The sequence below is a fragment of the Paenibacillus sp. FW104-T2 genome (genome assembly GCF_058789975.1).
Window position 1 is genome coordinate 1 of record NZ_JBYTCE010000019.1, and the last position, 57671, is coordinate 57671.

Sequence of the window (57671 nt, forward strand, 5' to 3'; positions counted from 1 at the left end):
TTATGAGTCATTAGCTCAGTTGGTAGAGCACCTGACTTTTAATCAGGGTGTCGAAGGTTCGAGCCCTTCATGACTCATCTTGTTAAAAAGAGCGATTAATCATTAATTTGATTAATCGCTCTTTTTGTATATTTGAAAATTAAACAGCTGATTACAGATCCAAGGCTTCGAAGGCGATGTATTGTAAGATATGATAAAATAATAGAAAAAAGCAAAGTGGTGGCGTTCATTATATGAAGCTCATACTTGGTCTTAAACAACAGATTGAATCCATTATCGGCACTAGCTTGGACGAATACGAGATTACGGTAGAAGAATGGAATCAATCTGCAATGCAGTTAATCGGTTGGGAACAGAATCAAAGTGGTTTACTTGAGATGGAAACTTCCGAGGAAGGACAACCTAATCAGGAGTTTGCTTCTGACGCGATAGCCAGTGTGAAAAGTTTAAATACAGAGGAACGTATCTACTTCAAAGTTAAGTTTAAGGAGAATGAAGGAACTTTAGTATGTTGGGGTTGTTCTGCTAGCTCCATAACCATGGAAACAAGACGCTTAATTGAATTGCTGATTACTAACAGTTCAGACAGAATAGCTGAAGAGCTGCCTGAGAATAATCGGGAACAGGAACTTGCTGAATTGGGGAAATGGCTTCGTCAGAAGATAGAACACCCGGCGGAGCAGGAATCCATTCCGGAGCACTTTTCATTTCGAGATGAGCTGCATTCTGAAAAGATCCCGTTTCTACTGCAATGTGAGACACCAGACGCCCATCGTATTCGTTCAAAGGAATTGAACAAGTTGCTGGGGAGTTATTTTGGTGAGGACATTATGCTGATTCCTCTGGGAGAGCAGGACTGGCTCTTTCTGAGTGATGAGCAGATTGTAACAGGTGAAGCGGAAGAGGATACTCTCGAAGCAAAAAAGGATCTACTAAATGCTTTTTGTTTGGGGTTATATGAGTTGGTGGCGAGTGAATGGGCAGGAGTGTTTCATTTATCTGCGTCCATGCCGTGTATTCCAGTGCAGGAGTTATCGACAATTACTGCTCGGCTTGAAGAGAGTATTCATTTGGGAAGAGCATTTCACGTGGCTGAGCATATTCACTTACCATGGGAACTGCATCTTGAGCGATTGGTGGCGAGTATTCCTGAACAGCAGCGTCTTCGTTTTATCAAGGAGACAGGTAAGGATACGGCGATTTTTGAGGATAGTGAGACACTTGCGACACTGGAGACCTATTTTAGTCTGGACTGCAATGTCAGTGAGACAGCAAAGCGCCTTTTCATCCACCGCAATACGCTCATATACCGTCTGGACAAGATCAAACAGGAAATTGGTTACGATGTAAGAAGCTTTGAAAGTGCTGTTCTGGTGCGGCTTTTGCTGCTTATGTACAAAGTGACGAAAAAGCTCTGATATTTTTGTGCAGTTTGCGAATAGTCAAACATCACATGGATGGGTTAATATAAAACTACAAAATGTATTCGATTACAAAATGATCTCTGAGGAGGCAACAATCATGGCTGGTGTACGTTTAGAGCATATTTTCAAAAAATACCCGGGTTCTGATAAAGCAACAGTAGTTGATATTAACCTGGACATCAAAGATAAAGAATTCTTGGTACTGGTTGGACCGTCCGGTTGTGGTAAATCAACAACACTGCGTATGATCGCAGGCCTTGAGGAAATTTCTGAAGGTAAACTCTATATCGGTGACCGTGTCGTTAATGATGTTGCTCCTAAAGACCGCGATATCGCGATGGTATTCCAATCCTATGCCTTGTATCCGCATATGAGCGTATATCAAAACATGGCGTTTGGTTTGAAACTGCGTAAAGTGAAAAAAGATGAGATCGACAAACGTGTTCGTGAAGCAGCTAAAATCCTGGATATCGAGCATTTGCTTGAGCGTAAACCTAAGGCATTGTCCGGTGGTCAACGTCAGCGTGTCGCTCTGGGACGTGCGATTGTCCGTGATCCACAAGTCTTCTTGATGGATGAGCCTCTTTCCAACTTGGATGCGAAACTTCGTGGTCAAATGCGTGCGGAAATCACAAAGCTTGCTAAACGTTTGGAAACAACAGTTATCTACGTAACGCATGACCAGATCGAAGCCATGACCATGGGTGATCGGATCGTCGTTATGAAAGATGGTATCATTCAACAAGCAGCTTCTCCTGAAGAGCTGTACAACCACCCGGCTAACCTGTTCGTAGCAGGTTTCATCGGTTCCCCGACAATGAACTTTATCTCGGGTAAACTGGCTGAGCAAGGTGCTAACCTGCACTTCGTAGCTCCAGGCGTGGACGTTGAAATCCCGCAAGGTAAAGCACAAGTGCTGAAATCAAGAGGATACATTGGCAAGGAAGTTATTCTGGGTGTTCGTCCAGAAGACATCCACGAAGAGCCAGTATTCCTGGAAGCATCCCCGAACTCTGTATTCTCTACACACGTAGACGTAACAGAGAACCTGGGTCACGAAATGCTCCTCTACTTGAGCGGTGTGGGTAACGATACGACTATCGCACGTGTAGATGGACGTTCCAATACTCGTGATGGTTCCACAGTTAAAATGGCAATTGACATGAACAAGGTTCATATCTTTGACAAAGAGACTGAAGTGAACGTTCTCCTTCAAGACTAATCATACTGGGATTCCTCGGATCCGATGGAACATCAGTTAACGCAATCATACATTGTATTCAGAGCCCCTTCCGTTGTTGCTGGAAGGGGCTTTTTTGATTAATGGGCGGCTATGGTCCGCGATTGCATTCAACACTGAATTCATTTAAGATTATTTGAAGGCTGGTTTTGTTTTGTAAAGTCTGTAACCTGAAACAAACAAAATGAATGCGCTAATAATGGAATGGAAAAGACGCAAAAATGCTGATGTACATAGAGAGGCAGCGAATGCTGAAAGGAAGAGACAAATGGCGAAAAAAGTGAAAGTATCTGAATTGGTACAGCAGTTCCAGCTTGAGGTCGTTTCCGGATCTCAAGGTTTGAAGAGAGTAATTACTGTAGATGACTTGAACCGTCCTGGCCTCGAAATGGCCGGTTATTTTGAATACCATCCACAAGAACGGGTACAGCTGCTTGGGAGAACAGAGCTGGCCTTTTTTGCAATGTTACCTGAAGCAGAACGTCGTGACCGGATGCAGCGCTTATGCACAGAGGAAACGCCGTGTATCTTGGTGACTCGTGGACTGGAAGTACCACAGGAACTTATCGAGATCAGTGAGGAGCAGAATCTGGCGGTGCTTCGCAGCAACATGGCAACGACAATTCTGTCCAGCCGTATTACCGGATTCCTGGAGCGCAAGCTTGCGCCAACAGCAACAATTCATGGCGTACTGTGTGATGTGAACGGAGTTGGTATGCTGATTACTGGCAGCAGTGGTATTGGTAAGAGTGAAACGGCACTTGAATTGGTGAAGCGCGGACACCGCCTGATTGCCGATGATGCCGTTGAAATCCGTCAAACTTCAGATTTCCAGCTGCACGGAACCGCACCAGAGCTTATCCGTCACCTGCTTGAGATTCGTGGAGTCGGGATCATCAACGTAATGACACTATTTGGTGCAGGGGCTGTTCGTAACAATAAACGAATTACCCTGGTAGTGCGTCTTGAGGCTTGGCAGCAGGACAAGCAATATGATCGCCTCGGTCTGGATGAGGAAACAACACGAATCATCGATACGGATGTACCGCTGGTAACCATTCCTGTTCGCCCGGGACGAAACTTGGCTGTTATTATTGAAGTAGCGGCGATGAACTATCGTCTCAAGCAAATGGGACTTAACGCCGCACTGCAATTTACGAACAAGCTGACAGCAACGATTTCGGAAGACATGGAAGACATGGACTAGGATTGTAGAAATATCTATTAGAAATGTAGGAACATGAGTTATACGTTTTTAAAATAAAGACCAAAACTGGCCTGCTCTACTTCTTAGGGAATATGGAGCAGGTCCCATTTGGTCATGCATACAGATGAGTGAATTTATAGGAGTGTGAATGAATGGATACATTATTACTGTTGAACCCCATTGCGTTCTCCATTGGAGCGTTAAAGGTTCACTGGTATGGGCTTATTCTCGGTACCGCAGCACTCGTAGGTCTGCTGCTGGTTATCCGGGAGGGCAAGCGGTACAACATACCGCAGGAAGTATTTATGGATATGGTCCTGCTGGGTGTACCTTCTGCCATTATCGGAGCTCGTATATACTACGTAGCATTCCGATGGGATGATTATAAGGATAATTTCTGGGATGTCTTTAAGATATGGAATGGTGGTATCGCCATATATGGTGCGCTGATTGGCGCAATCATTTGTGCCGTCATTTTCTTCCGACGCAAAGGGTATAATTTTTGGCGCATGGCTGACATTTGCGCACCTGGACTCATTGTTGGTCAGATGATTGGACGCTGGGGGAACTTTGTAAACCAGGAAGCCTACGGCGGACCTGTGGAAGAGTCCTTTTTACGGGACAAGCTGCATTTGCCAGACTTTATCGTCAATCAGATGAATGTGGAAGGTGTATTCCACCATCCTGCATTTTTGTATGAGTCGTTATGGAGCCTTGTTGGCTTGGTTCTGTTGTTAGTTCTTCGTAGGCAAAAGTTTCTGCGTGCTGGTGAGTTGTTCATGTCCTACTTTATCTGGTACTCCATCGGTCGTTTCTTCATTGAAGCTCTGCGTACAGACAGTCTGGGCTTCCAGGCACCACAATGGCTTGCTTCGCTCGTCAACGGTCTATGGTCTCCAATGACTGCACTGGGCTTCGAACAGGGTTATCTGGATCCAGCCTACGGGAACGTAAGAATCTCGCAATTGCTCGCCATTGGCATCATTATTGCAGCTATCATATTTATCGTAGTGAGAAGAGTAACAGGAAAAGCCGATGCACGTTATAGTGATCCCATTGTATCTTCCAAGGTATCATCTGAACCAACGGATGATATGCCGCAAGCAGGCCCGGTTGCCAGCAAAGAGAGTAAAGCAAGCCCAAGCCCCGCTAAAGAGGAGACGAAGCAAGCTGAGGATAAAAAGGAGTAATGCAGCATGATTGAAACGGTATTATTTGATCTCGACGGAACGATTATTGATACAAATGAGCTGATTATCAGCTCATTCCTGCATGTCATGGAAGGATGGGAGCATTCTGCTCCGTGGACGCGTGAACAGATTATCCCGCACATGGGAGGCACACTGGAGCAGCAGATGCGTACCTTCTCCGGACAGGAAGAAGTTGCCGAGTATGTCAAAGGGTACCGTGCATATAACGATATCCATCATGAAGCGATGGTAAAACCTTTTCCGCATGTGAATGAGGTTGTTGAGGCTCTGCACCAAGCGGGTATTGTAATGGGAGTAGTGACGACCAAGATTCGCCCATCTACGCTTAAAGTGCTGGAACGTTTTGACCTGATGAAATATATGAAATCCATTGTAACGGTGACCGATGTAACCCATCCGAAACCTCATGCTGAACCTGTACTTAAAGCAATGGAGGAGCTGGGTGCAGACCCGGCTACAACGCTGATGGTTGGGGATAGCCCGGTCGATATCCAATCCGCCCAAAATGCAGGTGCACTTGCGGCAGGCGTTGCCTGGTCTCTTAAGGGAGAGGCAGCCCTGAGTGAATATGGCCCGGATTATATATTACATGACATGAAGGACTTGCTTGCGCTGACCCGTATTGAAACGGGACGTTCATGAGGAAAGTCACCCGCTATCCAGTAGAGGGCCACAATGCACTCTGGCATATCTACAAGACGGTAAGTCCGTGGAAGGGTGTTCGCAACTTTATATGGATTCAGTTGTCACGGTATTGTCCGATTCTTTCGGTGAAGAACTGGATCTATCGCCACATGCTCGGTATGAAGGTGGGTAAACATACGGCGTTTGGACTAATGGTTATGGTGGATGTATTCTTCCCCGAGAAGATCACAGTCGGCGAAAATTCAGTCATCGGTTATAACACAACAATTCTCGCACATGAGTACCTTATTAAAGAGTACAGATTGGGAGAAGTCATTATCGGTGAAAATGTGCTGATCGGTGCCAACACAACGATTCTCCCAGGGGTAACTATCGGGGATGGAGCAGTGGTTGCTGCAGGAGCGGTCGTTCATAAGGATGTAGCCCCAGGAGCTTTTGTCGGTGGGAATCCACTTCGTGAACTATCGCGCAAGGTCGATACCAGTGAATTGGAGCTTCACGTGAAAATGGATGAGCGTATCCATTAGGGTAGGGTATCAAAAGGTATAGCAGTGGACACCACCCATCTAAGTTATGAGGAGTCGTCCAAAATTACATGATATACAGAGGCACAAGGCAATTGTGCTTCGATGGGATAAGCTGCTGATGGCAGCTTTTTTCGTATACAGAAGTTGCTGAGAGGAATTGTTTGAATAGAAATAAATGTTAAAGGCAGAGCCGGTAAGCTAGAGGACGGTATTGTTGACGATGAGGAGTCATTCATGTTATCATATCCCATATCCTTTAGTTTGTTAGCACTTTACCATATGAAAGCATTATGGAGTAGTAAGAACGTATCATCAATCAAGAACAGATCCAGAATGCATCAAGAAGGCTGCCCGGCAGCATCTGAACACAGTCCCCTTATTTAAGGGTAATAGAAGATGGAATCGGGATTTACGATACATAAATCCTATTTAAGATAAAGCTAAAGCCCATAAACCAAACTACTGACTCGGGGTGAATGATACCAATGTCCAAACCAAAAGGCTTCGAAAAACCGACAGGTTTTCGTGACTATACACCACTTGTGGTAAACAAGCTGAGAACGATTGAACGGAACGTATTGGAATGCATGGAACGCTGGGGTTACCGCCAGATTATAACGCCAACGATTGAATATTACGATACGGTGGGAGTGGCGAGTTCGACCTCGGATCGAAAATTGTTCAAACTGCTGAATAGCCGGGGAACTACACTTGTACTAAGATCGGATCTGACAGCACCCATTGCGCGAGTAGTATCTTCTCTATTAAAAGATGAACAGCTCCCGCTGCGTCTGTCCTATCATGCGAATGTGTTTCGTTCCATTGAAGAAGAAGCCGGACGTGAGGCTGAATTCTTTCAGACAGGTGTAGAGCTGGTTGGGGATGACTCACCAGAGGCGGATGCCGAAGTGGTTGCACTTGCGATTGCCTCGCTGCAGGCAGCGGGTGTGTCTTCTTTTAAAATAGCGATGGGACATATGGGATTTCTAAACGGTTTGCTGGAAGAAGTGATTCCCGGACAGACGGCACAGCAGGCCGCACTCAAAGAAGGGTTGCTCGGACGCGACTATGTTGGATATCGTCAGTCAATCGAGGAGCTTAATCTGGAACCCAAACCGAAGGAACAATTGGAAGCCATTCTGCGGCTGCGTGGCGGGAAAGAAGTATGTGCACATGCAGCAGAGCTTAGCTCCAGTGCTGAAGCAGCGCAATCGATTGCTCATTTGTGTGCTGTGTTTGAAGTACTGGAAGCCTACGGTGTATCAGAACATGTACTGATTGACCTGACAATGATCGGAGACTTCTCCTACTATACAGGTATGACCTTCGAAGGGTATGCGGCAGAACTGGGATCACCGGTGTGCAGCGGGGGACGATATGACAATCTGCTGCAGCAGTTTGGCCGCTCGCTTCCAGCAACGGGATTTGCACTGAAAACGAACCGGATCATCGATGGTGTGCACGGCATTACGATGGAAGAGAACAAACCTGTGCTTATCCAGTATGACAAGGCGCGCCGAGCTGAAGCACTGGCGGAAGCCGCCCGTTTACGGAGCGCCGGACAAAACGTGGTGACTAGCCTTTTATCGGATCAAGAAGTAACCGAACCAGCAGCAGAAGTGGTTGCATCATCCGGTGGTAGCTCAGTACGTTCGGCAAGGGACGTCTACGATCAGGTTATCACCTATCAAGCTGAACAAGGAGGACGCTGAGATGTCGGATATTTTGAAGGTAGCCATGCCCAAGGGTCGGATCTATAAAAAAGCTTCCAAGCTTTTCCGTGAAGCGGGCCTCGATATTCCTGTTGATGTGGACGATACACGCAAATTGGTCATTGAAGTACCCGAAGCAGGAATGGAGTTCATCATGGCGAAGCCTGTAGATGTGCCAACATATGTGGAATACGGTGTAGCGGATATCGGAATTGTCGGTAAGGACGTACTGCTTGAGGAAAATCGGGATGTCTACGAACTGTTGAATCTGGGGATTGCCCAGTGCCGCATGTCGGTTATCGGTCTGCCGGATTGGACACCGGGTATTCAGCAGCGTGTGGCGACGAAATACCCAAGGATTGCCTCTCAATATTTCCGCGAACAGGGTCAGCAGGTTGAAGTCATCAAGTTGAACGGCTCCATTGAACTTGCACCTCTGATCGGGTTAGCTGACCGGATTGTGGATCTGGTGGAGACGGGACAGACACTGCGTGAGAATGGATTGGTTGAGATGACAGGCATTCTGGATATCACGAGCCGCCTTATCGCGAACCGGGTGAGTTATCGGATGAAAAATGGACGGATTCAGGCATTGTGCGATGCATTGCAGCAGGTCATTCCAACGCCTAATGAATTTACCGCAGGAAGCCTTCAGGGATAAAAGATCGGGCAAAAAGGATTAGAGGAATCAATTAATACTTGTGAATGACAGGATATACAGGGCCAGGGAGGTAGAAGGCATGAAAATTGTACCCGCACGGGAATTTGATCTGAAGCGTGAAGTGGATTACGGTACACCTGAGCAAAATGAAACAGTCCGGCGCATTGTCAGTGACATCCGCCGGGAAGGAGATGCGGCCCTGCTGCGCTATACGGAGGAGCTGGACCGTACGAAACTGACTGCTGCGGGACTGCGCGTGCCGCAGGAAGAGCTTCAGGCAGCCTACGCTGCTGTAGAACCTTCCTTCGTGACGGCGATTCGGCAAGCCGCCGCCAACATTCGAGCGTTTCACGTGAAACAGAAACGTAATTCGTGGATGGATTGGCAGCCGGACGGCAGTCTGCTGGGCCAGGTCATCCGGCCGCTGAAGCGGGTCGGAGTGTATGTACCTGGCGGCAAAGCAGCATATCCTTCGTCGGTGCTGATGAATGTCATTCCGGCACAGGTTGCAGGTGTGCCGGAGATTGTTATGGTGACGCCGCCGGCAACCAACGGCGGAGAGGGCATTGACCCGTACATTCTCGTAGCTGCCGCGGAAGCAGGCGTGAACGAGATGTACCGGGTTGGCGGCGCGCAGGCCATCGCCGCCCTGGCTTACGGCACGGAGAGCATTGCCCCGGTCGACAAGATCTGTGGACCGGGTAATATCTACGTGGCGCTCGCGAAGCGCGAGGTCTACGGCGCGGTCGATATCGACAGCATCGCCGGGCCGAGTGAGATTGTGGTGCTCGCCGATGATACGGCGAACCCGGTGTATGTCGCCGCAGACTTGCTGTCGCAGGCGGAACATGACGAGATGGCATCGGCCATTCTCGTCACGACCTCGGCCGTGCTGGCGGAAGCCGTGCAGGCCGAAGTGCAGCGCCAGCTTGAGGCGCTGCCCCGGAAGGCAATCGCCGCTGCTTCCGTGGAGCAGTATGGCGCGATTATTGTGGTCGATTCCATGGATGAAGGAATCGACGTGGTAAACCGGCTTGCACCAGAGCATCTGGAGATTCTGGTGCAGGAGCCGATGGCTTATGCCGGCCGGATCGAAAATGCAGGCGCGATCTTCCTCGGCCCGTACAGCTCGGAGCCGGTAGGAGATTATTTTGCCGGACCGAATCATATCATTCCGACAAACGGAACTGCACGGTTCAGTTCTCCAGTAGATGTGGATGACTTTATTAAGAAATCAAGTTTGATATACTACAGCAAGGAAGCGCTGCTTCAAAACGGAGCGGCTATCATAGAACTGGCCCGCCATGAAGGGCTTGAAGGGCACGCCCGCGCAATCGCTGTACGGTTAGAACAGGAAGGGAAGGCGGAATCGGACAATGGATAAGCAAAATAACGGAGTAGAGCTTGAAACTAAAGGTGCTGTGCGCCAGGCAGAGGTTGACCGCAAGACGAATGAAACCAATATTCAATTGGCATTTGCCGTAGATGGTACAGGGCAATCGACGATTGAGACGGACGTCCCTTTCCTCAACCATATGCTCGATCTCTTCACGAAGCACGGACAATTCGATCTGAATGTACAGGCGCGTGGTGACATTGATATTGATGATCACCACACCGTTGAGGATATCGGAATCTGTCTGGGGCAGACCCTTCGCGAGGCGCTCGGAGACAAGCGGGGCATCAAGCGTTATGCGAGTGTATTTGTACCGATGGATGAGGCACTTGCTCAGGTTGTCATTGATGTAAGCAACAGACCTCACTTCGAGTATCGTGCGGAGTATCCATCCCAGCAAGTGGGCAGCTTCTCGACCGAACTGGTACATGAATTTCTGTGGAAGCTGGCGCTGGAGGCGCGGATTACGCTGCACGTCATTGTTCACTACGGCCAGAACACACATCACATGATTGAAGCAATATTTAAGGCATTGGGACGCGCACTGGATGAAGCAACGATGATCGATCCACGTGTAACGGGTGTTCCTTCCACGAAGGGAGTGCTGTAGACGATGGCGATTGCAATTGTCGATTACGGTATGGGGAACCTGCACAGCGTCGGCAAAGCGGTCGAACGTCTTGGCTATGAAGCGCTGGTGACAGGTGACAGGGAAACGATTTTACAGGCAGACGGGGTTATCCTTCCTGGCGTTGGTGCATTTGGTGATGCCATGGAGCACCTGCGGGAGAGTGGATTGGACGCTGTTGTGAAAGAAGCGGCAGCTGGAACAAAACCGCTGCTTGGGATCTGTCTGGGCATGCAGCTGCTATTCAGTTCCAGTGAGGAACATGGGGAGCACACCGGATTGGACATCCTGCCAGGGAAAGTGGTGCGTTTTGCAGCAGGAGAGCTGAAGGTACCCCATATGGGCTGGAATCGCCTGGAGTTCCTTCATCCGGAAAATCCTCTCTTTGAAGGTCTTGAGGCCGGACATGTTTATTTTGTTCATTCCTATCATGCACGTACCGAAGTAGAAAGTGATCTGCTGGCAGTAACGGATTACGGACACCCGGTGACAGCCATTGTGGGAAGAGGAAGCAACTTCGGCATGCAGTTTCACCCGGAGAAGAGCGGTGAACTGGGCATGAAGCTGCTCGGAAACTTCCTGAAGTTGACAGGCAAGCCGAATCAGGAATAAATCGGATTCCCGAGCAGAAGACCCGTTTAGATTAAAGCTATGCTATGCAGGATAGGCAGCCCCTATCCTACTTTTAATAAGCAGTCATACCCATATAGATGGATAAACAAATAAAGAACAAATCAGGAGGCCTTGTATGTCATCTTTTATCATATATCCGGCAATTGATATCCGGGACGGCAAATGTGTAAGACTGGTGCAGGGGGATTACAATCAGGAGACGGTATATAATGATGACCCTGTACAGGTTGCCCTCTCCTGGGAGAAGCAAGGTGGTACATACGTTCATCTGGTCGATCTGGATGGTGCAAAAGCGGGTCACCCCATAAATGACGAACTTATTGGTCGCATTGCATCCGCAGTGAACGTGCCTGTTCAGGTAGGCGGCGGGCTGCGTACCGTAGCTGATGTAGAACGCTTGCTGGGTCTTGGTGTGAGCCGGCTCATTATCGGAACAGCAGCTATTGAAGACCGTGCATTCACCGAAGAAGTGTTAGGACGTTATGGAGATAAAGTGGCGATCGGTATCGACGCCCGAAACGGTTATGTGGCTACTCGCGGCTGGCTGGAAACATCTGAGGTGCAAGCTGAAGTACTGGCGAAGGAACTGGCGGCATTCGGTGCCGAGACGTTTATCTTCACCGACATTTCCCGTGATGGAATGATGCAGGGGCCAAATGTGGAAGCCATTGTATCTCTCGCCAAGGCGAGCGGACGTAATGTCATCGCTTCCGGAGGTGTCAGTGTGATGGATGATCTGCTTCGCCTGAGCCGTCATGCGGATGATGGAATCGGAGGAGCAATCGTTGGTAAGGCGCTGTATACCGGCAGTATCGATCTGTCCGAAGCGGTGCGCGCAGTCAACAAGTAAAGGAACTGGATAGAGAGGAAGAGGAGTATGCTGGCAAAAAGAATTATCCCCTGTCTGGATGTTAAGGACGGCCGGGTTGTCAAAGGCGTTAACTTCGTGAATCTCCGCGATGCGGGTGATCCGGTCGAGCTGGCGGCACTGTATGACCGTGAAGGTGCAGACGAACTGGTATTTCTCGATATTTCCGCTTCCGTCGAAGGTCGTGAAACGATGGAAGAAGTGGTAAGGCAGACCGCTGGCGAAATCGCCATCCCCTTTACTGTTGGTGGTGGCATCTCCAAAGTTGAAGACATGAAGCGCATCCTGCGTGCGGGTGCAGACAAAATCGCAGTCAACACAGCTGCTGTACTGAATCCCCAGCTGATTGCCGACGGTGCTCGCCGCTTCGGTTCCCAATGTATTGTAGTGGCCGTAGACGCCAAGTACAATGAAGCCTGGGGAGAGTGGGAGGTCTACACTCACGGGGGACGGAAACCTTCAGGAATCAAGGCGCTCGAATGGGTGAAACAGGCTGAGGAACTGGGAGCCGGCGAAATTCTGCTAACCAGCATGGATGCGGATGGAACCAAAGATGGATTCGACCTGAAGCTGACTGCTGCTGTATCCGAATCAGTACGAATTCCTGTCATTGCTTCAGGTGGTGCGGGTAAGGAATCTCATTTCTACGACGTGTTTACTGCAGGCAAAGCAGATGCAGGACTTGCTGCAACGATATTTCATTATAAAGAGATCGCTGTACCGGCGTTAAAACAACATTTGAGAGAACAAGGGGTGGAGATCCGTGAGTAATGTAAGTAACGAGATCAGGGAGCGCTTATCCCTGGAGCAGGTTGTAGAGCATATCCGCTGGAGTGATGGTCTGGTCCCTGCGATCGTGCAGGATGCCGAGACACGCCAAGTATTAATGATGGCATATATGAACCGGGAATCATTGAAGTTGTCGCTGGAATCGGGAGAAACCTGGTTCTGGTCACGTTCACGCCAAGAGCTGTGGCACAAAGGCGCTACGTCCGGGAATGTACAGACGATTACCTCACTGAAGTACGATTGTGATGGGGATACGCTGCTGGTAGAGGTTAAACCAAACGGCCCTGCTTGCCATACCGGTGAAGTGACCTGTTTCCATAATGAAATTGTGGGACTGCCTCAGAAATCGACAGAACAATCCGGAAATGAGACAAACGCAGACTCTTCGGAATCAAGAGCCGAAGGCCGCTTTGACGTACTTGCTGAACTTGAATCCGTCATTGCTAAACGTGAAGTGGAACGTCCGGTAGGTGCATATACCACGTATCTGTTTGATAAGGGCGTTGATAAAATATTGAAAAAAATCGGTGAAGAAGCGTCCGAAACGATCATCGCCGCCAAAAATAAAGATAATGACGAGCTTCGACTTGAGGTCAGTGACCTGATGTATCACCTGCTCGTTCTATTGCAAGAGCGCAAACTGCCGCTGGACGACATTATGGCTGAGCTGAGCCGCCGTCATGAACGGCCACGCCGCGATTAGGGGGTGCTCTAATGCGCATTGATTATCACACTCACCATGAGCGCTGCGGTCATGCTGTCGGCAAGCTTGAGGCTTATGTACAGCGAGGCGTGGAGATTGGACTGTCCCAGATTGGACTGTCTGATCACATGCCTTTGCTGCATGTAGATCCAGCGAGTTATTATCCCGAAATGGCAATGCCCATGGAGGAGCTGCCTCGCTATGTGGAAGAATGCTTCTCGCTGAAAGAGCGGTACCGCGGACAGATCGAGGTGCGTGTTGGCCTTGAAGGGGATTACATCGAAGGATGGGAGTCCGAAATCCGGTCAATCATTGAACGTTATCCTTGGGATTACATCATCGGTTCGGTTCATTTCCTTGGGGAATGGGATATTACCGACTTCCGTCAGACCCATCACTGGGAAGGCAAAGATATTTTAGAAGTATACCGTCAGTATTATGATGCGGTAAGTAAAGCAGCTGCTACAGGTATGTACGATATTATGGGGCACACTGACGTTATTAAGCGTTTTGGCTTCAATCCTTCACCGGAGCAGACGGAAGAGCGTATTGCACTGGAGAATGCTGCTCTGCAAGCCATTGCGCAGAGTGGCTGTGCTATGGAGCTTAATGCGTCGGGATTGTCGAAGCCTTGTGCTGAGATGTTCCCTAGTCGCCGGATGTTAACAGAAGCCATTAAGCTGGGTATCCCGCTCACCCTTGGTTCTGATGCCCACGACCCACTTAAACTGGGTGAACATTTGCCTGAAGCCGAGCAGCTTCTACATGAGCTGGGTTGTACGGAGGTGGCTGTTTTTGAAGGCCGCCGCCGCTCTTTCGTTCCTTTAAATGTATAAGGCAGTGGGGTATAATGAGGTTGGGAAATAACCTTGTTCAATAAGGGATTATATAGGGAATCTAACCCTCGGGAGGGGCATTATGCAACATTCGTTACGTATTTTTTCCGGTTCATCGAACCCCAAGCTGGCAGAACAGGTATGTGACAAGCTGGGTGTACAGTTGGGCAAAATTAAGCTGTCCCGGTTCAAGAGCGGAGAAATATACGTTCATTACGAAGAAACCATCCGTAACTGTGATGTGTTTCTGGTCCAGTCACTGTCTCATCCGATTAACGAGCTGTTCGTTGAACTGCTCGTGATGATTGATGCAGCCAAACGGGCTTCTGCCCGCACAGTGAACATTATCGTTCCCTATTACGGATATGCCCGTCAGGAGCGCAAGTCTGCACCACGTGAGCCGATCTCGGCTAAGATGGTGGCAGATGTCCTGACGACAGCCGGTGCAAACCGGGTAGTGACGATTGATTTGCATGCAGCAGCGATCCAGGGCTTCTTCAACATTCCTGTCGATCATATGACATCGCTTGATCTGATAAGCGAGTACCTGCTCAGCAAAGGCATTGAAAATCCGGTGGTCGTATCCCCGGATGCAGGACGGGCATCCATGGCGGAGAAGCTGGCCAATCGGTTGGACTCACCTTTTGCCATTATGATCAAAAAGCGGCCGAGCCACAATGAATCCATCATTACACATGTGATTGGAGATGTGGAAGGACGCACGCCCATCATTATTGAGGATCTAATTGATACAGGGACGACGATTTTGAATGTGGTGGAAGGGTTGAAGGAACGCGGGTCCAAAAATGTGTATGTGTGTGCGACACACGGTCTATTCTCGGGTAATGCGCTAACCAAGCTTAATCATCCATCCATAGCCGAAGTGGTTGTCACAGATTCCATTGCGCTGCCTGATGACCATCCGGAGTGCTTCAAAGTGCTGCCTGTTGCGCCAATGCTGGCAAGAGCCGTTCGCATTATTGTGGATGGAGGCTCCATGGCGACATTGTTTAAAGATTCGGGAATCTGAAGTGTTCATGGAAATTTGCTGATCCGTGTTTGAGTAGTTAACTGCTCAGCACGGTTTTTTGTTTTTTATCTAAATTATATATGAACTGATTGATGCTATAATTCCCTGCTTGGCTGCTCTGAAGCTTGTGCTATAATAACATCAAATTGCATCTATCGAACTTATTTGGAGTTACCCAATTACGCCACAACCAGAGCAAGAATGAATGAAAATGTGATAAATAGGAGAACCACAGCTGATGTACATAGCTTAGTGGAGTGAGGAGTGGGGTCTATTGTCCCGTACTTGGTATTATCGGTTACTCTTTTCGTATTTCCCTATTTTTTTTCTTACCGTGACCATACTCATTTTTATTGCTTTTGTGTTCATTAACGATATCTCCAGAGAAGAAACGAGAAAAGCGGACGGTATATCCGCCAGTTATCTGGTAGATAACCTCGATCGTACTATTCGTGATATTGAACTGTCGGTGACGGAGGCCGTACAGAGTGAGCTGGCGTATAAGCTCTACTTCAACAATCCAGGTCAGGCAAGCAAGGAAACCGTCTATACCATTGCGCAGAGTTTGCGTGAACTGACGAATTCCTCTTCATGGATTCAATCGATTTATTTATATGACAAAAATAATGATAGCGCTTTAACTTCAAGCGGAGCACGAGAAATAGAAGGTTTTGCAGATCAATACTGGATTGAACAGATCATGTCTGGTTCCCTTGCTCCCGGGTGGCAGCCCGTCCGCGTATATGATGTGGAGTCGGTTCAGCGTACCCCAATCCGGGTGCTCACGGTTAATAAAGACATGCCGTTACCCTTTGGTACCGATGGTGTATTGGTCATTAACATCAAGATGAGCAGTATTGAACAGAGCATTGACAGCATGGTGAATGGACAACTTTCCTTCATGACGGTTACGGATCAGAAGGGTCAGGTTGTATATAATGCCCACTCAGACAGTGAAGGCGCTCATGGGAGACAACCGTTAAATACCCTTCACCTCGAAAGGCTTGGTTGGACGCTCCATAGTGGTATTAAGGCAGGCAATCTCTTTGGCTGGGTATCGGTCATTTCTTATGTATGGGTGTTTATTGCAGCCCTGACTGTTGTCTGTGCCATCATTTATATTGTCTATATCACTCGCCGCAATTATAAGCCTATTCAGATAATCATGAACCGAATTGAGGCCCATCAAATCAGAGCATCGGAGCAATCAGGGTCAAGTGTGGACGAAATGAAGCTGATTGACGGCGTGCTGGAAAATCTGATTAATCACATGATGGATTATGACGAGAAAAGCAGGGAAAATGCGCTGCTGCAGCGGAGCAAGCTATTCAACGATCTATTGCAAGGTGACAATCTGGATCGTGTCACGGAACGATTAAAGGAGCTATCACCGTTAACGGATACGGATCAGTCATCACACTTCACGGTTGTACTGGGAGAAATCAATCGATATGAGAAGGGGTTCCAGGAACGATATACGCGAGGTGAGCAGAACACGCTAAAATTCGCTCTGATGAACGTCTTGCAGGAGCTCACTCGTAACACAGGAATGCAATGCTGGATGGAGTGGGTGAGTGCGGACCGGATTGCGATCCTGTTCCAGTCCCTGGAACCAAGTGAAGATATGACTGACCGAATCTGTGCAGTTGCAGAAGAGTTCAGGACTTGGGTGGAACAGAATCTCCGTATCTCGCTTAGCTTCGGAATCGGGCCGATTGCCAGGGGCGTAGGAGCGATCCACGACTCATATACAGCAGCAGAAGCCGTAATGCAGCGCAAGCTCCTGATGAATGGAGATGTGGTTCTGGCCGGGGCTGGTGAAACCTCTCAGCAGCTGCTGGAAACCTACACCTACTTGCAGATGATCGCCGATTTTGTGAAGCGATTCCGAATGTCGAGCGGCCAGTGGCGTGACCTGCTTGAGGAGATTTTTACTGCCTTTGAGCATAACATGCTGCCCGATGAAGATATTCTCTCTCTTCTAGAGGCCATGCTGCAGATGCTTCGCCGCGAAGTGGCCATGATGTCAGAGGAGCTGCAGGAGAAATTATCCGAAGAGAACTTGAATCAGTGGTTAAAATCGATGAAGGAAGCGAAGACGCTTGAGGATGTTAAATCCATGCTGTTTGATGATCTGACCGAACTGTTCCGAACTTATGTATCGGTGACCGAAACCAAGAGTTACAGAGCACTGGTCAATGAGATGAAAACATACATCGAAGAGCAGTTTGCGAATCCGGATCTTTCGCTGAAGCATCTGAGTGATCGATTCCAGGTTTCGGGCAAGCATGCAAGTTATTTATTCAAAACAGAGTTTAACATGAAGTTTGTGGATTTCCTGACCGAGCTGCGGATGAAGGAAGTCGAACGACTTCTGGTCCATACCGATCTTTCGTTGCAGGACATTGCTCTGAAAGTTGGGTATGCCAACGGAATTACCCTTGGACGTGTGTTCAAACGGGTAACAGGGATTACACCAGGTGATTATCGCCGTTCGAAGCGTGAGCATCCCGCGGGCGAAGGGAAAGAGTTCAGCGGCTGACTACAGCAGAACATGTACAGGGCGGAATTCGTGCAGGCGCTCTCCGTCAGGAGAGCATCATGTATGAATTCGCCCTATTGCTGTTGGAACATAACGATTCTACAGACAGAGGGGGCAGGTTATCGTGTGACGGACTCACATGATTCCGGTTTATTGTCTCATGCGAATATAGGCAGTGTATGAAAATGGTTTATCGTGTTTTGAAAGCAGGTCGGTTGGGCGGTAACAACACTGTCAGCATGGATGGAATACATGGGGCAAGGAACCAATGAAAATGGTCAGTGTACGAAAATCGTCGCTGGGATAAACCATTCTCCTTATGTAAGCGTTTACGAAACGAGTTTGTTGCCAATGTCAGGAATGATGTGGAATACTCTGGGCAGGATTTAACCATTCACACAAGGGCAAAGGAGATGACACAAATGACAGGAAAAGCAACCAAAGGGAGTCTAAAGAAATGGGTAGGACTTGCGCTTACGATGGTAATGGGTGTTTCCTTGCTAGCTGGCTGTTCATCCGCATCAGAACAAGGCGGAGCAGATGGCAATGCGTCAGGTAATGGCGAGCGTGTCACCTTGAAAGTGGAAGTGTTTGATCGCGGTAACAGTCCTTCACCTTACACCATTACGAACAACTACTTATCAAAGCTGGTGCAGGAAAAATTCGGTGACCCGAATAACATTGATGTTCAATTCGTACCAATTCAGCGTTCGGAAGAAGTGACAAAGCTGAATGTTCTCATGGCCAGCAATACCGATGTTCCCGATATTGTTTTTGTATATGACTCAAGTGTGTTCTACCGCTATGCCCAGCAGGGCGGGTTGACCGATGTCGGTGAACTGCTGGATCAGTATGGACCGAACCTGAAGAAGTTCCTGGGCGAGGATACATTAAAGTTTGGACAGCTGGAAGGCCAGCAGTTCGCTATACCGGGTAAACGTGCGATTACAGGACGATACAGCTCGTACATTCGTAAGGACTGGCTGGATAAACTGGGATTACCATTGCCTACAACCACCGATGAGCTGTATACCACTTTGAAGGCATTTAAAGAGAAGGACCCTGGCCAGCTTGGCAGCAAAAACATTCCAATGGGAATGGCGCTGGCTCCAGCTCAATTTGAAACATTGATTTACTCCTTTATCAAGCCGGTTAGTGGTGATCTGACATACGCTCAGCGTTTTGAGCTGCCACTGCATGAGGGTTTCAAGGATGCCATGAAGTTCATGAACAAGCTGTACAACGAGGGCTTAATCAGCAAAGACTTCAGTCTGGATGAAGATAAAACCCAACTGGCCAAGGACGTGCAGAACGGTAACATCGGCTACTGGTCTGAAGATGTGGATGCCATCTTCTACGCGGATGGAACACTGGACAATCTGCGCAAAAATGTAGAGGGAAGCAACCTGGTTCCAGTCGATGCTTATACCAATGCGAATGTAGACAACAAACATATTAAATCTCGTTACGGCTCCAACGGTATGTACATTATGATTCCTAAAAGCAGCAAACGCGCTGTGGAAGCCATTAAATATTTGGACTGGATGGCTTCAGACAATAACCTGTCGGATATCCTCAATGGGGTTGAAGGTGAGAACTATGAACTGGTTGATGGACTTCCCGTTGTCAAAGAGGATGCTACGCAGGAAGCCAAGGATCGTCTTTTCAATGCAGGGGATATGGCCATCATTTCGAACGGCAAAAATGTAGGTGACCAGGCCATGAATGAAAAAGCTTGGGTCTTGGGATTCCCGCAGAACAATCAAGAGATGTTGAAGCAGTCCATTGATATTGCCAATACGGACACGGTAGGACCTATTATCTTCGACAAGCCAATTGAAGCAGAAATGAAGTACGGCACGGCACTCAAAGATAAGCTCAATGTCATTATCGTGAAAACAGCAATGGCGAAACCGGAAGAATTCGAAGCGGTATACGAACGGGAAATGAATGATTACATGTCACTCGGCGGCGAAGCACTGAAGAAAGAACTTGAACAGGCTGTTCAGGAGCTTGCTGCCAAATAAGAAAAATGATCCTCGCAAGTGGTACAGAGCTTACTGGAGAGAGCGGATAAACTTTGAAGTGACCTGTGCCGTCACCTGAGGCGGCACAGTTTATCTTCACGGATTGGAGGAGACAGACATGACCCCCTACTTGAAGAGGTATTGGCAATTATACGCGTTGATTTCCCTGCCCCTTATTTACTTCGTAATTTTCCGTTATGGACCAATGTATGGCGTACAGATCGCATTTAAGGATTTTAACCTGTTTCAGGGTATTGGCGGCAGCGAGTGGATTGGCTTTGATGCCTTCCGCGAGGTATTTGGGATGCGGGACTTCTACACCACGCTGCGAAATACCTTTATGCTCAACTTTTTGGATCTGATTGTATCTTTCCCTGCTCCAATTATCCTGGCAATTATGCTCTATGAAATTCGGTTTAAATGGTTCAAAAAGCTGTCGCAGACCATCCTGTATATCCCTCACTTCATTTCATGGGTGATTATCGGGGGGATTGTATACCAGCTGTTTGGCAACCAATCAGGTATGGTAAACGGTGTGCTTGAGAGTATGGGGCTGAACCCCATCCCATTTCTAACGGAGAAGAATCCGTGGCTTGTAACCTACCTGTTTACTGGTGTCTGGCAGAGTGCCGGGTGGGGAACCATCCTGTATCTGGCTGCACTGACGGGTGTGAACAAGGAGTTGTTTGAAGCGGCTGAGATCGATGGAGCAACACGTCTCAAAAAGATATGGCATATTACACTGCCGAGCATCAAGCCGACCATTGTAACCCTGCTTATTCTGAATCTGGGGCACATGGTCACGATTGGATTCGATCGTCCTTACATTATCGGGAACACAGCGGTGCGTGAATATTCAGATGTTCTAAGCACCTTCGTATACCGGATGGGTTTGGAATCCGGGCAGTATACACTGGCAACGGTAGTCGGACTGTTCCAGGCCGTCGTGGGTCTTATTTTCGTGCTGGGCTCCAACTACATTTCGAAAAAGGTAACTGGTGAAGGGATTTTGTAGAGGAAAAGAACGTACGCGAGGCCTGTTATTTTCTAGACCATCAGTAGAGGAGTTGTGCGCATATGAGTGACCGCACCTCAAATCGGATTTTTGATATCGTTAATATCTCCTTTGTAACCCTGTTTGTCGTGTTCTGTCTGGCTCCTTTTCTGCACACGATTGCCATATCGTTTAGCTCCAACCGAGCGATAACATCAGGAGAAGTGAGGCTGTTTCCGAAGGAGTTTAATTGGGATGCATACGTCAAGGTGTTCTCTGACCATTCCATGCTCTATTCACTTGGTTACACTGCGCTTCTAACGATTGCGACAACGGTTTTATGCATGCTGTTTACTATCGCTGCAGCATACCCGTTGACCAAGAAAAAAATGAAGGGCCGCAAGCTCTTCATGTACGTCATCATCATTACGATGTTCTTCAGTGGCGGGATCATTCCGGAATACTTGCTGATTCGTGATCTGCATTTGCTAAATTCGGTCTGGGCATTAATACTGCCGGGCTTGGTCAGTCCGTTTAACCTGATTATCCTGATCTCCTTCTTCAATGGCATCCCGGAAAGTCTGGAGGAGTCGGCTGAGATCGATGGAAGCTCACATCTTCATACGTTGTTGAAAATCATTCTTCCGCTCTCGCTGCCAGTGATGGCCACCTTGTCTCTCTTCTATGCGGTGGGACGCTGGAACGGATTCCAGGATTCCCTGATGTACATTAACGATCCACAGCTGTATCCGCTGCAGCTTAAGCTGTTCCAAATGGTACAGAACAACATGGTGAGTGAACTGACACAGATGGAGGGTGCAAACCGCGCACCGCTTACGCCAGAAAGTCTGAAGGCTGCCACCGTTATATTTGCTACCGTTCCCATCCTGCTGGTCTATCCTTGGCTGCAGAAATATTTCGTTAGTGGTGCCATGCTTGGAGCTGTAAAAGGTTGATTGAAGCCATATCCATCATATGTGGGAAAGGTTGCAACAGAAAGGAAGAGTGAGCTTGTATGCAGCAAAATGACAAGGGTGAGTATTCGTTCTCCACATGCTGGAACATTAAGCGTCATCAGGTAGGTGAGTCCATGATCCAGGAAATTCGCGAGCTTGGTTTCCGCCGTGTTGAACTTAACTACAACGTGACGAAGGAAATGCTGACATCTATTGAGCCTATGATTGAGCGCGGGGAGATTGGTGTTTCCAGTGTGCATAACACATTTCCCCATGTGCCGGACCCGGATTACGGTACAGACTCGGTACTGCTCGGATTCCAGGACGAAACGAAACGTCAAAAGGCCATTCAGCTGCTTGTCGGTTCCGCAGAATATGCCCATCGTTACGGTGCTGAGGCTGTTGTTGTACACCCGGGAGAGGTACCTATCCCGGAGAGTGTCAGCAAGGAGCTTGCACAGCTGTATCACGACGAGGGGAAGGATTCAGCTAAGTATCGCAGCAAATGGGAGGAATTTGTTGAACGGCGGCAGGCACTGAGCACAGGTTACGTCCAACAGATCATTCGCAGCCTGGATGAAGTCTGCAATCAGGCAGCAGCCAAAGGCCTCCATGTCCGGTTCGGCATCGAAACCCGCTCCAGACCACAGCAGATTCCTACGCTGGCAGAAGCCAAGACAATTATTGAGGCTCTACAAGGGGCTCCGGTTGGCATCTGGTATGATACCGGGCATGCCATCATGATGGATCGCCTGGGGCTCTACGACAGCGTTGGTGAGATGCAAGGGCTGATGGATGATATCGTAGGCGTTCATATTCATGAGACGCTTGGCCTTTCGGATCACTGGTGCCCTTATGTGCACAGTCAAGATATGCATTTCTATGATGCATACCTCCCCATGATCCGCCGGGCAAGGGTCAAGGTCTATGAACTGAAATCAGCTTGTACACCGGATGAAATTCACGAGAGTCACGAACTGCTTATGAAGAAGATGGATACGGCAAGGGAGGGACGATGATGTTGGAAACAGACCGCGCGCTGGATGATTGCACTGCGGCTGTTTCTTTGGCAATCCAGCCCAGCCACGCGCAACTACTCAGTTTGGAGGGAATGGCACATGTACAAGCAACTGGTGGATAGCAATGACAAGGCGGTGGAGAGAGGCTTGTCCCGGCAGGTGCTTGATCCAAATAGCCGATACTACGGTGGAACAATCGATCCCTACACAGGTATCGCCTGGGTTAATCATACGACCGGAACCCCTACGGATATGTGTTACTGGGGGGCAGCGCTTGCTAACCCTGATTCAATCTATTATCGGAATGAAGAGCTGTTACATCGCCTTCTACTGGCAACGGAGTTTGTGCTCCGTAACCAGCATGAAGATGGCTCCATATCTCCGGGATGGACCAACTATCATTCACCGCCAGACACGGCATTTGTCGTTGTGGGGTATGCTCAGTTGTACCAGCTGCTTCAACAGCAGGAATGGGAGAAGCTCCAGCCTGTGCTGGAAAACATGCGGTTGTTTTTGGAACGAACTGTACCTGTCATGCTTACAGGAGGTTGCCATACGCCGAACCATCGCTGGGTGCTATGCGCGGCTCTTGGTTTCCTGCATCAGCTGTTTGACCTGGAAGAGACAGTGAAGCGTGCAGAGCAGTGGCTGGCGGAAGGAATGGATATAACTCCAGATGGGGAATGGACAGAACGCAGCAACGGAATCTATAACGCAGTTAGCGATATTATGCTGATCCATGCGGCTCGCTTGTTGAATCGTCCTGAGCTGCTTGAGCCCGTCAGACTTAATCTGCGCATGATGGTGTATCTGGTACATCCGACAGGTGAGATTGTTACGGATTACTCGGGTCGTCAGGATCTGGGCAGTTTGCATGACTTGTCCCCTTATTACCTGCCATATGCCATTCTTGCCCGGATTGACCATGATCCGCTCTTGGCCAACATGGCGAAATGGGCAGGCGATTCACTAACAGACCCTGGCGTCTGTTCGGTCAATTCGCTCATTCGGTTATTGCTGGAACCGGAGCTGCAGAAGATATATGAGGTGGAAGATGAACTGCCTAAGCAGTATGAGATCATGTTGAATGAACACTTTTCGCGTGAGGGTTATTTACAACAAATGGTGTCAGCAGGACATTATGGGCATATTTCTCATAGCCGGATGCATACGGACTTTGGTGCGCCTGTTGCTCGTATAAGGGATCATGCTACAAGCATAACCATAATGACGGAAGTGCCGTCCTTTTTCGCTCTTCGTCATGGCTCGGTGCGTCTGCTGGCCGTGCAGCTGGCCTCCTACTTCAATCCCGGCTATTTGCCAATGCAGAAGATGGACCGATTGCCCACAGGATATCGTCTGAGGGGTGAGCAGAAGAAAGGCTATTATGCTCCTATTCCTGCAAATCAGCTGCCCGAAACTGTGAAAACTTCCACTAGCCCATGGTATGTGTTACCTCATCAGAACCGAGAACTTACCCATGAACAGACATTCCGTACGCAGGCGGAGGTTATACAGACAGAGAAGGGGTGGAAGCTGGAACTGTCAGGCACCGAGCCAGAGGAGATCATGATGCAGTTGTCCTTCGTATTCGGAGATGAGGGAGAGCTGTCTTCCGGCGAACTGCTGGAGACGGATGGAGGTCATTATCTGTGGAAGGGCGGAACGCTTCGCTATTCCTGTGGAGAGGACTGGGTCGAGCTGGCCGGAGGCGAGATGGGCCATCTGGCAGCAACCGTACGCGAGGCGAGGTTACCAGACAGGTGCAAGGTTGTGCTGGTCAACTTCATGACACCGTTCAGAAAGACGATAGACATTACACTGTCACCGACGATGGCAGCGAAGTTGTAAATGGACAGGGGTCTCCATTTTCAAAAGATAAATTTCGATGATATCCGGATGGCATTTCACCCTTCAAGTAGGGTGGAATGGCATCTTTTTTATGTGCAATTTTTGCATAAAGCTCTTGAAACTACATGTTGAGAAGACCGCCGCCAGATGTGGTATACTGGAGAGTATGAATGAAAGCAAAGAGGAGGTGCCTTGGAAGATGAAGGGCAAGCTAGTGCGGGCAGAAGGACCCCTTGCCAATATTATACCGATTCACTTGGATGCTTCTTTCTTTTTCGAGAGAGCTGTCCGCTCGCTGGACCGTAATCATGTTGACAAGGCATTAAAATATTTTCGTAAAGCTGTTGAATATGAACCGGAAAATCCGGTGAACCATTGCAATATGGCGGGTATATTATCTGAGAAGGGAGATTACGAAGCTTCCAATGCTGTTCTGGCGCATGTGCTTGAGGTGGTAGATCCGTCCATGACGGAATGCTACTTCTATATGGCCAACAATTATGCGAATATGGACCGGTTTGAGGAAGCGGAGCAGGCACTTGTTACGTATTTGGAGGAGGACCCACAGGGGCAGTTCATGACGGAAGCCGAAGAGATGATGGAACTTCTGTATTATGAGCTGGATCGCCCAGCCAAGCTGAACCGGATCAAATCCCGTAAAGGTGTGGTTGAGCACGATCAGGCAAGAGAGCTGCTGGAAGAGGGGAAATTTGCTCAGGCAGCCGAACTTCTGGAGGGCATGTCACCCGACTACCCTGACTATCTGGCAGCCCGGAACAATCTCGCGCTGGCTTATTACTATATGGGACTGTTCCCCAAGGCGAGAGAGACGATTGCCGAAGTGCTGGAGCAGGAGCCGGGAAACCTGCATGCCTTGTGTAATCTCGCGATCTTCCACCAGAACGAGAATCGGGCAGACCAAGTGCTATTATTGATCAAAAAACTACGTGTCATCGTGCCTTACCAGAAGGAGCAGGTGTATAAATTGGCTACCACGATGGGAATTCTCGGGCAGCATGACTCGGCCTATACCCATTTCCGCCGACTCTTGAAGGATGAAGAGACGGCAGCCGATCCGGCGCTTGCTCATTACGCGGCTGTGGCAGCATATAATACGGAGCGTTACGATGTTGCAGAGCGGCTTTGGCGCCATGTGTCCAAGCTAGATCCGGGCTCAGAGGTTTCCAAGTTCTATCTGTCTGGCCTTGATGCAATTCGGGAAGGGGAGCGTGAGCCGGAGAAGCTCAGCTATCATTACCATCTTCCGTTTGACGAGCAATTCAGACAATGGGAGAACTATGGTAACGGTATACCGGAAGAGATGAAAAATGATCCGCTCATCCGTTCATCGTTCTTCTGGGCGCTGCGCCATGGAGATCGTGCAACCAAGCTTCAGGTCATTCATGCCTTGGCCATGATCGGTGATTATGAGGTGCAGCAAGCCCTGCAATCCTTCGTACAAGAGCCTGATGAAGATCAGGATCTGGTTGCTGCGGCTGAATCTGTGCTGAGCGGACTCCAAATGAAAGAGCAGAATCAGGGCAAGAACCATGATCAGCAACCGGTATCCGGGATAACAGACCATCTTCTTCCTAAGATGCAATCAAGCACAGTGCAAGCCAAGTCGGAAACGACCTTGCACTGGCAAGCCGTTGTGGAGCGTGCTCTGCAGATGACAGAAGCGAAAGCGGAGCTGCAGCAGGAGATGGAACGGATCTGGACCGATTATGTATCCAGAGTGCATCCGGATGGTCCGGGGCTCAAGCAAATTGAAGGCTGGGCTGCGGGGCTGGAATATCTCGCAGCCAAAATTCACAGTCGTCCCGTTACCTATCAGAGTATAGCGGAACGGTACGGCATATCGGCTTCAACCGTTAGCAAATACGCACGGCAGATTGTTCGGGTGTGCGGAAGCATCCCGCCAACCGTGTAGCATACTCCGGATTACATGTACCATTTTCTTGTTGGCCGTATAGATGAGCGACATTATGCGCTTGAAGACAGTTTGAGAAAGATCGGAATTTCATGAAGGATACAATTGCCTGCAAAACGGGTAAACTTAACGAATAGGCTTCGTCATATCACTCTAGAAGTTTTCCAGTCAACACACTCTCAACCTTATCAAGGAGGCTGTATCTATATGTCTAAATACAGAACGATTGTGATCGGAACCGGACCTGCAGGTTTGACGGCAGCGATATATCTGGCTCGTGCCAACCTGAACCCTTTGGTCATAGAAGGTCTGCAACCCGGGGGCCAGCTTACAACCACGACAGAGGTTGAAAACTTTCCAGGATTCCCGCAGGGCATCATGGGGCCGGAATTAATGGATAACATGCGGAAGCAAGCAGAGCGCTTTGGAGCGGAATTCAAGAATGGCTGGGTAGAGGAAGTTGACTTCAGCAAGCCGCCATTCAAGGTGAAAGTCGGAGGCATTGGTGAGCTTGAGGCGGAGTCGATTATTATCTCTACCGGAGCTTCTGCCCGCTATCTCGGTATTCCGGGAGAGCAGGAGAATGTGGGACGCGGCGTAAGTACGTGCGCGACATGTGACGGATTCTTTTTCCGTGGCAAGAAAATCATTGTTGTGGGTGGCGGCGATTCCGCGATGGAGGAAGCCAGCTTCCTGACCCGTTTCGCAACAGACGTGACACTGGTTCACCGCCGGGACGAATTGCGGGCATCGAAGATCATGCAGGACCGGGCACGCAGCAATGAGAAGGTGAAATGGGCCCTGAACCGGACACCGCTCGAAGTTGTACCTGAGGCACTGGGTGTCAAGGGATTGAAGGTGCGCAATAATGAGACAGGTCAAGAGGAGCTGCTCGAAGCAGATGGCGTATTTGTAGCGATTGGCCACACGCCTAATACGGGCTTCCTGGGTAACCAGATTGCTCTGGATGACCACGGTTATGTTGTGGTGAAGCCAGGTACCACCGAAACGAACATTCCGGGTGTATTCGCCTGCGGTGACGTTCAGGATACGAAATATCGCCAAGCCATCACGGCTGCAGGCTCAGGCTGTATGGCGGCCATGGATTGTGAGAAGTACCTTGAAGGCAGTATTATCCACGATTGGAGCGAGACGCTGGATAAGTAAGCATGACTAAGGTAGTGCGCTGCATAAACTATAATAAGAGACAACGGGAAGTCTCATCACGTGAGAGAAGCCGGGAGGCTTCTCTTTTTTTGAAACCAAATGGACATGAGATCGTATACATAATGGGCATATTAGCTGCGAGGTGAAGATTTTGGGGGAAATGATTAAAGAGTGGTTAAAAAATGCAACAGTCAGACGCTTTTTGATTCTGCTGCTGTTTTGTTTGGTCCTGTTCAGCATGGGGAGTATGCTGCACATGATCTTGCTGCTATTTCTAGTGACGTATGTCATGAATCGGTTGCAGCAGTTTATTACGGGGAAACTAAATCGGCTATTTCCGATTAATTATAAAGTCGTCGTCATACTGCTCTATCTGATCGTAATTGCAGCCATTGTGCTGGGTATATCCAGATATTCACCGAGGATTGTCAATCAGGTCATTCAGTTAACCAATGAGATTATGACATTCTTCGATACCGCCGAAGGGGATAATCTGTCAGCCAAAGTGGCCAGCTTCCTCCAATCATACGACATCAAGAACTATGCGAACGATGCATTGAAGTATATATTTGCTCTGAGCAAATGGCTTGAGTTTATTCTGCTGGTCATCATACTCAGTCTGTTCTTCCTGCTGCAGAAGCAGGAGATCGTCAAGTTCACATCCAAATTCAAAACGAGCAAGATCGGTTGGTTCTACAATGAAGTAGCTTATCTTGGGGACAAATTTGTATCGTCTTTTGGTAAAGTGATTGAAGCGCAGCTGCTGATCGCTGTATTCAATACGGCTCTGACCATCCTGGGTCTATGGATACTCGGATTCCCGTATCTGTTTGCTCTGACGATTCTCGTATTCCTGCTGAGCCTTGTACCGGTAGCGGGCGTTATTATATCATTGGTGCCTCTGTGTCTGATCGGCTATCAAATGGGCGGCATACAGCTGAGCATTATCGTTATCGTCATGATTGTCATCATTCATGCACTGGAAACGTATTTCCTTAATCCAAAACTGATGGCACATAAAACAAAGCTGCCGATGTTTTACACGTTTATCGTACTGATTCTGTCACAGCACTTCCTGGGAATCTGGGGCCTTATTATCGGTATTCCGATCTTTGTCTTCCTGCTCGATATCCTGGATGTCAACAAAATGGAGAAGACCGAAGAACCGGTACGTGTGGAAACCAAGCTATAACGAAGGCTCGACGACTCGGTTTAGTGAGGATTATATGGTTAAAAAGTTAAACCGCCTCCCGTAAGGGGAGGCGGTTTTGTTTTGCGCATGGGCCAGAGGCCACATTTATATATATGTAGTTCGCCGTGGATCGCGTCACTGGATGACGCAAATCCGATTCACAACCAGCCTTTCTCCTCAGCCACACTGACCGCTTCCATCCGATTTTTTGCCCCAAGCTTGTTAAAGGCTTCGGACAAGTAATTACGCACGGTACCGTACGAGAGATGGAGTGAGGTTGCAATATGATTGGCGTTCATGCCGGTTGCTGCCAGTTTCAGCACTTCCTTCTCCCGCTCCGTTAAGGGATTTAATTCCTTGGCAGCGCCAAAGACCAGTTCGGGGGACACTTCCCGTCCACCATTCATGACACGGCGAATAGCTTCCGCCAAACGGTCACTTGGCTCGTCCTTCAGCAGATAACCTTGCACACCGGCCTGAATAGCTCGTTCCAGGAAGCCCGGCCGGGCAAAAGTCGTAAGGATGATAATGCGGCAGGTCAGGCCAAGCTGTTGTATACGTTCTGCGACCTCAAGACCCGTCATGACAGGCATTTCAATATCCATTAAGCATAGGTCAGGTTTAAGAGAAGAAATCTGCTGAAGTGCTTCTTCTCCGTTACCTGCTTCACCGATGACCTCTAAGTCGTCTTCGAGATCAAGCAGTGACGCAAGTGCACCGCGCAGCATGCGCTGGTCTTCGGCAATCATGATTCGAATCATTATTACACTCCTCCTTGGGGTTCACTGGCAATCAGCGGAAAGGAAAAGACGAGAATGGTTCCTCTTGAATCAGATGTAATCCGTAGAGAACCATCAATCAGTCCCAGGCGTTCGGACATGCCCTTCAGTCCGTTGCCTGGACGTTCGGTGGAAGGCATGCCCTGACCATTATCCCTTACCGTGATCTGAACGCCATCGTGTGTTCGTTCCAGATGGATCAGACTCTGAGAAGCACCACTATGTTTCACAACATTGGTTACGGCTTCAAGGATGCAGAGACTGGCCATATTCTGGGTCAGGTCCGGCACATCGCCATAAGGCCCCAAATCACCTGTTATTTGAAGCTCAATGTCTGCACTCTTCAGCATCTCTTGGGCGTCGGCTAGCGCTTCAGCTATGCTGATCGCCCGCATGTCAGAGACAAGCTGCCTTACTTCGCGCAGCGCTGCTCGAGAGGTGCGTTCGATCTCACGCGCTTCCTGTATGGCACGTTCGGGATTTTTGGTGATCAATTTGGTGACGAGTTCGCTCTTGAGCGTGATCAAAGAGAGTGTATGTCCCATCGTATCATGCAAATCGCGGGCGATACGCATGCGTTCTTCTCGCTTGATCAACTCCTTGATATGCTGGTTGGCCTCATCCAGCTTCGCTTCCAGCTGCTGACGATCCAGCATGGTTCTGATTCCATAGGGAGATACCAGCATAATCAGGTAAAACGGAGTAAAGAACAGGAGTTGCTCCGCAGTAAATTCCTTGATGTTAACAGCAATAGGAATGGTTTGAACGATAGCAAAAAGCAATAAAAAGCGCCGGAACATTCTTCGCTCCGTATACCACCCGATAAAATTGGCCGAGAAAAAGCCCAAAAAAAACATATTCGAATCAATCACAAGACTCAATATCAGCACGGCAGCCATCTGCAGACCAAGCCAGTAGGAGAATGCGGAGGTTCCAGACGTCATATACAGCTGGCGGTAGGTCAGGATAAATACAATGAATACCGTGACACCGATGTACAAATGCAGTCCATGAGCATTCCATAAATAATAAATCGGCATGGCGAGATAGATCATCCAGATGTAAGGATAAATTCCGTACCGCTTAGGGAAAAGCTCAAAACGCTGAAGCATGTAGAAGATTAAGCCTCCTTTTGTTTGCTGCGGATATAGGTGGATATTAACATAAATACCGCCAAGTATGCTGTCAATAGCAGGATATCCTGCAGTTCAGGTACACCACCGGTTACAATGATCCAGGCTCCATTGCCGAAACTGTAGGAAGGCAGCCAGTGGCCGATTTGTGCAAGCCAGCTCGGCATGACGTCCAGCGGCATCCACATCCCCCCAAGCAAAGCGAGCGAAAGATACAGGGCGTTGCTGAGCCCGGTTGCGGTATCGATGCGGCGGAAGGTGCCAATACACGTACCAAGGGCGAGAAAGGGCAGAGAACCAGCCAAAATCCACAGGGCGGAGCCGATCCACTCGGAGACCGAGAGGGTAACGCCATTAATCAGATAGCCTGCTACAAAAATAATGACAATGGAACACAGATGCATGGCTGTCTGACCAATCATTTTTCCGCCGAAATAAATGGAGTCCGGGAGAGGAGTGACGCGCAGATAGGTGACCCAGCCGTGCACTCTCTCCTGAACGAGCCGGATCCCCAGGGTCATAATGGATGAACCCATAACGCTAAAGCAGGTCATAGACATGAGGTAGTGTGCGTTCCACTCCTTCGCATTTACTGCATCTGTGGTAAAAATGCGGGTGTAGAGAACGTAGAAGATCACAGGCATCAGCAGTGACCAAAATACAAAGTAGACATTGCGGGACATACGAAGCATTTCAACGCGAGATTGGGCAAACAGCATAGACATATCAGTGTTCCTCCTTCATGGTTTCGAGCAAGGTTGCGTAAGCATCGTCCAGTTGTCCGGTTTCAATACGGATCTCCCTAACAGGCAGCTGGCGCATAATGATGACACGAATCAGAGCGTCTGTATCCTGCGTATGAAGAATACAGCGGTCTTTGTAATACTCGATTCTTTCCACTCCAGGTAGCTCTTCAATCTGTGTACGGATGTCCGGCAGAGCAGTATCGGGAGTTATAAGTTCGGTATACAGGTGGCCATCTGGCAGCGAGAAGGAAAGCGTCCGTTTGGCGATTCCGTCTTTGATACGATCAGGCGTACCGTCCGCAATGATGGAACCTCCGGCGAACAGGATAATCCGGTCGGCTGCTTCATCGGCTTCCTGCAGGTAATGTGTTGTGAAGAGTATCGTTTTGCCGTGCTGGGCAAGCTGGCGAATCTGCTTCCAAAAGTATCTTCGGGTCTCGGAGTCCAAGCCAACCGTAGGTTCATCGAAGAAGAGCAAGTCTGGGTCACCTGCCATGGCAAGGGCGAAGTTCAGACTGCGCTTTTGACCACCTGACAGCTTCTCAGCCCTTTTGTTCAGATCCTCAGGCTTTAGACCTGTCAAAGCTTCGATCTTGTCCGCATCCAGCGGGGTAGGATAGTAGCTGCGCACCATACGAATGATTTCCCGAACCGTAAGGCCGTCCATGACACTCACGTCCTGGAGCATGACACCGATGCGCTCGCGAACTTGTCTGTGACCTGGCGGCATCCCCATGACAGTCACTTCTCCTGAGGAGGGAGTGGACAGGCCAAGCATCATGTTCATGGTGGTTGTTTTGCCTGCGCCGTTTGGGCCAAGGATGGCAACGATTGAGCCGCGGTTAATCTTCAGGGAAATAGGGCTGACGGCCAGCTTGCTGCCGAACCGTTTGCTGACTTGTTCAAGCTGTATGATGGTTGAATCGGTATTCATCTGTATTCACGTCCCTTGTCTGTTCTCTAAGATAATTCCATCTTACCGAACGAACTGTGACGGGATTAGTAAGAGTTGTCATGACTTTCAGGTGACAACTGTCATCTTTTACGCATGGAACGAGTGATCATGAAATATCATGAGTTGAGGCTTCCCTTTCTAGTAGGGAAGCGTGAAAGCTTGCGTTTTGGTAGAAGAGAGGAGAGGTTGTATACGTATACATGAAGTGGGTGTGATGTGGTTCACAATCGCGGCGAAGCGTTCTGTATCAATGGTCTTATCGTCTTGACCCAGGCGTATCCTTCAATTATAGTTGGTACGTAGGATTAAACTATTTTAGATAGATAAAGGTGGCTTGCGGCATGTCTGAGAAAATCTACGTTGGGGTCGATCTCGGCGGAACAGCAATCAAGGTCGGTATATGCAATGAACAAGGTCAGCTTATGCATACGTATGAAGGGCCGACAGAAGTGGATAAGGGCGTAGACACGGTCATCGCCAACATCGAGAAGTATGTCCGTCATATCGTGGCAGAATCGCCATATAGCTGGGAGCAGCTTGAAGGTGTAGGAGCTGGGGTAGCCGGGTTCACGAATGTACGCGAGGGTATTATCGTTCTCGCTCCTAACATCGGATTTCGGAATGTAGCCATTCGTTCGGTTCTGGAAGAGCGTCTGGGCAAGCCAGTCAAAATAGATAACGATGCTAACGTTGCTGCACTCGGTGAGGCTTGGGCAGGTGCCGGCAAGGGCGTGGATAATTGCGTATGCTACACGCTGGGTACAGGTGTTGGCGGAGGCTTGATACTGAACGGCAAAATCTATCAGGGATTTTCGGGCATGGCGGGAGAACTGGGTCATGTCAGTGTTGTACCTGATCTGGAAGCCATTCAGTGTGGTTGTGGTAAAATGGGATGTGTAGAAACGGTATCGTCCGCAACGGGCATTATCCGTATGGCTAAGGATGCAGTAGAACGCGGAGATCATACGTCACTTGCGCTTGTGGACAAAATTGCAGCCAAGGAAGTATTCGATGCAGCGAAAGCTGGAGATGAAGTGGCTCTGCGCATCGTAAATCGTGCTGCATTCTATTTGGGTAAATCCATGGCGGCTGTAGCTGCAGTCATAAACCCGGAAATGTTCATCATCGGGGGCGGTGTATCCAAAGCCGGTAATATCCTGTTTGACGAAGTACGTGCTGTATTTGCGAAACTGACACCTGAACCGCTGCAGGAAGGTGTTCAGATCCTGGAAGCAACTCTGGGCAACGATGCGGGAATTGTTGGCGCGGCAGGACTTCTCTTGCGTTCTTAGTAACCTCGGAACCATATGATTAGGCAGCAATATGATAAGGAGGGGACATTTATGCTTGAAGGTGAAGTTTCACCGGGCACAGGCGCCACGCTCATTATCATTACGGGCATGTCCGGAGCAGGCAAAACAATTGCGGTACAGAGCCTGGAAGATCTCGGCTTTTTCTGCGTGGATAATCTGCCACCGGTGTTGATTCCGAAATTTGCGGAACTGATTGAACAATCGAACGGCAAGATCGGTAAGGTAGCCCTCGTGATTGACCTGCGGGGACGGGAATTCTTTACGGCTTTGTCCGAGTCTTTGAACTATATAAAAGATCATTTTACCATTCATTGCGAAATTTTATTCCTGGATGCTACTGATTCCGTCCTTGTACAGCGCTACAAGGAGAGCAGACGCAGACATCCGCTGGCTCCTGAGGGCATGCCGCTTGACGGCATCCGTCTGGAGCGCAAGATGCTGGAGGAGCTTAAGAATTCGGCTACCCAGGTACTGAACACAAGTACGATGAAGCCGGCGCAGCTTAAAGAGCGGATTATTTCCCGTTTTTCTCATTTGGAAAGTCATATGCTGTCGGTGAATATCACGTCGTTTGGATTTAAATATGGCATTCCAATCGATGCGGATCTGGTGTTTGATGTTCGTTTCCTGCCGAATCCGCATTATATTGATCATTTGCGTCCGAATACCGGGCAGAATAGTGATGTATATGAATATGTCATGAAATGGCCTGAGACACAGTCGTTTTTGACCAAACTGCTCGATATGCTGCACTTCCTGATTCCGCAATATCGTAAGGAAGGCAAAAGTCAGGTGATTATCGGGATTGGATGTACCGGCGGCAAGCATCGTTCGGTAGCCATATCCGAATATTTGGGCAAAATGTTGGGAAGCAGCGAAACTGAAGCTGTTACCGTGAGCCATCGCGACGCTGACCGTGATCGTCATTGAAGAGGGTGAAGGGATGAAAGAAGCCGGACCACGAAGAGAACGTCCGAGAATTGTTGTAATGGGCGGCGGAACCGGGTTATCCGTGATGCTGCGCGGTTTGAAAGAGAAGCCGCTGGACATCACGGCCATCGTCACGGTAGCAGATGACGGTGGAAGTTCAGGCATCCTGCGCAACGAACTGCAAATGCCGCCTCCGGGCGACATTCGTAACGTGCTTACAGCGCTGGCTGATGTTGAGCCATTGCTATCGGATATGCTAAAATATCGTTTTAATACAGGCGCGGGGCTTGCAGGCCACAGCCTGGGTAATTTGATTTTGGCTGCAATGACGGATATTTCAGGCGACTTCGTAACCGCAGTGCGGGAACTTAGCCGCGTGTTTGCCGTTCGCGGTGAGGTTTTGCCGGCAGCGGGGCAGGCGGTTGTGCTGCATGCGGAGATGGAGGATGGCTCAATTGTTACAGGCGAGTCCAAAATCCCTGAAGCAGGCGGACGCATTAAACGCGTTTTCCTTGAACCGGATCACGTGGAGCCGTTGCCAGAGGCTGTGGAGGCTATTCGACAAGCAGATGCCATCCTGATTGGGCCAGGCAGCTTGTATACGAGCATTCTGCCTAACTTGTTAGTTCCCAAACTGGCAGAGGCTGTCGTCGAGGCAGAGGCCGTGAAGATGTTTATATGCAATGTGATGACACAGCCTGGAGAGACGGATAACTATACGGTGAGTGACCACCTCAAGGCGGTTCATGAGCACGTGGGGCATCAGCTCTTTGACTATGTTATTGTTAATAATGGTGAAATTCCGCTGCAGGTGCAGAATAGGTATGCGGAAAAAGGAGCCAAACCGGTTGTTTTGGATATGGATGTACTTAAAAGTTCCGGTTATCAGGTAGTTGCGGATACACTTGTTCTGTTTAGAACCTATCTGCGTCATGATGCCGATAAGCTTAGTCACCACATCTATCAGCTGGTACAAAATTGGATGTTACGGAAGAGGTGAAGTCCCATGTCGTTTGCAGCACAGACCAAAAAAGAATTAACCATGATAGAGAGTGAACCGTGCTGCGAAAAGGCGGAACTTTCAGCCCTCATCCGTATGCTAGGTGCGGTGCAGTTATCGAATAAAAAAGTGATCTTGGATATTTCGACGGAGAATGCCGCGATCGCAAGACGGGCATACTCTCTGCTTAAAAAGCATTTTCAAGTGCATACGGAATTGCTTGTCCGCAAAAAAATGCGGCTGAAAAAGAACAATGTATATATTGTTCGTATTCCGTCCATGGTACAGGAGATATTAAAGGATCTGTACATTGTATCGGAAGGCTTTTTGTTTACTCCAGGAATTAATCAGGAGCTGTTACGGAAAAACTGTTGTAAACGGGCTTACCTACGCGGCGCGTTTATGGCGGGTGGCTCGGTCAACAACCCTGAAGGATCCTCGTATCACCTGGAGATCGCATCCATGTATGAAGAGCACTGTCAGGCCCTCGTGGACCTGGCCAATGAATTTCATCTCAATGCCCGGTGTATAGAACGCAAAAAAGGATTCATCCTATACATTAAGGAAGGCGAGAAAATTATTGAGCTGCTCAGCATCATTGGTGCGCATCAAGCCTTGTTCAAGTTTGAGGATGTACGGATTATGCGGGATATGCGTAATTCCGTTAACCGGATCGTCAACTGTGAGACAGCTAATCTGAACAAGACGATCGGAGCTGCAGTGAGACAGATTGATAATATCAAGCTGCTGCAAAAGGAAGTCGGTTTGGAGTCTTTGCCTGAGAAGCTGCGTGAAGTCGCAGAGGTTAGACTGGCGCATCCTGACATTAACCTGAAGGAAGTTGGCGAGCTGTTAAAAGGTACCGTCAGCAAATCGGGTGTCAACCATCGGCTTCGCAAGATTGACGAGTTGGCTGAGAAAGTGCGGAATGAACGTCACGGTTAACGGATTTGGACCTGGTTGAATAGTCAGAATTGTTCTGGTTTTTTTTCTTCTAGTGTCCTGCGCGGGTTAATGGTATAATGTTATAAATATAATTGTGTATTTAATGTCTAGATTTCTAATAGGGGGTAAGTTTCCATGACAAAGCACCCGGTAGTTGTCCGTTTGAAAACGGGTCTCCATGCCAGACCTGCGGCACTGTTCGTTCAAGAAGCGAATAAGTACTCATCTGAAGTGTTCGTCGAGAAGGACGACAAAAAAGTTAATGCAAAAAGTATCATGGGGATCATGAGCCTTGCAATCAGTACTGGTACAGAAATCCAAATTAGTGCTGAAGGCGCGGACGCCGAACAGGCTGTAAACGCTTTAGTGAGTTTGGTGAGCAAGGAAGAACTTGAAAACCAATAAGATATGATTAACATGACATGAAGAAGTCCCGCAAGGGGCTTTTTTGCGTTATGGGCATAATCAAGTGCAACATTTTGGAAAATGTCTCCGTCTGTTAAGGTATCAAAATGCTTTGAGATTGAGATCTTAAATATAAGGAGGCTATGCGTAATGGGTAAACATTGGATGAAACCGCTTGGTGCGGTATTGGTGGCAGGAACATTGCTCGTTGGTGGTACAGCGTGGGTGTCGCCGGGGAATTATGCCTATGCTGCAGAAGTACAAGGGGTACAGCAAAATGTGATAAATGTCGTGGGTAAAGGTGAGATTCAGGTAAAGCCGGATATCGCTTATCTATCGATCGGAGTGAATAGCACGGCTGAGACAGCAGCCTCCGCCCAGAAGGCAAATGCCGCAAAAATTCAAAAGGTATCCAACCTGCTGAAGAATACGTGGAAAATCAGTGCAGACGACATTCAGACCAGTCAATTCTATGTACAGCCAAACTATACGTATAGCGATAAAGAAGGTCAGAAAGTTAAAGGCTATACCGCTCATCATACGTTGACGATTACGTACCGCGAAATGGACAAGATTGGTGAACTGCTGGATGCTGCTTCGCAGGCAGGTGCCAACAATATCGAGAATGTACGCTTTATGGTAGAAAATCCGGAAAACTTCGAAGCACAAGTGATCGAGAAGGCAGTAGCCAATGCAGATGTGAAAGCAGGAGCGATTGCCAAGGCGGTTAAACGTCAATTGGGTGCTGTGTTGTCTGTAACTCAAGGTGATGCCAATGTGCCTGTGCTCTATGCAACAGAAAGTTCGACGGCCAAGGACATGGCAATGTCTGCTGCGGGTACAGAAATTGAAACAGGTCAGGTTAAAGTAAGCACAACGCTTAACATTACGTATGAAATGAAATAACTGTAGACGTAGATGAAGATATGAAGAGACTGTGTCCAATCGGGCAGGGTCTCTTTTGTTATATAGAGGAGCTTTAAAGGAGTTAGGCATTAACATCCCTACTTTAACGAGAATAATGAGGTTGATTTGATGTCTTTTTTGTATATTTGTTCGTGACAAAACCTTTACCAAATGGATTTGGATTGAACAACATTGTAACTGGTGCTGTAAACCTTTCCTGAATTGGGTTAATTATAATATAGAGGTGAGCGTATGAGATATGCGATCAGGATACATACGCAATAAACCATAGGCAAATTCGAGAGGAGTTTTATATATGACATCATGGAAAAAGTGGACAAGTGCATTACTCGCGGCAGGAATCATTGTAGGTAGTGGGGCGGTATGGCAGGATAACTCCGTGCAGGCAGCTTCGGTTACTTCCAAAGTTACGGCATCCACAGATGTTACATTGAAGTCTGCAGGCAAAACGTTGACACAAAAGGGACTTTTACAAGGTGGATCGACGTGGGTATCCCTCACTGCTGTTAAGGATGTGGCTGGTGGTACGTTAACCTATAACGCAAAAACAAAAGAGTACACACTGACTGCAGCGAATAACACGATGAAAATCAGCCTGGCGGATGGTGAACCGTCGCTAAGAGTAAATAATTATTATCCTAACGTTGAAGCGAAGCTGATCAAAGGACGTCTGTACATTCCATTTTCAGCGATGAGAGATTATTTGGGTGTTCAAGGCAGCTGGGATGGTAAAACCAAAACACTGGCACTGAGCAAAGTGAAGCAAAATAGCGTAAAAGTGAAATCAGCAACTGTGAAAGTCGACATCAAAAATGCTGAGGTAGATATTCAATATCCGCAGGTGAGTGGACTTGCTAGCGATGAAGCCGAAGCGGCTATCAACAAAGTATTGAAAGATGAAGTGGATACATTCGTAGCTGCTTTCAAAAAGCAAACGGCAGAATACGGAACGGCAGCAGCAAACCGTCCATATGCATTTGAGAGCACCTATGTGGTGACGTACAACGAAAACGGCGTGCTGGGATTGGTAACTCAGCGTTATGAGGATTATGCCGGAGCACACGGGATGACTACACGGACAGGTCACACCTTTGCACTGGATACAGGTAAAGAGCTAAGTCTTGATGATGTGCTGCAAAACAACAAGACGATGCGCGATACACTTGGCAAAAAGGTTGGTGAACAGCTTAAGGCTCGCGGTGGTTACCTGGACGGCTATAAAGGGCTGAACAAGGATCAGGACTTCTATGTAACACCTACAGGCGTAGTCGTGTTCTTCCAACTGTATGAGTACACTGCTTATGCAGAGGGTTTCCCGGAATTCCCGTTTACGTACAAAGAGTTACTTCCTAAAGGCACACAGCCATTCAGTGGAATTGCAGCAGAGTAATTTTTCGATATCATTCTAAAAAAAGAGCGCCCCTCGTCATGATCATGACAAGGGGCGCTTCTTCGTAGTATGAACAGGTCAATCGGCCAGTTCATATTCTCAATATACAGTTACCTCGGCTTATACGCCTTGGGAGCCAACGTTTTCGATGACTTTATCAATGATACCGTAATCGGCAGCTTCAGCAGCACTCATGAAGTAGTCACGGTCTGTATCTTTCTCGATGCGCTCCAGTGGTTGACCTGTGCGCTCAGCGATGATGCGGTTCAAGGTATCACGCATTTTCAAAATGCGGCGGGCGCGGATTTCGATATCCGAAGCCTGACCTTGTGCACCGCCCAGCGGCTGGTGAATCATGATCTCACTGTTAGGCAGTGCAAAACGTTTGCCTTTTGCACCTGCATTGAGCAAGAATGCGCCCATCGAAGCTGCCATACCTACACAGATGGTAGATACATCAGGTTTGATAAATTGCATTGTATCGTAAATGGCCATACCGGCTGTAATGGATCCGCCTGGGCTGTTGATGTATAGATGAATGTCTTTCTCCGGATCTTCCGCAGCGAGGAACAACATCTGTGCCATGATGGCATTCGCAACAACGTCATTTACATCGCTGCCTAGAAAGATAATACGATCCTTCAGCAATCTGGAATAGATGTCATAGGCGCGCTCACCGCGGTTGCTCTGTTCAACGACCATAGGAATATAACTCACGTGAAAAACCTCCTCGGAAATGTACATGGAATAGTGTATCTATTTAAACTGTTACCGTATTACCCACATCATAAACAATTTCAAACAAAAAGTCAAAGAAAGTCAAACTAACTTTGAAAAAAAAGAAACCTTTACGGTTCCATTGGTTAAAAGGGTTATGAGTTGCTAATCAAGAATGGCGCGCCCGCCAAGAATCGAACTTGGATCTCAGGCTTCGGAGGCCTACGTCATATCCATTGGACCACGGGCGCACGTTGATGTGACAGCAATAATGATTATAGCTCATGGAGTCCTGAATTGCAAGAGATATGATCAAGCTTATGGTTTGGAATGACCTGAAATTGATCATGATGATGAAGAATGGATAAAGAAAGCATTTAAGTAAATGCTAAGAGAAGTTTTGGACAGGTTGCATGAAGCACGATCCTGGAGTCAATAGAAGCGATATATAGATGAGAAATTTGATTTTCTTCTATATATGGTGTAAATGCGGCTGCACTTTCCGGTGGAAGTCGGAGATTGTGAAAATAAGCGCGTACATTGGCCCAAAACGTTGTGAAATAAGGCTTTTGAAACACTTGCATGTCACGTCAGTTTTAGGTAGAATAGACGTGGGACTTAAAAAGTTAACCCGGGACATTTTAGGGCCATGAAAGAGAGCTTGGAACGAGAAGCTTGCGGGAGTGGAAAGCATGCGAACGATTTTAGAAGTGCAAAAGCAGCTTCTGCCTGATCTCATGGATGTCTTGAAGAAGAGGTATACGATTCTGCACCAGATCATGTTATCGGATGTGATCGGGAGAAGGACGTTAGCCAATTCCATGCAGATGACCGAGCGGGTTCTGAGGGCTGAGACCGATTTGTTAAAGGCTCAGGGACTTATTGAAATTGACAGTGCAGGGATGAAGATCAGTGAGGCAGGGCATGATTTGCTGCAGCAATTAGAGCCAGTAGCCAAAGAGCTGTTCGGATTATCCGAGCTGGAAGAACGCATCAAGCAAGCCTACGGTCTGCAAAAGGTAGTTGTCGTTCCCGGCGATTCGGACATTTCTCCATTTGCCAAACGGGAACTGGGTAAGGCTGGGGCAAAGGCTCTTAGTCAGGTAATGAATGATAACGACGTTGTTGCCGTAACAGGCGGATCAACAACGGCAGGAGTAGCAGAGCAGCTGACTCCGCCAACATCGCTTAAAGGTGTCTGGTTCGTACCGGCACGCGGCGGATTGGGAGAAAGCCTCGAAATTCAGGCCAATACGATTGCATCGACAATGGCAAAACGGGTAGGAGCACAATACAAACTCCTGCATGTACCGGATTTGCTTAGTGATCATGCCTATGAATCGTTAATTCAGGACCCTAGCGTCCAGGAGATTCTTCAGCTGATCCGACAGTCACGCATCGTAATTCACGGAATCGGTGATGCCGTGGAGATGGCGCGAAGACGCAAACTTGCAGCGGAGATCATAGAAGAGCTTCAGGAGCAAGGAGCCGTATCTGAATCCTTCGGTTATTATTTTAACGATCAGGGTGAAGTGGTACATACCATGCTCACTCTGGGCATGCGACTTCAGGATATTGAACGGACCGATGTGGTGATCGGAATTGCGGGTGGCAAAAGTAAGGCGGCTGCCATTCATTCCGTACTGCGATTCGGACAGGAAGATATTCTGATTATTGATGAGGCAGCTGCCGAAGTCATCGTTGCCGAAATGGAATAAAGTTTTTCTTTTACCACAACTCTTGTTGTCTTGACGGACTTCACCGTCTGTCTTGAATATATAGCTTCATAAAAAAATTAAATCAAAACTTGGGAGGAACTTACTCATGATTAAAGTAGGTATTAACGGTTTTGGACGTATTGGTCGCTTGGCATTCCGCCGTATTCAAAATGTAGAGGGCATTGAAGTAGTAGCAATCAACGACTTGACTGACGCTAAAATGCTGGCTCATTTGCTTAAATATGATACAACTCAAGGTCGCTTCGATGGCGATGTTGAAGTACACGACGGCTTCTTCAAAGTGAACGGCAAAGAAGTTAAAGTACTGGCTAACCGTAACCCAGAAGAACTTCCTTGGGGCGACCTGGGCGTAGACATCGTTCTGGAATGTACTGGATTCTTCACAACTAAAGAAGCAGCTGAGAAGCACCTTAAAGGCGGCGCTAAAAAAGTTGTTATCTCCGCACCAGCTACTGGCGACATGAAAACCATCGTTTACAACGTAAACCATGAAATCCTCGACGGTACTGAAACTGTAATCTCCGGCGCATCTTGCACAACAAACTGCCTGGCTCCTATGGCAAAAACACTGCAAGACAAATTCGGAATCGTTCAAGGTTTGATGACTACAATTCACGCTTACACTGGCGACCAAAACACATTGGATGCTCCACACCCTAAAGGTGACTTCCGTCGTGCTCGCGCAGCAGCTGAAAACATCATCCCTAACACAACTGGTGCTGCTAAAGCAATCGGTTTGGTTATCCCTGAACTGCAAGGTAAACTCGACGGTGCAGCTCAACGTGTACCAGTAGCTACTGGTTCCCTGACTGAGCTCGTAACTGTTCTTGGACAAAAAGTAACTGCTGATGAAGTTAATGCAGCAATGAAAGAAGCTTCCGATCCACAAACTTTCGGATACACTGAAGACGAAATCGTATCTTCCGATATCCAAGGTATCACTTTCGGTTCCCTGTTTGATGCAACTCAAACTAAAGTTCTGACTGTGGGCGACCAACAACTGGTTAAAACTGTAGCTTGGTATGACAACGAAATGTCCTACACAGCTCAATTGGTTCGCACTTTGGAGCACTTTGCAAAAATGATTAAGTAATATCTGCAATAACATAGAGCGGAAACAGATGCTATTGTTTCCGCTCTTTATCTATCAACATTTTGCAAATTTCTCAAAAACACCAGGGTTGACAGGGGATTTGGGCTCCTGATCGGTCCACCAAATACATGGGTGCGGAGGAAATACAGATGAACAAAAAAAGTGTACGCGATATCGAATTGACAGGAAAACGGGCTTTTGTCCGTGTAGATTTCAATGTGCCGCTCGAAGATGGTAAAATTACAGATGACAAACGTATTCGTGCAACACTGCCAACGATCAACTACTTGATCGAAAAAGGTGCAAAAGTCATTCTTGCGAGCCACATGGGTCGTCCAAATGGCGAGGTTGTGGAATCCTTGCGTTTGACTCCAGCGGCTGAGCGTTTGTCCGAGCTGCTCGGTAAAAAAGTGGTTAAAGCTGACGATTCCATCGGTGAAACCGTTAAAGCGCAAGTTGCTGAACTGAACAACGGTGACGTATTGTTGCTTGAAAACGTTCGTTTCCATGCAGGCGAAGAGAAAAACGATCCAGAACTGGCAAAACAATTTGCAGAACTGGCTGACGTTTTCGTTAACGATGCTTTCGGAGCAGCTCACAGAGCACATGCTTCAACAGAAGGTATCGCTCACTTGCTGCCAGCAGTATCCGGTCTTTTGATGGAAAAAGAACTTGAAGTGCTCGGCAAAGCCATTTCCAACCCTGAGCGTCCTTTCACTGCAATCATTGGCGGATCCAAAGTTAAGGACAAAATCGATGTAATCGACAACCTGCTTAACATTGCAGACAACGTAATCATCGGTGGTGGTCTGTCCTACACATTCATGAAGGCTCAAGGCCACGAAGTAGGCCAATCCCTGTTGGATGAGTCCAAACTGGATGTAGCTCTGGGCTTCATCGAAAAAGCAAAAAAACTGGGTAAAAACTTCTATCTGCCAGTAGATATCGTCATTTCTGATGATTTCAGCGCTAACGCAAACACAAAAGTAGTTGAAGTTGGCGACATTCCTGCAGATTGGGAAGGTATCGACATCGGTCCTAAAACACGTGAGATCTATGCTGACGTTGTTAAAAACTCCAAACTTGTAGTATGGAACGGACCAATGGGCGTATTCGAAATCGAGCCTTTCTCCCACGGTACTCGTGCAGTGGCAGAAGCTTGTGCAACAACGGATGCTTACACAGTAATCGGTGGTGGCGACTCCGCAGCAGCAGCTGAGAAGTTCAAACTGGCTGATAAAATGGACCACATCTCCACAGGTGGCGGTGCATCACTGGAATTCATGGAAGGCAAAGTGCTTCCAGGCGTAGTTGCATTGAACGATAAGTAAGTTTTAAGCTATAGCATGAAGGAGTTGAAAACCATGAGAACACCGATTATCGCAGGTAACTGGAAAATGTTCAAAACGGTTTCCGAATCCAATGACTTCATTCAGGAAGTTAAAGGAAAAGCGGAAGTTGAAGGCGTGGAGACTGTAATCTGTGCGCCGTTTACGAATCTGCCTACATTGGTAGAGGCTGTGAAAGGCACAAACATCAAAATTGGTGCTCAAAATCTTCACTTTGAAGACAACGGTGCATTCACTGGTGAAATCAGCGGCGTAATGCTGAAAGACCTGGGCGTGGATTATGTAATCATTGGTCACTCGGAGCGCCGTCAATATTTTGCGGAAACCGATGAGACTGTCAATAAAAAGCTGCATGCAGCATTCCGTCATGGATTGACTCCGATCTTCTGTCTTGGTGAGACACTTGAAGAGCGTGAAGCGAACCAAACAAAAGACGTATGCAAAGTGCAAACGGAAGCTGCTTTTGCAGGTTTGTCTGCAGATCAAGCGGCACAAGTGGTTATCGCTTATGAACCAATCTGGGCGATTGGTACAGGTAAATCCTCCACATCCCAAGATGCGAATGAAGTTATTGCTTACATCCGCAGCCTGGTGAAGGATCTGTACGACGAGAAGGTTGCAAGTGCAGTTCGTATTCAATACGGCGGCAGTGTTAAACCAGAGAACGTAACAGAATACCTCGGACAAAGCGACATCGACGGCGCGCTTGTTGGCGGTGCCAGCTTGCAGCCGGCTTCGTTCATCGCGCTTGTTGAGGGGGCGAAGTAATGACAGCTCCAAAACCTGTAGCACTGATCATCATGGATGGCTTTGGTCTTCGTAACACGGTGGAAGGCAACGCAGTAGCGCAAGCCAAAAAGCCGAACTACGATCGCTTCATGAGCCAATTCCCACACACAACTCTCACTGCTTGCGGTGAAGCTGTAGGTTTGCCAGAAGGGCAAATGGGGAACTCCGAGGTAGGACACCTGAACATTGGTGCCGGCCGGATCGTATACCAGGATTTGACCCGTATCTCCAAATCGATTCGTGACGGAGAGTTCTTCGACAACGAAACACTTGTCAAAGCTGTGCGCGAAGCGAAACAAAACGGTAAAAAGCTTCACCTGTACGGATTGTTGTCTGATGGCGGCGTACATAGTCACATCGACCACTTGTTTGCCATGCTGGATCTGGCCAAAAAAGAAGAAATGAATGACGTTTATATTCATGCCTTCCTGGATGGCCGTGACGTTATGCCGGATAGCGGTAAAGACTTCATGAAGAAGCTGATCGCCAAAATTGAGGAAGTCGGTGTAGGACAAATCGCAACGGTTCAAGGTCGCTACTACGCGATGGACCGTGACAAACGTTGGGAACGTGTTGAGAAATCATATCGTGCCATCGTTTATGGTGATGGACCAAAATACAACGATCCACTCAGAGCGGTTGAAGAATCGTATGAGAAGTCCGTATTTGACGAATTCGTTGAGCCAACGGTTATCGTTAAAGCGGATGGTGAGCCGGTAGGTTTGGTAGAAAGCGGCGACTCCGTAATCTTCCTGAACTTCCGTCCTGACCGTGCGATTCAGCTGTCGCAAGTATTCACGAACAAGGATTTCCGTGGTTTCGACCGCGGTCCGAAATTCCCAGAAGGCTTGCACTTTGTCTGCCTGACGTTGTTCAGTGAAACGGTTGAAGGTTATGTGGCTTACTCGCCTAAAAACCTCGACAATACACTGGGTGAAGTTCTGGTTCAGAACAACAAGAAACAGCTGCGTATTGCTGAAACCGAGAAATACCCGCATGTTACCTTCTTCTTCAGCGGTGGACGTGATGTTGAGCTTCCAGGCGAAACTCGCGTGCTGATCAACTCACCAAAAGTTGCAACGTACGATCTGCAACCGGAGATGAGCGCTTATGAAGTAGCTGACGCATGTGTTCGCGAGATTGAAGCAGACAAACATGATGCGATCATTCTGAACTTCGCCAACCCGGATATGGTTGGACACTCCGGTATGCTGGAGCCTACCATTAAGGCGGTTGAAGTGACAGATGAGTGCATGGGACGTGTTGTTGATGCAGTGCTTGCCAAAGGCGGCGTTGTACTCATCACTGCTGACCATGGTAACGCGGATATGGTATTCGATGAGCAAGGACGTCCGTTCACTGCTCATACAACGAACCCGGTTCCATTTATCGTTACAGACCCTAACGTAACCTTGCGTGAAGGTGGAATTCTGGCCGATATCGCGCCAACGATTCTGGACTTGATGCAGTTGCCTAAACCGGAAGAAATGACAGGTACTTCTGTTATCGCTACCCGTAAATAATTCGTTTAAATAGGTTGTTGAATAAGACAAAGTGGAACCTGGAACGAAGCAGGCAGAACCAATCTGAAGAAGCAACGCGTTCGCCTTTATCACATGATTCCAACTTATGAAGATAAGTTCATAGGAATCAGGGGATAACAGCGATCGGAAGATGGTACTGCATGCGGAGTGGTCTGGTGGAACTTAATTATTCTGAACGTATTAAAAATAAATTCAAATTTAAAGGAGATTATCACTCATGACTATTATTTCTGACGTGTACGCTCGCGAAGTCCTCGACTCCCGCGGTAACCCTACAGTTGAAGTTGAAGTATACCTGGAGTCCGGCGCAATCGGACGCGCAATCGTTCCATCTGGTGCATCCACTGGTGCCCACGAAGCTGTTGAGCTTCGCGATGGTGACAAATCCCGCTACCTGGGTAAAGGCGTTCTGCAAGCCGTTAAGAACGTAAACGAAACAATCGCTCCAGAAGTAATCGGTATGGACGCTTTGGATCAACTGGGTATCGACAAAATGATGATCGCTTTGGATGGTACGCCAAACAAAGGTAAACTGGGTGCTAACGCAATCCTGGCTGTATCCATGGCTGTAGCTCGCGCAGCTGCTGACGCTCTGGACCTGCCACTGTATGTTTACCTGGGCGGATTCAACGCTAAAGCATTGCCAGTACCAATGATGAACATCATCAACGGTGGTGAGCATGCTGACAACAACATCGATGTTCAAGAGTTCATGGTTCTTCCTGTTGGAGCACCAACATTCAAAGAAGCTCTTCGCGTAGGCGCAGAAATCTTCCACAACCTGAAATCCGTACTGAGCTCCAAAGGCCTGAACACAGCTGTAGGTGACGAAGGTGGTTTCGCACCGAACCTTGGTTCGAACGAAGAAGCAATCACTACAATCATCGAAGCGATTGAAAAAGCAGGATACAAACCAGGTGTTGACGTATTCCTGGGTATGGACGTAGCTTCCACTGAGTTCTACAAAGATGGTAAATACACACTTGCTGGCGAAGGTAAATCTTACACTTCCGCTGAGTATGTTGACCTTCTGGCTTCATGGGTTGAGAAATACCCAATCATCACAATCGAAGACGGTATGTCCGAAGACGACTGGGATGGTTGGAAATTGCTCACTGAAAAATTGGGTGACAAAGTACAACTCGTTGGTGACGACTTGTTCGTAACGAACACGGAGCGTCTGGAAAAAGGTATCAACGAAGGTATTGGTAACTCCATCCTGATCAAAGTTAACCAAATCGGTACGCTGACTGAAACATTCGATGCAATCGAAATGGCTAAACGTGCAGGATACACAGCTGTAATCTCCCACCGTTCCGGTGAGTCCGAAGACAGCACAATCGCTGACATCGCGGTTGCAACAAACGCAGGACAAATCAAAACAGGTGCACCTTCCCGTACAGACCGTATCGCGAAGTACAACCAATTGCTCCGCATCGAGGATCAACTGGGCGAACTGGCACAATACAATGGTCTTAAAGGATTCTACAACCTTAAAAAATAAGCTGTGTTCACAGCTTCCAGGGCAAGCCGGGTAACCGGCTTGTCTTTTTCATTTCTTCATAACATAGACAGTATCATGGATAAGGTTGTAGATTGGGAATAGCTGTGGTACAATTAAAGTAACTGTTTTTATGGTGAGATGTTATGCCCACATGGGTAGGAGGTGGAAAGAATGGATATTGCTTTGAAATTGCTGCTCGTTGTTTTCTCGATCGGTCTAATCACTGTAGTATTGCTGCAGCACGGGAAAAGCGCTGGTTTGGCGGGTGCCATCTCCGGTGGTGCGGAACATCTTTTCGGTAAAACGAAAGCGCGCGGATTGGATCTTTTCCTGCAACGTGCAACCGTTGTACTGGGTGCAGGATTTATGATCTTGGCTATCATTGTTACAGTCATTTCCAAGTAAGGAATGCTGCTGTAATGATTGGTAGATCAAGCATATATGAATGAACGACCTAAGATGATGAACCTTCGTTTCGTGAAGAAACGGAGGTTTTTTAATACATTGGCGCATGTCCAAAGTTTCCCAACTATCTTTTCAACCCATGTAATCTTCGGTTCCCCACTTCCATTTCGTTTTCCTTCCCGTTCCTTAGCCCAGTTGCCTACTTAGTGGTTCGTTACGAACGACTTTGCTCATAACATTTCATATTTATTTCGTCTTTGAACGTAGTTCTTTAAGGAATTTGTTATCTTACAATCCAATGAAAACGTGTACTCATGACGTGAAGTGGTGTGTTCGGCTAAGCTTTGGATTATTTTGCGGGGTACGGATGCGGTGGATTGAATTCGTGTATACTAGGGTATGAGATAGTGAGGGCATGTGTTACGTGGCATGAATATTGAAAAATTCCGATACATAAAGACAGGATACAAACCAGATTACACTTTTACGTTTCCCGAGGTGAATATTAATGATAACAGAACAACAATTGCTCGACTTCATGCGGGAAACCGCTTATAAACCGATGACCTATCAGGAGCTGGAACAGCACTTCGAGATTGAAGATGCAGCTGATTTCAAAGCCTTTTTGATCATGCTGAATACACTGGAGGAATCCGGCAAGATTCTGCTTACCCGTAACAACAGATACGGCATGCCTGAACGCATGAACCTGGTTCGCGGAAGACTGCAGGCACACGCGAAGGGATTTGCTTTTCTCATCCCTGAGGATAAAGAGCATCCGGATGTCTATATCCATGCCAATGATATGAAGAGCGCGATGAACGGGGACACGGTCCTTGTTAAAGTGACATCTCAGGGTCCATCCAACGGACGTTTGGAAGGCGAGATCGTTCGCATTGTTACACGTGCTATTACCCAAGTGGTTGGTGTGTTTCAAAGCCACGAGGTATACGGCTTCGTCATTCCGGACGATAAGCGGATTAACCGTGATATTTTCATTCCGCGTACGAATTCTGCCGGGGCTGTAGATGGACAAAAAGTCGTTGCCAAAATCGTGAGCTACCCGGAAGGTCGCGCTGCCGCAGAAGGCGAAATTATTGAGATTCTTGGTCATAAGGATGATCCAGGCATTGATATATTGTCCGTCATTCGCAAGCATCAGCTGCCGGAAGCTTTCCCGGATGAAGTGGTGGAAGAAGCAGAACAAGCTCCGGAATCCATTACGGATGAAGAGATCGTGCAGCAGGGTCGCCGTGACTTGCGTGGATTAAACATCGTAACCATCGATGGCGAAGACGCCAAGGATCTGGACGATGCCGTCAATGTGGAGAAGCTGCCGAACGGGAACTACCGTCTGGGCGTTCATATTGCGGATGTCGGCTACTATGTACGCGAGAACTCCAAACTCGATCAGGAAGCATACAACCGTGGATGCAGCGTGTACTTGGTAGACCGTGTTATTCCGATGCTGCCGCATCGTCTCTCGAACGGGATCTGTAGCTTGAATCCACAGGTGGATCGCCTTACGCTGTCCTGTGAAATGGAGTTCAACGACCAGATGAAGGTTGTGAAACACGACATCTTCACGAGTGTGATCAAGACCAAAGAGCGTATGACGTATTCCAACGTTCGTAAAATTCTTGAAGGCGAAGAGCCGGAATTGCTGGAGCGATACAAGGATCTGGTGGATGACTTCCATCTGATGAAAGAAATTGCCCTTAAGCTTCGCGCCATGCGCATGCGCCGGGGTGCGGTTGACTTTGATTTTGAAGAATCCAAAATCATTGTGAACGAAGAAGGCAAACCGGTCGATATCGTCAAACGCGAGCGTTCCATTGCAGAGCAAATCATTGAAGAATTCATGCTGGCGGCCAATGAGACCGTGGCAGAGCACTTCCACTGGTTGAAGGTTCCGTTTATCTATCGTGTGCATGAAGATCCCGATCAGGAAAAATTGCAAAACTTCCTCGCTTTTGCAGCGAACTTCGGACACCATGTAAAAGGACGCGGTAACGCGATCCATCCTCGTGCACTTCAGTCCCTGCTTGAGGATATCAATGGAACGAAGGAACAGACGGTGATCAGTACGATGATGCTTCGTTCCATGAAGCAGGCGAAGTATGATTCGGAGATGTCTGGACACTTTGGCCTCGCGGCTGAGTTCTACAGTCACTTCACGTCACCGATTCGTCGTTATCCCGATCTGGTCATTCACCGTGTCATTCGGGAAGTGATTGAGAACAAGGGTGCGCTGCCTGAGAATCGTCAGGAATACCTGGCGTCACGCATGTCCGACATTGCGCAGCAATCGTCTGAACGTGAACGTGTGGCGGTTGAAGCCGAGCGGGATACAGAGAAAATGAAGAAAGCGGAGTACATGCTCGATAAAGTCGGCGAAGAATTCGAAGGCATGATCAGCAGTGTAACCAGCTTCGGCATGTTCATTGAACTCGAGAATACGGTAGAAGGCTTGATCCGACTGAGTGCACTGACGGACGACTATTACCATTTTGACGATCAGCATATGGCTCTCATTGGTGAGCGAACCTCGAAAGTGTTCCGTATCGGAGATGAGGTGAAGATTCGTGTTGCTCGCGTGAGCATGGAAGAATACACGATTGACTTTGAAATGGTGGATATGAAGCCACGCAGCGAACGGCCAGGCGGTTTTGGTGGCGGCAACCGAGGTGGCAGAGGTGGACGTCCTGCTGGCGGTGGTGGCCGGAATGGCGCTAAAGGTGGTTCTGGTGGATTCAGTGGCTCACGTGGAGGCAAAGGCGGCAGCCGCGGTGGAAGAGCATCGGAAGAGAGCAGCAAGGGTGGACGTGGAAGCTTCAGTGGCAAAGGTGGCGGTAAGCCGAAAGGTGAACGTCGCACGGGAGATACCAGTGCACCAGCTGCTGCTCGCGGCAAAGGTACAGGAGCGGTAAGCTTTGGTTTTGGATCGGGTAAAGGTGGATACAGCTCCGCACCGTCCAGTCAGGACAGCGGCACTGGCGGCCAAGGAACTGATCTGAACAGCGGTAAGGGCCGTGGCGAAGGCAGCTTCAAATCCGGCAAGGGCGGGGGCAAAGGTGGCGGTGGACGCAAAAAGACGTCACCTAGCGGTATCTTTATCGGCGAAGCAGCTACACCTGGAGGTACGCAAGAAGGCGGAGCTCCGCGCCGTAAACGGAAAAAGAACAAAGGTGCATCCGCCAATGGAACTGCAGCTTTTGTACGGAAGAAGAAAAAGTAATATTCGTTTCGCACACTATGAAATGTGTGTAATGAGAAGGGGCGGCGTATGCTGCCTCTTTCTTGATTTTAACAGCGGTCCTTGCTACAATTAAGGTCTGGCATAGGGTACCTGGGCTTCATTGGGTGCGCGGCTATAGAGCAAGGTACCGGCTTATTTTACGGAGAAGGAGTGAGGACATGGGCAAGAATGATGGACAGAGTAAAGTGCTTGCACAGAATAAAAAGGCTTCCCATGACTACTTCATTGAAGATACGTATGAAGCGGGCATGGTGCTTACCGGAACGGAGATCAAATCTCTTCGTAACGGCCGTGCGAATATTGGAGATGCGTTTGCCACGATTCGCAACGGTGAAATTCACATTCATAATATGCATATTAGTCCTTTTGAACAAGGGAACCGACATAATCCGCTTGATCCAACACGTACACGCAAGCTGCTGCTGCACAAGTCTCAGATTCACAAGCTGCTTGGATTGTCGAAGCAGGAAGGGTACAGCATTGTGCCACTGAAGATCTATGTACGTAATGGATATGCGAAATTGCTGCTTGGCCTGGGTAAAGGTAAGAAGCAGTATGATAAACGTGAGTCTGCTGCGAAGCGGGATGCACAGCGTGATATTCAACGGGCACTGCGTGAGAAGCAGAAGATCGCTCGTTGATTGGAAGTGCTTCAGCTTCGAATGATGCGTCATAAGTTGACTTTAGATGCGAAGTAAATGAGGATCTCAAGTTTGGCCCAGGATTGGGCGGAGCTTGGGATTTTTAATTTACGTGGGAGCTGCTGTTAGAACGTTTGGGGGAGAGCATTAAGAATTTAAATCTGTAAGCCCAGAATGGCTAAGTTAAAGATAGATTGGTTTAGGTGGCTGCGATATGAACGCAGTTGTGGTATCTAAAGTAGCTGCTCTCTGCGTAGCCTGTACCAATTGTGGGTAAAATAAAGGAAGTAAAGTTGTTCGCAACCTCATGCTGGTAAACTTTACTTCGTCCGAGGGACGCGGTATAATATGTAGACGATTGAGCCTCAGATGGTGCATTGGTTAATCTTGCACTGATGCTCAGCATGCTGGTATGACTTCCAGTAATCTATACTATATCTGCATTCGGTCCTGTGATATGATTATTCATGTAGCAGACAGGAATGCCGAGTTTGAAAGAGCATCTTTTTACCTTGGAGGAAAAAGATGTGCAGCACCTTTGCTCCGTATTCACGGATTAATCCTGGAGCCCTTCTTATATGAGGGGGCGTTTATGGATTCGACGGGGATAGTTCGAGCATGGGTAGCGGGTAGTGGGGACGCGTCCGCTTCATCAACGCTAAAGCCTATTAAACGGCAAACAACAAAACAACTACGCTTTCGCAGCCTAAGAAACTGTGTGCGTGCTTCTAACCTGCATCGCCCATGTGACAGGATTAGGGGCTAACAAGTAGTGGGATACGCTGTCACATCTCCGCCTGGGGTGTGCTGAAGAAGACAATCAGGCTGACCCAACGTATAGCCGGTTACGGGGCGATACTCGGGTGACATCAAAACTGTGACTACACCCGTAGAAGCTTATGTGTCGTTATCTTCGGACAGGGGTTCGACTCCCCTCGCCTCCATTAGAGCGAAACAAGAAAGCCATCAACCAGTTGTTCTGGTTGGTGGTTTTTTATTTTATATTATATTAACCGAAAATGAATGAAAAGGTGGATGAATTCAAGATGTTTGTAGATCGAAAGCAACTCCAAGAAATACTAAAAAAGGCTACTCAACATGCACGGAAGCAAGCCAAGGAATCAGGAGCGTCCATTTATTATATTAAGAATAACAGACGTATACGTGAAGACGCAGAGGGAAATAAATTTGAAATTATTTTTGATTCAACAGGAGAAAGGCAGGAATTTGAATACCATGAGTGATACAAAGCCAAACATGACGATCCCAGGTAGATCAAGTAGAGAATCACCAGGATTAAGGGAATTTAATAAGTTCCCTAGAATGTGCTAAGGAACTAATTCCTCCTATCCCCTTAATAACCTCTACATATCGAGCAAACTCCGTTTGACTCATTGTATCACTCATCTGCAACAGGATATTATCTTGAGCATAGGCATGCGAATGGGGTATAAACGTTGATTTTCTGGGTTCCTCGTAAAAATCCTTCAGTTTCTCAAGATCCGTTTTATTCTCAAACAAGAATAGATACCCACCCTCACCTTCACCCAGAGCCGGCACCAAAATGCGCTGCACATCTTTAAAACCTAAATCAGCCAACACGTGATCCTCGCTAATAGACTCCGTTGGAGCTTCGACCTCAAGTCCAGCCTCTTGGAACTTGGTGACAATATCATCAAGAGTAATCGCACACTCACTTTTACCCCAAAGAGCAAGCAGTAGTTATACTTAGAATTAGGCCCAATATGAAAACCATACCAATATATTTCCTCAAGTCAGTCACCCTCCTGTAAAAATATGAAGTATGTATAGTCTACCATAATTGGATTTTATTATTTAGAAAATGGACTGCATATATCTATATCTACTCTAGATTCTTAACTCCGACAAACTAGCATACCTTTTACAAGTGCCTCTTAACTTGAATTTTGCTTCGCACAGAAGAGTCATTTATAATGAAAAGCTAAACTAGACTGCGTTAGGAGGAAACAATGGATTTTATCAAAAAACAACTAGACGGAACGGGCATGAGTGAACAAACCATTGGCATTCTTTCAAACATGATCATGGTTATTTTTATTGCGGTGGTCTCCATCCTGGCCAATTATATTGCCAAAAAAGTCGTGCTGAAGACGGTTCATCATATCGTCAATAACAATCGGTACAAATGGGGCCATATCATTGTGGAGAAAAAGCTGTTCCACAAGCTGTCGCATCTCGTGCCAGCCATTATTATCTATTATTCTGCTTATGTCTTTCCATCCTATCAGGCCCTGATTGAAAAGGCTGCAATGACCTACATGATTGTCATCATGATTACGGTCTTCAATGCCTTACTTAATGTATTTGATGACATCTATCGCACGTATGAAGTCTCCAAGATCAGACCGATCAAAGGGTATATTCAGGTCGCCAAGATTATTCTTTTCATCATCGGGGGCATCATCGTTATCTCGAGCCTTATCGGTCAGAATCCGTTGATCATTCTAAGTGGACTTGGTGCATTATCCGCTGTACTGATGCTGGTCTTCAAGGATTCCATTCTTGGCCTCGTGGCAGGCGTCCAATTATCATCGAATGACATGGTGCGGGTTGGCGACTGGATTGAAATGCCGAAATATAATGCAGACGGTGACGTCATCGACATTACACTCAATACGGTAAAGGTTATGAATTTTGATAAAACAATCACGATGATTCCAAGCTATGCCCTCATCTCGGATTCATTCAGAAACTGGAGAGGTATGCAGGTATCCGGAGGTAGAAGAATTAAGCGAAGTGTCTTTATCGATACGAGCAGCATTACCTTTTGCACCGAAGAAATGATTAAGGAATTCCAGAAGATCCACTACCTTACGGATTATATCGATACAAAACTAAATGAGATTAACGAGTACAATATGGAGCATCAGATTAATACGGAGAGCAAAGTAAACGGCAGACAGCTCACGAATGTGGGGGTATTCCGGGAATACATCCATCAGTATCTAAAAAATCATCCGAAAATTCACCAGGATATGACGTTGATCGTGAGACAGCTAGCACCGGGAGACAACGGACTGCCGCTCGAGATTTATGCATTCAGCAACGATATCACCTGGGGAGTGTATGAGTCGGTGCAGGCCGATATCTTTGACCACATCTTTGCCGTGGCGCCGACGTTTGGTCTTCGTGCTTTCCAAAACCCAACGGGTCACGATATCGTTCAGCTTAAGGAAAGCCCGCAATTTTCACGTGGCTACTAAAATAGGAGTACCAAAGATACTTAGTTCAGCTCATATGCTTAATGAAGGCCTGTACCGTCTGGAAAGAATTGATTCAATCGTGCATGGAGGGGTAGAATAAACGAGAGGGACTAACTAATTTTCCATATCGTTTCGTATACCTTTTTAGCAAAGGAGAGTCTTCAGATGAATCATCAAATTCCGGAATATACGTTGAATGATGGCTTGAAAGTACCGGCAATTGGGTTTGGTACCTATAGCTTAAAAGGTGCAGAAGGTGTTAAATCCATCGTATCTGCGCTGGATGTAGGTTACCGTTTGATTGATACAGCCTATAACTATGAGAACGAGGCGACAGTCGGAAAGGCCATCAAGCAGAGCTCTGTTGCGAGAGAAGAACTGCTAATCTCTTCCAAACTGCCTGGGCGTTATCACGATTATAATAAGGCAATCGTTGCCATCGAGGAATCATTATACAGAGCAGATCTGGATTACTATGACCTATATCTGATTCACTGGCCGAATCCGAAGCAGGATAAGTATGTAGAGGCCTGGCAGGCACTCATTGAGGCGAAGAAACGTGGATATATCCGCTCCATCGGAGTTAGTAACTTCCTGCCTGAACATAATGAGCGTCTGATTAAGGAGACTGGGGTAACCCCAAGTCTGAACCAGATCGAGCTGCATCCGTTTTTTGACCAAGCCGAGCAGAGGAAGAAGGATTCGGAGCATGGTATTGTCAATGAATCCTGGAGTCCTATTGGCCGCGGTAATGATGCCGTGCAGGATGTGGTGAAGGATGAGAAGATCCTCCGCATAGCGGAAGCTCATGGCAAAACAGGAACACAGGTCATTTTGCGCTGGCATACCCAGCTGGGTTCCATTCCAATTCCGAAAGCAGGCTCCCTTCAACACCAGAAGGAGAACATCGATATCTTCGATTTTGAGCTGAGCGAGCAGGAGATGGAAGTGATCTCGTCATTCAATCGTCAAGATGGACGGTTATGGGGACAGGACCCGAGCGAATACGAAGAATTCTAAAAGGTTATTACGAAGACACGCCTCTACCTGTAAGGTGAACGGAGCGTGTAAGTAGGCTTGTTGCTAGTGCCTCCTATTCTGCAGAGATGCAGATGGGAGGCTTTTTGGTTTGCACTGGTTAATTCGGTTTTTCGATCGAAGAGTCCTTTTTCAGGAAAAACACTGCTTATATTTGCGGTAGCCTAAACAAAATGGGTCCACAACCGAAGAAGGCTTACTCAAGCATGGTTCCTATTCCGTAAGAGGTGGGGATTCACCGGATGACTATGTCATCTGGGGCGATTATTTCTATCTCGAAGCATTGATGCGTTTGGAGCGAGGCATTCCTGGATACTGGTATGACCGGAAGTAGAACGGTAGGCAAAATGATGAAGCATATATGATCAAGCAGGGTACATGAAACATAAAAGCAGCGACTCTTCCCCTCAAGGAAAAGTCGCTGCTTTGTTTTGCTTCTATAGTTGAATACGTTCGGTTACATTTACATTTTTGGAGCAAGCTCAATGGCCGAGCGAATGGCTGCCAGCATGCTTTTATCATCGGCGATGTTTTTACCAGCGATATCGAAGGCCGTACCGTGGTCAACGGAAGTGCGGATGATGCCGCCTTTTAAGCCAACGGTGATGTTCACGCCTTCTTCGATGCCCATCAC

Annotated in this window: 51 protein-coding genes, 2 tRNA genes, 1 other RNA gene and 1 pseudogene (1 of these 55 running past the window's edge); 47 read left to right on the forward strand and 8 right to left on the reverse strand. The window is 47.9% G+C overall.

The features are described 5' to 3' along the window. Positions 1 to 4: 4 nt before the first annotated feature. The 26 genes from AC3WQ3_RS21200 (at position 5) to AC3WQ3_RS21325 (ending at position 29191) form a co-directional block, all read left to right on the forward strand. Positions 5 to 77 (forward strand) — tRNA-Lys (locus tag AC3WQ3_RS21200). Between the two features lie 156 nt (positions 78 to 233). Continuing rightward, positions 234 to 1418, forward strand: coding sequence for a PucR family transcriptional regulator (locus AC3WQ3_RS21205; RefSeq protein ID WP_492473440.1), 1185 nt, complete (start codon positions 234 to 236; stop codon positions 1416 to 1418). Positions 1419 to 1521: 103 nt separating this feature from the next. Next, positions 1522 to 2646, forward strand: coding sequence for an ABC transporter ATP-binding protein (locus AC3WQ3_RS21210; protein WP_095292957.1), 1125 nt, complete (start codon positions 1522 to 1524; stop codon positions 2644 to 2646). A gap of 286 nt (positions 2647 to 2932) precedes the next feature. After that, positions 2933 to 3871, forward strand: coding sequence for an HPr(Ser) kinase/phosphatase (gene hprK, locus AC3WQ3_RS21215; protein ID WP_095292959.1), 939 nt, complete (start codon positions 2933 to 2935; stop codon positions 3869 to 3871). A gap of 152 nt (positions 3872 to 4023) precedes the next feature. After that, the gene (gene lgt, locus AC3WQ3_RS21220; protein ID WP_154896751.1) at positions 4024 to 5061 is read left to right on the forward strand and encodes a prolipoprotein diacylglyceryl transferase; all 1038 of its coding nucleotides are present in this window, start codon (positions 4024 to 4026) and stop codon (positions 5059 to 5061) included. 6 nt (positions 5062 to 5067) lie between these two features. Next, on the forward strand, positions 5068 to 5724 hold the full coding sequence (gene ppaX, locus AC3WQ3_RS21225; RefSeq protein ID WP_183526527.1) for a pyrophosphatase PpaX: 657 nt from the start codon (positions 5068 to 5070) through the stop codon (positions 5722 to 5724). Beyond that, positions 5721 to 6254 carry an acyltransferase gene (locus AC3WQ3_RS21230; RefSeq protein WP_336784254.1) on the forward strand — a complete coding sequence of 178 codons (534 nt, stop codon included), beginning with the start codon at positions 5721 to 5723 and terminating at the stop codon, positions 6252 to 6254. Before ppaX ends, AC3WQ3_RS21230 begins: the two co-directional genes overlap by 4 nt. Positions 6255 to 6739: 485 nt before the next feature. Then, positions 6740 to 7966, forward strand: a complete 1227-nt coding sequence (locus AC3WQ3_RS21235; protein ID WP_336784253.1) for an ATP phosphoribosyltransferase regulatory subunit — start codon at positions 6740 to 6742, stop codon at positions 7964 to 7966. A gap of 1 nt (position 7967) precedes the next feature. Further along, positions 7968 to 8627 carry an ATP phosphoribosyltransferase gene (gene hisG / locus AC3WQ3_RS21240; protein WP_154896755.1) on the forward strand — a complete coding sequence of 220 codons (660 nt, stop codon included), beginning with the start codon at positions 7968 to 7970 and terminating at the stop codon, positions 8625 to 8627. 79 nt (positions 8628 to 8706) lie between these two features. Beyond that, entirely contained in the window at positions 8707 to 10011 is a 1305-nt protein-coding gene (gene hisD / locus AC3WQ3_RS21245; protein ID WP_154896756.1) for a histidinol dehydrogenase, read from the forward strand. After that, complete coding sequence (gene hisB, locus AC3WQ3_RS21250) at positions 10004 to 10633, forward strand: imidazoleglycerol-phosphate dehydratase HisB (RefSeq protein ID WP_110821845.1); 630 nt, start codon at positions 10004 to 10006, stop codon at positions 10631 to 10633. Before hisD ends, hisB begins: the two co-directional genes overlap by 8 nt. Before the next feature lie 3 nt (positions 10634 to 10636). Continuing rightward, complete coding sequence (gene hisH, locus AC3WQ3_RS21255) at positions 10637 to 11263, forward strand: imidazole glycerol phosphate synthase subunit HisH (protein ID WP_433707715.1); 627 nt, start codon at positions 10637 to 10639, stop codon at positions 11261 to 11263. Between the two features lie 136 nt (positions 11264 to 11399). Continuing rightward, a complete protein-coding gene (gene hisA, locus AC3WQ3_RS21260; RefSeq protein WP_492473441.1) occupies positions 11400 to 12134 on the forward strand; it encodes a 1-(5-phosphoribosyl)-5-[(5-phosphoribosylamino)methylideneamino]imidazole-4-carboxamide isomerase in 735 nt (244 codons plus the stop codon). Positions 12135 to 12161: 27 nt separating this feature from the next. Then, positions 12162 to 12923, forward strand: a complete 762-nt coding sequence (hisF, locus tag AC3WQ3_RS21265) for an imidazole glycerol phosphate synthase subunit HisF (protein WP_095362053.1) — start codon at positions 12162 to 12164, stop codon at positions 12921 to 12923. Further along, a complete protein-coding gene (hisIE, locus tag AC3WQ3_RS21270; RefSeq protein ID WP_492473442.1) occupies positions 12916 to 13644 on the forward strand; it encodes a bifunctional phosphoribosyl-AMP cyclohydrolase/phosphoribosyl-ATP diphosphatase HisIE in 729 nt (242 codons plus the stop codon). The genes hisF and hisIE overlap by 8 nt, the downstream gene beginning before the upstream one ends. Positions 13645 to 13655: 11 nt before the next feature. After that, positions 13656 to 14480 carry a histidinol-phosphatase HisJ gene (hisJ, locus tag AC3WQ3_RS21275; protein ID WP_492473443.1) on the forward strand — a complete coding sequence of 275 codons (825 nt, stop codon included), beginning with the start codon at positions 13656 to 13658 and terminating at the stop codon, positions 14478 to 14480. Positions 14481 to 14562: 82 nt separating this feature from the next. Continuing rightward, positions 14563 to 15510, forward strand: a complete 948-nt coding sequence (locus AC3WQ3_RS21280) for a ribose-phosphate diphosphokinase (protein WP_154896761.1) — start codon at positions 14563 to 14565, stop codon at positions 15508 to 15510. A gap of 274 nt (positions 15511 to 15784) precedes the next feature. Further along, positions 15785 to 18052 carry a helix-turn-helix domain-containing protein gene (locus tag AC3WQ3_RS21285; RefSeq protein WP_492473444.1) on the forward strand — a complete coding sequence of 756 codons (2268 nt, stop codon included), beginning with the start codon at positions 15785 to 15787 and terminating at the stop codon, positions 18050 to 18052. A 422-nt stretch (positions 18053 to 18474) separates the two neighbouring features. After that, a complete protein-coding gene (locus AC3WQ3_RS21290) occupies positions 18475 to 20079 on the forward strand; it encodes an extracellular solute-binding protein (RefSeq protein ID WP_492473445.1) in 1605 nt (534 codons plus the stop codon). A 118-nt stretch (positions 20080 to 20197) separates the two neighbouring features. Next, positions 20198 to 21094, forward strand: a complete 897-nt coding sequence (locus tag AC3WQ3_RS21295) for an ABC transporter permease (RefSeq protein ID WP_095292991.1) — start codon at positions 20198 to 20200, stop codon at positions 21092 to 21094. A gap of 62 nt (positions 21095 to 21156) precedes the next feature. After that, entirely contained in the window at positions 21157 to 22029 is an 873-nt protein-coding gene (locus tag AC3WQ3_RS21300) for a carbohydrate ABC transporter permease (RefSeq protein WP_336784247.1), read from the forward strand. A 59-nt stretch (positions 22030 to 22088) separates the two neighbouring features. Next, complete coding sequence (locus AC3WQ3_RS21305) at positions 22089 to 23048, forward strand: sugar phosphate isomerase/epimerase family protein (RefSeq protein ID WP_492473446.1); 960 nt, start codon at positions 22089 to 22091, stop codon at positions 23046 to 23048. 99 nt (positions 23049 to 23147) lie between these two features. After that, the gene (locus AC3WQ3_RS21310; RefSeq protein WP_492473447.1) at positions 23148 to 24899 is read left to right on the forward strand and encodes a hypothetical protein; all 1752 of its coding nucleotides are present in this window, start codon (positions 23148 to 23150) and stop codon (positions 24897 to 24899) included. A 199-nt stretch (positions 24900 to 25098) separates the two neighbouring features. Then, a complete protein-coding gene (locus tag AC3WQ3_RS21315) occupies positions 25099 to 26832 on the forward strand; it encodes a tetratricopeptide repeat protein (RefSeq protein WP_492473448.1) in 1734 nt (577 codons plus the stop codon). A gap of 207 nt (positions 26833 to 27039) precedes the next feature. Continuing rightward, positions 27040 to 27999, forward strand: a complete 960-nt coding sequence (gene trxB / locus AC3WQ3_RS21320) for a thioredoxin-disulfide reductase (protein WP_095293000.1) — start codon at positions 27040 to 27042, stop codon at positions 27997 to 27999. 160 nt (positions 28000 to 28159) lie between these two features. Further along, entirely contained in the window at positions 28160 to 29191 is a 1032-nt protein-coding gene (locus AC3WQ3_RS21325) for an AI-2E family transporter (RefSeq protein ID WP_492473449.1), read from the forward strand. A gap of 158 nt (positions 29192 to 29349) precedes the next feature. On the opposite strand, the gene AC3WQ3_RS21330 is transcribed toward AC3WQ3_RS21325, so the two are convergent. Genes AC3WQ3_RS21330 through AC3WQ3_RS21345 form a run of 4 tightly spaced genes read right to left on the reverse strand, consistent with a single transcriptional unit; the run spans position 29350 to position 32783 of the window. Next, positions 29350 to 29952 carry a response regulator transcription factor gene (locus AC3WQ3_RS21330; protein ID WP_492473450.1) on the reverse strand — a complete coding sequence of 201 codons (603 nt, stop codon included), beginning with the start codon at positions 29950 to 29952 and terminating at the stop codon, positions 29350 to 29352. 2 nt (positions 29953 to 29954) lie between these two features. Then, complete coding sequence (locus AC3WQ3_RS21335; RefSeq protein WP_492473451.1) at positions 29955 to 31082, reverse strand: sensor histidine kinase; 1128 nt, start codon at positions 31080 to 31082, stop codon at positions 29955 to 29957. A gap of 8 nt (positions 31083 to 31090) precedes the next feature. Continuing rightward, complete coding sequence (locus tag AC3WQ3_RS21340) at positions 31091 to 31828, reverse strand: ABC transporter permease (protein WP_492473452.1); 738 nt, start codon at positions 31826 to 31828, stop codon at positions 31091 to 31093. A 1-nt stretch (position 31829) separates the two neighbouring features. After that, complete coding sequence (locus AC3WQ3_RS21345; protein ID WP_492473453.1) at positions 31830 to 32783, reverse strand: ABC transporter ATP-binding protein; 954 nt, start codon at positions 32781 to 32783, stop codon at positions 31830 to 31832. A gap of 362 nt (positions 32784 to 33145) precedes the next feature. Here AC3WQ3_RS21345 and AC3WQ3_RS21350 point away from each other — a divergent pair, with 362 nt between their 5' ends. From AC3WQ3_RS21350 to AC3WQ3_RS21380, 7 genes are all read left to right on the forward strand, one after another. Then, on the forward strand, positions 33146 to 34096 hold the full coding sequence (locus tag AC3WQ3_RS21350; protein ID WP_127540603.1) for an ROK family glucokinase: 951 nt from the start codon (positions 33146 to 33148) through the stop codon (positions 34094 to 34096). A 51-nt stretch (positions 34097 to 34147) separates the two neighbouring features. Then, positions 34148 to 35047: an RNase adapter RapZ gene (rapZ, locus tag AC3WQ3_RS21355; RefSeq protein WP_095293011.1), complete on the forward strand. Its 900-nt coding sequence runs from the start codon at positions 34148 to 34150 to the stop codon at positions 35045 to 35047. 13 nt (positions 35048 to 35060) lie between these two features. Next, on the forward strand, positions 35061 to 36047 hold the full coding sequence (locus tag AC3WQ3_RS21360) for a gluconeogenesis factor YvcK family protein (protein ID WP_095293013.1): 987 nt from the start codon (positions 35061 to 35063) through the stop codon (positions 36045 to 36047). 6 nt (positions 36048 to 36053) lie between these two features. Then, positions 36054 to 36992, forward strand: coding sequence for a DNA-binding protein WhiA (whiA, locus tag AC3WQ3_RS21365; RefSeq protein WP_095293015.1), 939 nt, complete (start codon positions 36054 to 36056; stop codon positions 36990 to 36992). Between the two features lie 135 nt (positions 36993 to 37127). Then, the gene (locus tag AC3WQ3_RS21370; RefSeq protein ID WP_017691248.1) at positions 37128 to 37397 is read left to right on the forward strand and encodes an HPr family phosphocarrier protein; all 270 of its coding nucleotides are present in this window, start codon (positions 37128 to 37130) and stop codon (positions 37395 to 37397) included. 150 nt (positions 37398 to 37547) lie between these two features. Next, complete coding sequence (locus AC3WQ3_RS21375) at positions 37548 to 38303, forward strand: SIMPL domain-containing protein (protein WP_492473456.1); 756 nt, start codon at positions 37548 to 37550, stop codon at positions 38301 to 38303. Positions 38304 to 38619: 316 nt separating this feature from the next. After that, entirely contained in the window at positions 38620 to 39714 is a 1095-nt protein-coding gene (locus tag AC3WQ3_RS21380) for a PdaC/SigV domain-containing protein (protein ID WP_492473457.1), read from the forward strand. A gap of 120 nt (positions 39715 to 39834) precedes the next feature. On the opposite strand, the gene clpP is transcribed toward AC3WQ3_RS21380, so the two are convergent. After that, the gene (gene clpP / locus AC3WQ3_RS21385) at positions 39835 to 40431 is read right to left on the reverse strand and encodes an ATP-dependent Clp endopeptidase proteolytic subunit ClpP (RefSeq protein ID WP_095362036.1); all 597 of its coding nucleotides are present in this window, start codon (positions 40429 to 40431) and stop codon (positions 39835 to 39837) included. A gap of 176 nt (positions 40432 to 40607) precedes the next feature. Continuing rightward, positions 40608 to 40682 (reverse strand) — tRNA-Arg (locus tag AC3WQ3_RS21390). Between the two features lie 441 nt (positions 40683 to 41123). Here AC3WQ3_RS21390 and AC3WQ3_RS21395 point away from each other — a divergent pair. The 11 genes from AC3WQ3_RS21395 to AC3WQ3_RS21445 all read left to right on the forward strand — a co-directional run bounded on the left by AC3WQ3_RS21395 (position 41124) and on the right by AC3WQ3_RS21445 (position 53998). After that, positions 41124 to 42149, forward strand: a complete 1026-nt coding sequence (locus AC3WQ3_RS21395; RefSeq protein ID WP_183526475.1) for a sugar-binding domain-containing protein — start codon at positions 41124 to 41126, stop codon at positions 42147 to 42149. A 106-nt stretch (positions 42150 to 42255) separates the two neighbouring features. Beyond that, positions 42256 to 43263 (forward strand): type I glyceraldehyde-3-phosphate dehydrogenase, encoded by a 1008-nt coding sequence (gap, locus tag AC3WQ3_RS21400; protein ID WP_095293026.1) that lies wholly within the window; start codon positions 42256 to 42258, stop codon positions 43261 to 43263. A gap of 149 nt (positions 43264 to 43412) precedes the next feature. Further along, complete coding sequence (locus tag AC3WQ3_RS21405; protein WP_154896771.1) at positions 43413 to 44594, forward strand: phosphoglycerate kinase; 1182 nt, start codon at positions 43413 to 43415, stop codon at positions 44592 to 44594. A gap of 33 nt (positions 44595 to 44627) precedes the next feature. Beyond that, positions 44628 to 45380 (forward strand): triose-phosphate isomerase, encoded by a 753-nt coding sequence (gene tpiA / locus AC3WQ3_RS21410; RefSeq protein ID WP_095293028.1) that lies wholly within the window; start codon positions 44628 to 44630, stop codon positions 45378 to 45380. Then, positions 45380 to 46924, forward strand: a complete 1545-nt coding sequence (gene gpmI, locus AC3WQ3_RS21415) for a 2,3-bisphosphoglycerate-independent phosphoglycerate mutase (protein WP_095293030.1) — start codon at positions 45380 to 45382, stop codon at positions 46922 to 46924. Before tpiA ends, gpmI begins: the two co-directional genes overlap by 1 nt. 238 nt (positions 46925 to 47162) lie before the next feature. Beyond that, entirely contained in the window at positions 47163 to 48449 is a 1287-nt protein-coding gene (gene eno / locus AC3WQ3_RS21420) for a phosphopyruvate hydratase (protein ID WP_095293032.1), read from the forward strand. A gap of 171 nt (positions 48450 to 48620) precedes the next feature. Continuing rightward, positions 48621 to 48854, forward strand: coding sequence for a preprotein translocase subunit SecG (secG, locus tag AC3WQ3_RS21425; RefSeq protein WP_095293034.1), 234 nt, complete (start codon positions 48621 to 48623; stop codon positions 48852 to 48854). Positions 48855 to 49362: 508 nt separating this feature from the next. Beyond that, the gene (gene rnr / locus AC3WQ3_RS21430) at positions 49363 to 52092 is read left to right on the forward strand and encodes a ribonuclease R (protein ID WP_492473459.1); all 2730 of its coding nucleotides are present in this window, start codon (positions 49363 to 49365) and stop codon (positions 52090 to 52092) included. Positions 52093 to 52271: 179 nt separating this feature from the next. Beyond that, entirely contained in the window at positions 52272 to 52754 is a 483-nt protein-coding gene (gene smpB / locus AC3WQ3_RS21435) for an SsrA-binding protein SmpB (RefSeq protein ID WP_492473460.1), read from the forward strand. Positions 52755 to 53336: 582 nt separating this feature from the next. Then, positions 53337 to 53701, forward strand: a transfer-messenger RNA (tmRNA) gene (gene ssrA / locus AC3WQ3_RS21440). A 72-nt stretch (positions 53702 to 53773) separates the two neighbouring features. Then, on the forward strand, positions 53774 to 53998 hold the full coding sequence (locus AC3WQ3_RS21445; protein WP_492473461.1) for a hypothetical protein: 225 nt from the start codon (positions 53774 to 53776) through the stop codon (positions 53996 to 53998). A gap of 52 nt (positions 53999 to 54050) precedes the next feature. On the opposite strand, the gene AC3WQ3_RS21450 is transcribed toward AC3WQ3_RS21445, so the two are convergent. Then, a complete protein-coding gene (locus AC3WQ3_RS21450; RefSeq protein WP_492473462.1) occupies positions 54051 to 54353 on the reverse strand; it encodes a hypothetical protein in 303 nt (100 codons plus the stop codon). Positions 54354 to 54745: 392 nt separating this feature from the next. Between AC3WQ3_RS21450 and AC3WQ3_RS21455 the strand changes: the two genes are divergently transcribed. The 3 genes and pseudogenes from AC3WQ3_RS21455 to AC3WQ3_RS21465 form a co-directional block, all read left to right on the forward strand. Next, positions 54746 to 55999 carry a mechanosensitive ion channel family protein gene (locus AC3WQ3_RS21455; protein ID WP_492473463.1) on the forward strand — a complete coding sequence of 418 codons (1254 nt, stop codon included), beginning with the start codon at positions 54746 to 54748 and terminating at the stop codon, positions 55997 to 55999. 165 nt (positions 56000 to 56164) lie between these two features. Next, positions 56165 to 57019: an aldo/keto reductase gene (locus AC3WQ3_RS21460; protein ID WP_492473464.1), complete on the forward strand. Its 855-nt coding sequence runs from the start codon at positions 56165 to 56167 to the stop codon at positions 57017 to 57019. A gap of 193 nt (positions 57020 to 57212) precedes the next feature. Next, positions 57213 to 57371: pseudogene (locus AC3WQ3_RS21465) on the forward strand (glycoside hydrolase family 88 protein); the annotation flags it as partial. Between the two features lie 129 nt (positions 57372 to 57500). Here the strand turns inward: AC3WQ3_RS21465 and pdxA are convergent. After that, a protein-coding gene (pdxA, locus tag AC3WQ3_RS21470; protein ID WP_492473466.1) for a 4-hydroxythreonine-4-phosphate dehydrogenase PdxA crosses the window boundary here: on the reverse strand, positions 57501 to 57671 show its 3' end. It continues 825 nt past the right edge of the window; 171 of the gene's 996 nt are visible here — the last part of the coding sequence; its start codon lies beyond the right edge, outside the window — the gene reads right to left on this strand; it ends in the stop codon at positions 57501 to 57503.

Bases quoted from the DNA above. Each gene is read 5' to 3' on its own strand.
- AC3WQ3_RS21205 (WP_492473440.1), top strand. From the start codon at position 234: ATGAAGCTCATACTTGGTCTTAAACAACAGATTGAATCCATTATCGGC.
- AC3WQ3_RS21210 (WP_095292957.1), top strand. From the start codon at position 1,522: ATGGCTGGTGTACGTTTAGAGCATATTTTCAAAAAATACCCGGGTTCT.
- hprK (WP_095292959.1), top strand. From the start codon at position 2,933: ATGGCGAAAAAAGTGAAAGTATCTGAATTGGTACAGCAGTTCCAGCTT.
- lgt (WP_154896751.1), top strand. From the start codon at position 4,024: ATGGATACATTATTACTGTTGAACCCCATTGCGTTCTCCATTGGAGCG.
- ppaX (WP_183526527.1), top strand. From the start codon at position 5,068: ATGATTGAAACGGTATTATTTGATCTCGACGGAACGATTATTGATACA.
- AC3WQ3_RS21230 (WP_336784254.1), top strand. From the start codon at position 5,721: ATGAGGAAAGTCACCCGCTATCCAGTAGAGGGCCACAATGCACTCTGG.
- AC3WQ3_RS21235 (WP_336784253.1), top strand. From the start codon at position 6,740: ATGTCCAAACCAAAAGGCTTCGAAAAACCGACAGGTTTTCGTGACTAT.
- hisG (WP_154896755.1), top strand. From the start codon at position 7,968: ATGTCGGATATTTTGAAGGTAGCCATGCCCAAGGGTCGGATCTATAAA.
- hisD (WP_154896756.1), top strand. From the start codon at position 8,707: ATGAAAATTGTACCCGCACGGGAATTTGATCTGAAGCGTGAAGTGGAT.
- hisB (WP_110821845.1), top strand. From the start codon at position 10,004: ATGGATAAGCAAAATAACGGAGTAGAGCTTGAAACTAAAGGTGCTGTG.
- hisH (WP_433707715.1), top strand. From the start codon at position 10,637: ATGGCGATTGCAATTGTCGATTACGGTATGGGGAACCTGCACAGCGTC.
- hisA (WP_492473441.1), top strand. From the start codon at position 11,400: ATGTCATCTTTTATCATATATCCGGCAATTGATATCCGGGACGGCAAA.
- hisF (WP_095362053.1), top strand. From the start codon at position 12,162: ATGCTGGCAAAAAGAATTATCCCCTGTCTGGATGTTAAGGACGGCCGG.
- hisJ (WP_492473443.1), top strand. From the start codon at position 13,656: ATGCGCATTGATTATCACACTCACCATGAGCGCTGCGGTCATGCTGTC.
- AC3WQ3_RS21280 (WP_154896761.1), top strand. From the start codon at position 14,563: ATGCAACATTCGTTACGTATTTTTTCCGGTTCATCGAACCCCAAGCTG.
- AC3WQ3_RS21290 (WP_492473445.1), top strand. From the start codon at position 18,475: ATGACAGGAAAAGCAACCAAAGGGAGTCTAAAGAAATGGGTAGGACTT.
- AC3WQ3_RS21295 (WP_095292991.1), top strand. From the start codon at position 20,198: ATGACCCCCTACTTGAAGAGGTATTGGCAATTATACGCGTTGATTTCC.
- AC3WQ3_RS21300 (WP_336784247.1), top strand. From the start codon at position 21,157: ATGAGTGACCGCACCTCAAATCGGATTTTTGATATCGTTAATATCTCC.
- AC3WQ3_RS21305 (WP_492473446.1), top strand. From the start codon at position 22,089: ATGCAGCAAAATGACAAGGGTGAGTATTCGTTCTCCACATGCTGGAAC.
- AC3WQ3_RS21310 (WP_492473447.1), top strand. From the start codon at position 23,148: ATGTACAAGCAACTGGTGGATAGCAATGACAAGGCGGTGGAGAGAGGC.
- AC3WQ3_RS21315 (WP_492473448.1), top strand. From the start codon at position 25,099: ATGAAGGGCAAGCTAGTGCGGGCAGAAGGACCCCTTGCCAATATTATA.
- trxB (WP_095293000.1), top strand. From the start codon at position 27,040: ATGTCTAAATACAGAACGATTGTGATCGGAACCGGACCTGCAGGTTTG.
- AC3WQ3_RS21325 (WP_492473449.1), top strand. From the start codon at position 28,160: ATGATTAAAGAGTGGTTAAAAAATGCAACAGTCAGACGCTTTTTGATT.
- AC3WQ3_RS21330 (WP_492473450.1), bottom strand. From the start codon at position 29,952: ATGATTCGAATCATGATTGCCGAAGACCAGCGCATGCTGCGCGGTGCA.
- AC3WQ3_RS21335 (WP_492473451.1), bottom strand. From the start codon at position 31,082: ATGCTTCAGCGTTTTGAGCTTTTCCCTAAGCGGTACGGAATTTATCCT.
- AC3WQ3_RS21340 (WP_492473452.1), bottom strand. From the start codon at position 31,828: ATGTCTATGCTGTTTGCCCAATCTCGCGTTGAAATGCTTCGTATGTCC.
- AC3WQ3_RS21345 (WP_492473453.1), bottom strand. From the start codon at position 32,783: ATGAATACCGATTCAACCATCATACAGCTTGAACAAGTCAGCAAACGG.
- AC3WQ3_RS21350 (WP_127540603.1), top strand. From the start codon at position 33,146: ATGTCTGAGAAAATCTACGTTGGGGTCGATCTCGGCGGAACAGCAATC.
- rapZ (WP_095293011.1), top strand. From the start codon at position 34,148: ATGCTTGAAGGTGAAGTTTCACCGGGCACAGGCGCCACGCTCATTATC.
- AC3WQ3_RS21360 (WP_095293013.1), top strand. From the start codon at position 35,061: ATGAAAGAAGCCGGACCACGAAGAGAACGTCCGAGAATTGTTGTAATG.
- whiA (WP_095293015.1), top strand. From the start codon at position 36,054: ATGTCGTTTGCAGCACAGACCAAAAAAGAATTAACCATGATAGAGAGT.
- AC3WQ3_RS21370 (WP_017691248.1), top strand. From the start codon at position 37,128: ATGACAAAGCACCCGGTAGTTGTCCGTTTGAAAACGGGTCTCCATGCC.
- AC3WQ3_RS21375 (WP_492473456.1), top strand. From the start codon at position 37,548: ATGGGTAAACATTGGATGAAACCGCTTGGTGCGGTATTGGTGGCAGGA.
- AC3WQ3_RS21380 (WP_492473457.1), top strand. From the start codon at position 38,620: ATGACATCATGGAAAAAGTGGACAAGTGCATTACTCGCGGCAGGAATC.
- AC3WQ3_RS21395 (WP_183526475.1), top strand. From the start codon at position 41,124: ATGCGAACGATTTTAGAAGTGCAAAAGCAGCTTCTGCCTGATCTCATG.
- gap (WP_095293026.1), top strand. From the start codon at position 42,256: ATGATTAAAGTAGGTATTAACGGTTTTGGACGTATTGGTCGCTTGGCA.
- AC3WQ3_RS21405 (WP_154896771.1), top strand. From the start codon at position 43,413: ATGAACAAAAAAAGTGTACGCGATATCGAATTGACAGGAAAACGGGCT.
- tpiA (WP_095293028.1), top strand. From the start codon at position 44,628: ATGAGAACACCGATTATCGCAGGTAACTGGAAAATGTTCAAAACGGTT.
- gpmI (WP_095293030.1), top strand. From the start codon at position 45,380: ATGACAGCTCCAAAACCTGTAGCACTGATCATCATGGATGGCTTTGGT.
- eno (WP_095293032.1), top strand. From the start codon at position 47,163: ATGACTATTATTTCTGACGTGTACGCTCGCGAAGTCCTCGACTCCCGC.
- secG (WP_095293034.1), top strand. From the start codon at position 48,621: ATGGATATTGCTTTGAAATTGCTGCTCGTTGTTTTCTCGATCGGTCTA.
- rnr (WP_492473459.1), top strand. From the start codon at position 49,363: ATGATAACAGAACAACAATTGCTCGACTTCATGCGGGAAACCGCTTAT.
- smpB (WP_492473460.1), top strand. From the start codon at position 52,272: ATGGGCAAGAATGATGGACAGAGTAAAGTGCTTGCACAGAATAAAAAG.
- AC3WQ3_RS21445 (WP_492473461.1), top strand. From the start codon at position 53,774: ATGAATGAAAAGGTGGATGAATTCAAGATGTTTGTAGATCGAAAGCAA.
- AC3WQ3_RS21455 (WP_492473463.1), top strand. From the start codon at position 54,746: ATGGATTTTATCAAAAAACAACTAGACGGAACGGGCATGAGTGAACAA.
- AC3WQ3_RS21460 (WP_492473464.1), top strand. From the start codon at position 56,165: ATGAATCATCAAATTCCGGAATATACGTTGAATGATGGCTTGAAAGTA.